This window comes from Pantoea eucrina, from assembly GCF_020079945.1.
Taxonomy (GTDB): domain Bacteria; phylum Pseudomonadota; class Gammaproteobacteria; order Enterobacterales; family Enterobacteriaceae; genus Pantoea; species Pantoea eucrina.
Genome location: NZ_CP083448.1, coordinates 2,928,598 through 2,984,375, shown reverse-complemented (window position 1 = coordinate 2,984,375; position 55,778 = coordinate 2,928,598). Strand labels below are relative to the sequence as shown.

The following is a 55,778-nucleotide window of genomic DNA, read 5'->3' as shown; positions in this document are numbered from 1 at the left end:
TCCATTTTTAAGCAATCGGTGATTTTAGAAATGGGTAAGAACGTCGTCGTACTGGGCACCCAATGGGGTGACGAAGGTAAAGGTAAAATCGTAGACCTTCTGACTGAACGCGCTAATTATGTGGTGCGTTACCAGGGTGGCCACAATGCAGGCCATACACTTGTCATCAACGGTGAAAAAACCGTCCTCCACTTAATTCCTTCTGGCATCCTGCGTGAAAATGTTACCAGCATCATTGGTAACGGGGTGGTATTGTCACCTGAAGCGCTGATGAAAGAGATGAATGGTCTGGAAGCGCGCGGTGTGCCGGTACGTGAACGTCTGCTGATTTCTGAAGCCTGCCCGCTGATCCTGCAATATCACGTTGCAATGGATCTGGCACGCGAAAAAGCGCGCGGTGCCAAAGCGATCGGTACCACGGGCCGCGGTATCGGGCCTGCCTATGAAGATAAAGTGGCGCGTCGCGGCCTGCGGGTCAGCGATCTGTTCAACAAAGAGACCTTTGCAACCAAGCTGAAAGAGATTGTTGATTTCTACAACTTCCAGCTGGTGAACTACTACAAAACCGATGCCGTTGACTACGAAAAAGTGCTGAGCGACGTGATGGCCGTAGCGGACATCCTGACCAGCATGGTAGTGGACGTATCCGATCTGCTGGATGGCGCGCGCAAGCGTGGCGATCTGATCATGTTTGAAGGTGCGCAGGGTACCCTGCTGGATATCGACCACGGTACTTACCCCTATGTGACTTCCTCTAACACCACCGCAGGCGGCGTGGCAACCGGCTCCGGTATCGGTCCGCGCTATGTCGACTACGTGCTGGGTATCGTGAAAGCCTACTCCACCCGCGTCGGAGCGGGTCCGTTCCCGACCGAGCTGTTTGATGAGACCGGTGAGTTTCTGTGCAAGCAGGGCAATGAGTTTGGTGCCACTACCGGCCGCCGTCGCCGTACCGGCTGGCTTGATGCGGTTGCTGTACGCCGTGCCGTACAGATTAACTCGCTTTCCGGCTTCTGCATGACCAAACTGGACGTGCTGGATGGCCTGAAAGAGGTTAAAATCTGTGTCGGCTACCGTATGCCGGATGGCCGCGAGATGACCACTACGCCGCTGGCAGCTGAAGGCTGGGAAGGTATCGAACCGATTTACGAAACTCTGCCTGGCTGGAATGAGACCACCTTTGGTGTCAAAACCGTGGAGGGTCTGCCCCAGGCCGCACGTGATTACATCAAGCGTGTCGAAGAAGTAACCGGTGTGCCGGTTGATATTATCTCAACGGGCCCGGACCGTAGTGAGACCATGATTCTGCGCGATCCGTTCGACGCATAATCTTCTCAGGCCGGACATGTTCCGGCCTCTGTTTATCCGCTGTCTGCTTCCGCTCACTCTGTTTTTTTCGGCTCAGGACCACACGGGCATGAAAAAAGCGCTCCGGGTTTTTCCGCACTGGTTTATCATCATTGTTAATCGAAGCGTGCAGCTGGCGCTAAAACTAAAAAATCTGATGGTTTACTGAGGTATATGTGCAGCTAACAAGTTTTACCGATTATGGTCTGCGCGCACTGATTTACATGGCTACGCTGCCCGAGGGCAGGCAGACTAACATTACTGAAGTCACCGATACTTACGGCGTATCGCGTAACCATATGGTAAAAATCATCAATCAACTGAGCCGGGCCGGCTTTGTAGCTGCTACACGCGGCAAAAACGGCGGAATTCGTTTAGGTATGGACCCGGAAAAAATTATTATTGGCGACGTTGTCAGAAAGATGGAGCCGCTGCAGTTAGTTAACTGTGACACCTGCGCCATCACCCCAGCCTGCCGCTTACGTAAGGCGCTTAATGACGCCGTGCAGTTATTTTTGCAGGAGCTGGATAACTATACGCTGGCCGATCTGGTAAGAAACAACGATTCGCTCTACCACATCCTATTGTCCGAACCGCCGGTGGCAATCCACTCCAAATGACATCGGAGGAACCTAATGTCAAAAGATCCTTTTCAGGACAGAGAAGCTGAAAAATATGATAACCCGATCCCCAGCCGCGAATTTATTCTCGGGCTGCTGGAGCAGCGGGAAAAACCAGCCAGCCGCGAAGAGATTGCGGGGGCGTTAAACATCACCAGTGAAGATCAGCTGGAGGCGCTGCGCCGTCGTCTGCGCGCAATGGAGCGTGACGGTCAGCTGGTCTTTACCCGTCGTCAGTGCTATGCGCTGCCGGAACGCCTCGACCTGCTGCGCGGCAAAGTGATTGGCCATCGTGACGGCTACGGCTTTTTACGCGCTGAAGGGCAAAAAGATGACTTCTATCTTTCCGCCGAACAGATGAAATTCTGCCTGCATGGCGACGTGATCCTGGCGCAGCCAGGCGGTGCCGATCGTAAAGGTCGCCGTGAAGCGCGCGTGGTGCGGGTGCTTGAACCGCGCAACAGCCAGATTGTCGGCCGCTACTTTACCGATGCCGGCACGGGCTTCGTGGTGCCGGACGATAGCCGTCTGAGCTTTGATATTCTTATTCCGCAGGACGCAACGCTTGATGCCCGGATGGGCTCTGTTGTCGTGGTCGAGATTGTGCAGCGCGCCACGCGCCGCACCAAAGCTATCGGTAAAGTCACCGAAATCCTCGGCGACAATATGGGCACCGGTCTGGCAGTTGATATGGCGCTGCGTACGCATGAAATTCCGCACACCTGGCCGGAAGAGGTCGAAAGAGAGATTGCGAAGCTGAAAGAAGAGGTGCCGGAAGCGGCGAAGCAGGGACGTATCGATCTGCGTCAGCTGCCGCTGGTTACCATTGATGGCGAAGATGCCCGCGACTTCGATGATGCCGTCTACTGCGAGAAAAAGCGCGGTGGTGGCTGGCGCCTGTGGGTAGCGATCGCTGACGTAAGTTACTACGTGCGGCCGGGTACGGCGCTGGATGACGAAGCGCATCAGCGCGGAACATCAGTCTACTTCCCGTCGCAGGTCGTGCCGATGCTGCCTGAGATCCTCTCCAACGGCCTCTGCTCGCTGAATCCGCAGGTTGACCGCCTTTGCATGGTCTGTGAGATGACTATCTCTGCCAGCGGTAAACTGACCGGCTATAAGCATTATGAAGCGGTGATGAACTCACACGCGCGACTGACCTATAACAAAGTCTGGAATATCCTGCAGGGTAATCCCGAGCTGCGTGAGCAGTATGCGGCACAGGTAAAACATCTCGAAGAGCTGCACGCTATGTACGAGGTGCTGGAAACCGCACGCGAGCAGCGCGGTGGCATCTCATTTGAAACGGAAGAAGCGAAGTTTATCTTCAACGCTGAGCGCCGTATTGAGCGCGTTGAGCGCACGGTACGTAACGACGCGCATAAACTTATCGAAGAGTGCATGATCCTCGCTAACATCGCGTCTGCCCGCTTTGTGGAGAAACACCAGGAGCCGGCGCTGTTCCGCGATCACGATCGTCCGAGTGAAGACAGCATCACCAGTTTCCGCACCGTACTGAGCGAGCTGGGTCTGAGCCTGCCGGGCGGCGCAAAACCGCAGCCTGTGGACTACGCCGAACTGCTGGATCAGATCGCCGAGCGTCCGGATGCTGAGATGCTGCAGACCATGCTGCTGCGCTCCATGAAACAGGCGGTCTACGATCCGGAAAACCGCGGACACTTTGGTCTGGCGCTGGCTTCTTACGCCCACTTTACTTCGCCGATCCGCCGCTATCCGGATCTGCTGCTGCACCGGGCGATTAAATATCTGCTGGCAAAAGAGCAGGGCATGGAAAACGGTATCACTACGCCGAACGGCGGCTACCACTATGATATGCAGCAGATGCTGCAGCTGGGTCAGCACTGTTCGATGACCGAGCGCCGCGCTGATGAAGCGACGCGCGACGTTGCTGACTGGCTGAAGTGCGACTTCATGCAGGATCAGGTGGGCAATGTGTTTAACGGCGTGATCTCCAGCGTGACCGGCTTTGGCTTCTTTGTGCGGCTGAGCGATCTGTTCATCGATGGCCTGGTGCATGTCTCCACGCTGGATAACGACTACTATCGCTTTGATGCCGTCGGACAGCGTCTGATCGGCGAGTCGGGCGGCCGTACCTATCGTCTTGGCGATGCGGTGGAAGTGCGCGTGGATGCGGTGCACATGGATGAGCGTAAAATCGATTTTGCACTGATCTCCAGCAAGCGCGTGCCGCGTGGCGAAGGCAAAACCGCGCGGGAACGCGAGAAGCGCAGCGGCAAGCCTGCCACAAAGCGCCGTCGCGACGCGGGTAAAAAAGGCAACTTTGAACCGGATGCGGCTTTCCGTGGTGAAAAGAAACCGGCTGCTGCGCAGAAAAGTGAGAAAAAAGGCAATAAAGTCTCTGAGAAAACCCGTAAAATCGCCGCCGCCACTAAGGCTAAGCGGGCATCAAAAAAAAGCAGCGCGACCTGATGGTCACCGGATTGTCCTGACAGGCAATCCGGGTATGCTTTACGCGCTGTACCGGATGCGCCGCCGCGCGCATCCTGAACCCGGATCTCAGCGATCGCTGTTCTAACCCAATCTTGAGCAAAATAATGAGCGAAATAGTTTTTGGCATTCATGCCGTGCAGGCGCTGCTGGAGCGCGACCCCCAGCGTTTTCAGGAAGTTTTCATTCTCAAAGGGCGCGACGATCGCCGCCTGCAGCCGCTGATTGCCGCACTGGAAGCTCAGGGTATTGTGATCCAGCTGGCTAACCGCCAGTGGCTCGATGCACAGGTAGAGGGCGGCGTGCATCAGGGCATCGTGGCGCGTATCAAACCGGGTAAAAATTACCAGGAGGGCGATCTGCCCGATCTGCTGCAGTCGCTGGAGAAACCGTTTCTGCTGATCCTCGACGGCGTAACCGATCCACACAACCTGGGTGCCTGCCTGCGCAGTGCTGACGCGGCGGGTGTTCATGCGGTCATCGTGCCGAAAGATCGTGCTGCACCGCTTAACGCCACGGCAAAAAAAGTCGCCAGCGGCGCTGCGGAAAACGTTCCGCTCATTCGCGTCACTAACCTGGCGCGCACTATGCGACTGCTGCAGGAATACAACATCTGGATCGTTGGCACTGCCGGTGAGGCGGATCATACGGTTTATCAGAGCAAAATGACCGGTCCGCTGGCGCTGGTGATGGGGGCGGAGGGCGAAGGTATGCGCCGCCTGACGCGCGAACACTGCGATGAGCTGATCAGCATTCCGATGGCAGGCAGCGTCTCTTCGCTGAACGTCTCGGTGGCGACCGGCGTCTGCCTGTTTGAGGCCGTGCGCCAGCGCCAGGCGTGATCGGCAACGCAAAATATCAACAAGCGCTTTCCCCTCCTGTACGGCTCTCCTGAATAATTCAGACAGAGCAGGCTGCCAGACGGTTACTCTGCCTGGCAGCCTCGTCGCTATGATGCGTTATCATCAGGAGGCGCTATGTTTCATACCACTCACCACGTATTCAATCAGCCTCATCCTCTCTGTAACAGTAATCTGTTTACCCGCGACAGCGCTCTGTGCGATGCCGTGGTGCGCGAAGGCGCGGCCTGGGACCAGGCGTGGCTGGCGTCGGTTGGTCTGCAGCTTGGCAGCGCGGAATCGCTGGAGCTGGGACGGCTGGCCAATAGTGAACCGCCGGTACTGCAGCGCTATGACGCGCGCGGCGAGCGCATCGACGAGGTGCGGTTTCATCCCGCCTGGCATCTGCTGATGCAGGGCGTCTGTGCCAGCCGCTTACATAATCTCAGCTGGCAGCCTGATGCCCCGGCTCATGCCATGGTAGCGCGTGCGGCGCGCTTTATTCTGCATGCCCAGGCGGAAGCGGGTTCCCTCTGTCCGGTCACCATGACGCACGCCGCGCTTCCTCTGCTGCAGGCGCATCTGCCCGCAGCCTATGCTGACTGGCGCGCAGGCCTGCTGAGCGACCGCTACGATGCCCATCACCTGCCAGGCGGTCAGAAGCGCGGGCTGCTGATTGGCATGGGGATGACTGAAAAGCAGGGCGGTACTGACGTGCTGACTAACACCACGCGCGCTGAACCACTCGGTGTGCGTGCGCCGGGCGAGCCGTGGCGCATTACCGGTCATAAATGGTTTTTCTCTGTGCCGCAAAGCGATGCGCATCTGATCCTGGCCCATACCTCACGCGGCCTGAGCTGTTTTTTTCTGCCGCGACTGCTGCCTGACGGCACGCGCAATGCGCTGCGCATCGAGCAGCTCAAGGAGAAGCTGGGCAACCGCTCCAATGCCAGCGCTGAAGTGGAGTTTCAGGATGCCACTGGCTGGCTGATGGGCGAAGAGGGTGAAGGCGTGCGGCTGTTGTTACGCATGGGCGGCATGACGCGCTTCGACTGCGCGCTCGGCAGCCACGGCCTGATGCGCCGTGCGCTGTCGGTGGCGCTGCATCATGCGCAGCAGCGACAGGTCATGGGCAAACCGCTCAGCGAGCAGCCGCTGATGCGCCTCCAGCTGGCACGACAGGCGCTGCAGCTTGAAGCGCAGACTGCGCTGTTGCTGCGGCTCGCCCGGGCGTGGTCAGCGCCAGCCAGCGAGACGGAGCGGCTCTATGCCCGGCTCTTTACACCGGTAGCGAAGTTTGCCATCTGCCGGGCCGGTATGCCGTTTGTCGCGGAGAGCATGGAGGTGCTGGGCGGTATCGGCTACTGCGAACAGAGCGAACTGCCGCGGCTGTATCGCGAGATGCCGGTTAACAGCATCTGGGAGGGATCGGGCAATGTCATGTGTCTGGATATTCTGCGCGTACTGCAGCGCTATCCTGCATGCCATGCGCTGCTGCAGCAGGAGTTTGAGGCGGTGAGGGGCGCTAATCGTCATGTTGATCGCAGCTGGCGTCAGCTGCGTCTGCAGCTGCGTCATCCGCATGAAGCGCAGGCGCGTGACCTGGCGCAGGAGCTGTTCTGGCTGGCGAGTGCGGCGATACTGCTGAAAGTCGCAGAACCGCCGCTGGCCGATGCGTGGTGTGCGCTTGCGCTCGACGGGCGCGGCGCACGTGGCCCGGATGAGACGCTGGCCGCGCGTCTGCTACTGCGCGCCGGCGCTGCCTGAAGGCGCGCCGTAGAGAATCGCGGTGGCATACCACAGGCCGGGAAAGGAGGTTTCATCCAGCATCACAATCTGATAATAGACAGCCCCGGCCTGGCTGGCGCGTGCAGCGATTGCGCGCTGCGCATCATCCGGTGAACCGCGCGTTGAGGCGCTGATATTGCCCAGCTTCGGCAGTCCGGCGCTCTGCGCGCGCGAAATCTCCTGGGGCTGCGAGGCGGGCGGCGGCGGCGCCTGCGGGGTCGACTGCAGCGTTGAACATCCACACAGCACCAGACTCAACAGCAGTAACAGACGGGACATAACGGCTCCGGGAGTGCAGGGAAGATAGCTAAAGTGTAAGCCATCTTCCCGCAATCATCAGCTGTTGAGCCTGAACAGGCTGACCAGCGCCGTAAGATGATGCCCTTTCTCGCTCAGATGCCGGGCGGTGCTCTCGGACTGCATAACCATATCGCTGCTCTGATGCGTCGCCTGACCAATATGGTTCATCGCCAGATTAACCTGACCAATACCTGCTGCCTGTTCCTGCGCCGCGATATTGATCTCATCCATCAGCGTTTTGACCTGCTCAAAATGCGTCACAATGTGGTTCATATTATCGCGCGTCTGCTCAGAGAGCGCATGGCCCGCCGCAACCCGCTCAATGGATCGGGCGATCAGCGTATCGATCTCTTTTGCAGCGCTGGCGCTGCGTTGCGCCAGCGCCCGCACTTCGGCGGCGACCACGGCAAAGCCGCGCCCGTGCTCGCCGGCGCGCGCGGCTTCTACGGCTGCGTTCAGTGCCAGGATATTGGTCTGAAATGCAATTGACTCAATCACATGGGTAATATCGGCAATACTCTGCGACGCAACCCTGATCTCCGCCATGGTTTCCGCTGAGCGTGCGACAGTGGCGCCGCCCTGACTGACGGTACCGGCAGCTTCGCTCATCAATGCCATTGCCTGACGTACGTTAGCCGCGGTCTGCGCCACCGTGGCGCCAAACTGCTCCATGCTGGCGGAAGTCTCTTCCACGCTGCTCGCCTGACGGCTAATCTGCTCGCTGATGGTCGCGCTGCCGGCCGCAATCGTATCGGTGCCGTCACTTATCTCCTGAGCGGCGCCCCGCACCTGGCGCACCACTTTTTCCAGCCCGTCGCCAATGCCGTTGATAGCAGCCACCAGCTGGCCAACCTCATCGCGTCGCGTTGAGTTAAGATGCGCCTGCAGGTTACCGGCCGCATACTCCTCAGCCAGATGGATCACCTGCTGCAGCGGGCGGGTAAGGGCGTGACGACAGTAAAAAACAAAGCCGGCAGCAAACAGCAGCACCAGCGCCAGGCCGATAGCCATAAACAGGTTGCGACTCTGCGTAACCGGAGCCAGCAACGCGGCACGGCTGACCTCACCGGCGATAATCCAGTCCCAGCCCGGCAGCTGCTGCCACGCCAGCAGCCGGGTTTCACCGGCGTCCTCAAAGCTGAGCAGCCCGGCGGGCTGAGTCAGCAGCCGCTGCTGTACCGCCTGGCTCCAGCGCGGCTGCTGGCCCTCAGCGTGGCGGTCAAACAGGTAGGTGCCCTGTTTGCTGCCCGGCGTACCGTTCAGCACAAAGAAACTGCCGCTGTCACCGAGATGGCGCGCCAGCACTTTGTCGCGCATCAGCGCATACTGTGTATCGATTTTTACGCCGACAAATAAAATCGCAATGACGCTGCCGCTTTCATCACGCACCGGCTCATACTGGGTGATATAGCGATGCCCGAACAGCGTAGCCAGCCCGCGCCATGTGATGCCTTGCTGCACGCTGCGCCAGGCAGCGCTGCTGCGATCCAGCCGGGTGCCAATGGCGCGGCTGCCATCCTCTTTTTTCAGTGACGTCGCGATACGCACGTAATCATCGCCGTCGCGGACAAAGATGGTCGTCACCGCGCCGGTACGCTCAAAAAAGTCATCCACGGCAAGCTGATCGAGATTGAGCGTTTTCAGACCGGCACGCAGCACCGGCGTGCTCAGCTCGCCTGTCTGAACGCGGGTGCTCTCGTCACGGCTGAAACGTTTAGGTAAAAAGCTCTGGAACAGTCTGGTGTAGTTTGCCACCTCTTCGGAGAGCGTAGCGTTAAACAGCGTGGCCATTTCACTGATGCCCTGTACCTGATTAGTCATATCGTCGGTTGCCAGCTGTTCCAGCTGACGGGCGGCGTTATGGCTCAGGGTAAATGTCAGGACAAACAGTACGACGGCGACGCTGAAAGACGTCAATACAGACAGCCTGACGCCAAGGCTCAGGACACTGAGAGAAAGACGCTTCATAAAATACCTGTTATTTAGAATGGGGGAGAACGATCAACGGCAAAAACCGGCAAAGGTTTAGGGTGAAAAAGCAGCGACGTTAATCTGCTAACGCGCCAGCAGAGAACAGGTACACTCGGTATCAGATGCACGCTATTCAGGAGCGCTACCGTGATTGAACTGACAACAGAGACTCTGGCAGGAATCGAGTGTATTCATGCCGCACCCGCCGGTCAGCGGCAAACGCCGCTACCCGCCATTCTCTTTTACCATGGCTTTACCTCATCAAAAGAGGTTTACAGCTACTTTGCTGTGGCGCTGGCGCAGGCAGGATTTCGCGTCATCATGCCCGATGCAGAGATGCACGGGGCGCGTTATCAGGGCGACAGCGCGCTGCGTATGACGCGTTTCTGGGAAATTTTGCGTCAGAATATTGATGAGCTGCCGCAGCTGGAGACTGCGCTGCGTGACCATCGCTGGATTGCCGGCGAACGTTTTGCGGTGGCGGGGGCCTCAATGGGCGGGATGACGGCGCTGGGAGCCATGGCGCGCTACCCGCACCTTCAGAGTGTCGGCTGTCTGATGGGATCCGGCTATTTCCGGCAGCTCAGCGAGCAGCTCTTTCCGCCGCTGGTACCGAAAACTCCTGAACAGCAGCTGCTGCTTGCCGCGCGCCTGGCGCCGCTGAGCGCTTACGATCCCGCCACACAGCTGGGCAGGCTTGCCAGCCGGCCGCTGCTGCTCTGGCACGGCGAAGCGGATGAGGTGGTGCCTTTTGCTGAAACGCAGCGCCTCGCAGAGGCGCTGCGCGCCACCCGGCAGGATGGTCAGCTTACGTTCCTGTCCGAACCGCAGATCGGGCATAAAATCACGCCCGCCGCGCTCACCGCGCTGGTGGCGTTTTTTACGCGTACCCTCTGAGCAGCCGCCAGCGGTGACTTCAGCGCTGCCCGGACAGTCGATCGGCGGGGCGCTGCGCAGCGGTAAACGGGTTATCAGCCGGCGCATCCAGCCGGTTAACATAGATATAGCCTGAAGCCGCTTTACTGCTGCTTCTCATCTGCTGCGCAGAGTCAGTAACGCTGGCAATCGCGGGGGAAGAGAGAAAGAGACTCAGTAAAGTGGCGACAATGACAGCTTTCATAATCGACTCCTCACTTGTGATACTTCATCAATCGCGCACGCGGTGCATTGTTCAGGGCGCTTTTATAGAGTTTAGTTTTTAACCGGCGCAGCGCCAGAGCGGCTTTTTGAACGCGTACCTCAATGTTTTTGAAAAAACGTGCGTAACAGGCTGAAGTGGCACGCTTAGCACAAAAAGGCGCTCTGGCTGGCACGCCTGCGCGAAACAGGCGAAATGTGCGCTTGTGTTTAGCCCCTGAGGCCAGTATGATTACGCGTCAATTTTTCAGCTGCATTCAGAGGTGTGTGTCATTTAACGATGATATGCAACCTATAACGTTCCTTGCTTCCATGGGCCGCAGCTGACCCTGACAGGAGGCTGAATAATCCGTAAGGAGCTATCGATGCGTCATTACGAAATCGTATTTATGGTCCATCCTGACCAGAGCGAACAGGTTCCGGGCATGATCGAGCGTTACACTGGTGCTATCACTGGTGCACAGGGCACGATCCACCGTCTGGAAGACTGGGGCCGCCGTCAGCTGGCTTACCCGATCAACAAACTGCACAAAGCTCACTATGTTCTGCTGAACGTAGAAGCGCCGCAGGAAGTGATCGACGAGCTGGAAACTAACTTCCGCTTCAACGACGCCGTTATCCGCAGCATGGTTATGCGCGTTAAGCACGCGGTAACTGAAGCTTCTCCGATGGTTAAAGCGAAAGACGAGCGTCGTGAGCGCCGCGAAGATTTCGCTAACGAATCGGCAGAAGAGTCAGATGCTGGGGATTCTGAAGAGTAATTCCCGATGACGGCAAATCAGCTGCGTCTGTCTGGCACTGTGTGCAAGACGCCAGTTCGAAACGTCAGTCCGTCAGGGATCCCACACTGCCAGTTCATGCTTGAGCATCGTTCTGTGCAGGAGGAGGCCGGGTTTCACCGGCAAGCCTGGTGTCAGATGCCGGTGATTATCAGCGGCAGCGCCCATCAGGCGATTACTCAACATATAACGGTCGGCACGCAACTCACGCTCACAGGTTTTATTAGCTGCCATCAGGCACGCAATGGCCAGAGCAAACTTGTGTTACATGCCGAGCAGATTGAATTGATAGATTCTGGAGACTAGCCAAATGGCACGTTATTTCCGTCGTCGCAAGTTCTGCCGTTTCACCGCGGAAGGCGTTCAAGAGATCGATTATAAAGATATCGCAACGCTGAAAAACTACATCACTGAAAGCGGCAAGATTGTTCCAAGCCGTATCACCGGTACTCGTGCTAAATACCAGCGTCAGCTGGCTCGTGCTATCAAGCGCGCGCGTTACCTGTCTCTGCTGCCGTACACTGATCGTCATCAGTAATCGGCAACTGTCCACTAACGACTTTAAGAGGATAAGGTAATGCAAGTTATTCTGCTTGATAAAGTAGCAAACCTGGGCAGCCTGGGTGACCAGGTTAACGTTAAAGCGGGCTACGCTCGTAACTTCCTGGTACCACAGGGCAAAGCTGTTCCTGCTACCAAGAAAAACGTTGAGTTCTTTGAAACTCGTCGTGCTGAACTGGAAGCCAAACTGGCTGACGTTCAGGCAGCTGCCAACGCACGTGCTGAGAAAATCAGCAGCCTGGGCACTGTTACCATCGCGTCTAAAGCAGGCGACGAAGGTAAACTGTTCGGTTCTATCGGTACCCGCGACATCGCTGATGCAGTTACTGCAGCAGGTGTTGAGGTGTCTAAGAGCGAAGTTCGCCTGCCGAACGGCGTTCTGCGCACCACCGGTGAGCATGAAGTTGACTTCCAGGTTCATAGCGAAGTTTTCGCTAAACTGGTTGTGAATGTAGTTTCTGCATAATTTTATGCAGTAATGCGAAAACGCCGGCCCTGTGCCGGCGTTTTTGTTTCCGGCGTTTACTGGGCGCGGATAAAACTGCCGTCGGGCTGACGGGTAAACAGTACCGGACCGTTACTGCCGTCAACGGTAAGGCCGGTCACCACGCCGTCGCCATTCTGCCGAATTTTCACCTGCTGACCGCTCTGCAGCGAGCTCAGCGGCGAGCCTTCCCCTTCGACGCGCGCCATCGCAAACACGTCATTAACCGGCAGATTATTGTCCCGGAACAGCTGCGCCAGTGTCTGGCCTGAGGCGATGCTGTAGCTGCGCCAGATGCCCTGCGCATCAATAGCCGGCCGGCCGTTTTGCGGCACAGAAGCGCTATCCTGATTACCAGAAAGCTCCGCCTGCATGGGCACCTCTTTCGGCTGACTCTCAACCGAACGTTCAACCGGATATTTTCCATTGCTGGTCGGCCAGAGAAACGCCAGCAGCACAATGATCAGGGCAATAACGATGCCGCGGCGATGAAGCGGCGGCAGGGGATCCATCCAGCGTACATCATCCAGCAGGTGCCAGACGCGCTGCAGGGCAGCAGGCATGCGGGACGGGGTATCTGTAGCCATAGGTGAATCCTCCTCGCCAGCGGTTTTATGCATTCTGGCTGGCAGCCAGCGTTGCAGCCAGGGTAATAGCGTTCGCGTGGTGCGCGTCCGGCGACGTCGCGGGGCAATCTGGCCCATGTTATCTCTCTTGTTTTACAGTATGGGCAATGACAGCAGGAAGTGCCCGCCAGCATTGAAAAATTTGACCTGCGTATTGTTTCTGTTTCGTCGCCAAATGTCATCACGCACCGCGTGAGATTTTACGCCAGCCGCGTGCGCTGCTATGCTGCCGGTTCACTTTTATCCGGGATTAAGGAATCAAGATGACGACCCCTTCATTTGACAGCGTCGAATCACAAGCAAGTTACGGTATCGGTTTACAGGTTGGTCAGCAGCTGCAGGAGTCTGGACTGCAGGGTCTGCAGCCTGAAGCACTGCTGGCAGGTCTGCGCGACGCGCTGGAAGGGAACTCACCGGCGGTTCCGGTTGATGTGGTACACCGTGCGCTGCGCGAAGTACACGAGCGTGCAGAAGGCGTGCGCCGCGAGCGCACCGAAGCGATGGCCGCGCAGGGTCAGCAGTTCCTGGAGCAGAATGCCCAGCGCGAAGGCGTCAGCACTACGGAGTCAGGTCTGCAGTTTAGCGTGATCAAGCAGGGCGATGGCCCGATCCCGTCACGTCAGGATCGCGTACGCGTGCACTACACCGGTAAGCTTATCGACGGCAGCGTATTCGACAGCTCCGTTGCTCGCGGTGAGCCAGCAGAGTTTCCGGTTACCGGCGTTATCGCTGGCTGGATTGAAGCATTAACGCTGATGCCGGTTGGCTCAAAATGGGAGCTGACTATCCCGCACAACCTCGCCTACGGTGAGCGTGGTGCCGGCGCCTCAATTCCGCCATTCAGCACCCTGGTTTTTGAAGTTGAGCTGCTGGAAATCCTGTAATAGCTTCGCCGCCAGGGGCGTATAAATGCGCCCCTACGGGTTGGCCGATGTAGGGGCGCCATTAATGGCGCCCTTGTTGCGTGTGGGGATCGAATGTAGGGGCGCCATTAATGGCGCCCTGGTTGCGTACGGGGATTGAAACCTGGGGCGCATAAATGCGCCCCCTACAGGCGGGTCGGTGTAGGGGCGCCATTAATGGCGCCCTGGTGACAGGCGGGCGGGGTCAGGGGTGCTGCAGGTTGACCTGCCAGATAGCAAAACCCGTCTCGTCTGTGCTTACTGGCTTCATCGGATAGTCGGCATACTGGTTTATAAACTGCGTTGCTTTACTACCCGGTGCCGTTTCAAAGCGAATATCCAGCGGCGTCTGGCTCTTTATGGGCGCTAAACGCCAGTTATGATCTGCCTGCGGCTGCACGGCGCCCTGTTGCTTACTTTGGCTGCTGATATAGGCTGCCACCACGGCGCGATTCTCATCCGGTGAGGCAAAGGCGACAAACGGTTCGCCGGTACCGGCAAACTTACCGCCCCAGGCGCGATAATTATTGGTCGCCACAAGGAAGGTTGCCGCAGGATCAACCGGCTTACCCTGCCACGTAAGCTGGCGGATGCGTGACGCATTTTGATTAATTAGGGCACATTCGCTGTCGTAGCGGGCGGGCTGCGTCACATCAATCTGATAATTCACGCCATCTATTACGTCAAAATTGTAAGTGCGAAAATCCCAGTTAATCAGCGACTGCGGCTTGCTGCTGTGTGGGTCAATCTGATTAAACTGCCCGGCTGAGCACTCCAGCCACTCCTTAACCTGAGCGCCGCTCACTTTCATTACAACCAGCGTATTGGGATAGAGATACAGATCGGCGGCGTTACGAAACGTCAGCTCTCCTTTCTCAACCTCCACATAGCTTGCGGGATCGTTTTTGCGGCCGCCCACCTTAAACGGAGCGGCTGCCGACAGCACCGGCAGACCTCCCAGATCGGGATCGCCCTGAATAAAGCGTTCGGTATAGGCGCGCTGCGCGTTATTCACAATCTGCACGGTGGGATCGTCCTGCACCAGCGCCAGATAGCTGTACATCACATCGGCCGATTTGCCGATCGGTTTGGCGACAAACTCGCGCGTGGCGCGATGATCTTCAGCCAATACCGCAACCAGCGCGGGATCTTCTGCCGCCAGCGATCGTTTCGCCGCTGCGTCATAAATCGGCCGGGCAGCGGCGGTTCCCTGCGTCACCTGCCACGGCCCGCGATCGTTGCTCAGCACCAGATCGACCACGCCAAGATGATCGCCCCACATCCCCGGCATCACCGCGGGGATGCCATTCAGCGTCCCCTGAGTGATATCCGCACCTTTAATGGCAGCAAACTCTTTAGAGGGAAATACGGCATGTGCATGACCAAACATAATCGCGTTGATACCCGGCACCTGGCTCAGATACCACACCGAGTTTTCCGCCATCGCATGATAGGGCTCGCTGCTCAGGCCGGAGTGGGGAATGGCAACAATAATGTCAGCACCTTTAGCGCGCATTTCCGGCACATAGCGTTTGGCGGTTGCGGTAATGTCATCAACCCGCACTTTACCCTGCAGATTATTGCGATCCCATACCATAATCTGCGGGGGCACAAAGCCGATATAGCCGATTTTCAATGTGTGCTGAGCGCCGCTGCGATCGGTAACCGTGGTCTCTTTAATCAGATAGGGCGTAAACAGCGGCTTACCGCTGGCTTCATCAATGATATTGGCATTCACATAGGGAAAGCGTGCACCTGCCAGCGCGCGCTGCAGATAAGGAAGGCCGTAGTTGAACTCGTGGTTTCCCAGGTTGCCGACCGCGTAATCCAGCGTGTTCAGCGCCTTATAAACCGGATGCACTTCGCCTGGCTGCAGCCCCTTTGCCGCCATATAATCGCCAAGCGGGCTGCCCTGAATGATATCGCCATTATCGACCAGCACGCTGTTTTTGCGCCCGGCGCGCGCTTGCTGAATCAGCGTGGCGGTACGCACCAGACCGAACTTCTCCGTAGATTTATCTTTGTAATAATCAAAATCCATCATATTGCTGTGCAGATCGGTGGTTTCCAGAATACGCAGATCCACAGTCGCAGCCTGAGCGGTAGCGGCTGCCAGACACAGCGCCAGTAACGACATGTTCACTCTGAACACGGCTCTCTCCTTGTTTACCAAATAGGCCTCTCAAAATAATGTAAAACCATGACAAATTATCAGTTCAATTTGTGATAGATATCGGGGTTTTGCTTTTTTTCCGCGACCGCAGGCGATTCAGCAATGCGCCATAGTTACCCTTTGCAATCTATGGTATTGATATTACGATCTATTATTGAACACGATGCCGGGCAACAGACAGGCGGGGCTTTACCTGCCAGACTTTGAAGAGCAACAGTCCGGGTCGGAACGTGCATTTCTGCGAAAATGAGGTGAAGCATGTTAGAGAAAATTTGCCAGCTGGCGCGTGACGCAGGCGATGCAATTATGCAGGTCTACGACGGCGCGCAGCCGATGAACGTGACCAGTAAAGCGGATGATTCACCCGTTACCGCGGCGGATCTGGCCGCACATGATGTGATCATGCAGGGCCTGAAGACGATCTCGCCCGATCTGCCGGTGCTGTCTGAAGAGGATCCGCCAGCGTGGGCGATCCGTCAGCAGTGGCAGCGTTACTGGCTGGTTGATCCGCTGGATGGCACCAAAGAGTTTATCAAGCGTAACGGTGAATTTACCGTCAACATTGCCCTGATCGATCAGGGTAAGCCGGTGATGGGCGTCGTTTATGCGCCGGCGCTGGGCGTGCTCTATTCAGCGGCAGAGGGTAAAGCGTGGAAAGAGGAGGCGGGGCAGACTACCCGCATTCACGTGCTGGATGCGCGGCCACCGCTGGTCGTCGTCAGCCGCTCGCACGCTGACAACGATCCGGAGCTGAAGGAGTACCTGACGCAGCTGGGCGAACACCAGACCACGGCTATCGGTTCATCGCTGAAGTTCTGCCTGGTGGCCGAAGGTAAAGCGCAGCTCTATCCGCGCTTCGGGCCTACCAATATCTGGGATACCGGTGCAGGCCATGCGGTTGCGCTGGCGGCGGGGGCCCATGTGCATGACTGGCAGGGGCGTACGCTTGACTATACGCCGCGCGAATCCTTCCTGAATCCCGGTTTCCGCGTTTCTCTGTTTTAATGCATCGGGAGGCGTACGCCTCCCATTATTTACGGCTGCAGCAGAGAGTGAAGCAGCGTCATCACCTCTTTAACTTCATCCTGCGTCAGCGCTCCCTCTTTCGCAAAACGGATATGTGCCGTTTTATCCAGCACCACTACGGTCGACTCCCCTTTTCCCAGCTGCCAGGCTTTTCGCGCGCTGCCGTTGCTGTCGATAATGAACTGCGACCAGGGGAACTGCGCTTTGTTACTTTCAATGCTATTGCGCACAAACATGCCGGTCCCCGGAATGGCGTCATCGGTATCGACCAGCGTGGTGGTCTGATAGCGATCGTGCGGTAGCTGGGCTGCTTTGATCGCCTCAATCAGCGCCGCGTTTTGCTCTTTAGCTGAGATGCGTCCGGCGAGATGCAGGATCACCCGTACTTTGCCGCTAAGCTGAGCGCTGTTCCACGGCTGATAGCTGAACTTATCCTGCTGATACATCAGCTCGCCCCGATCGGCAACACCCACCGGCGGCACGCGTTCGCCGGTTTTAAAAGCGTGTGCTGCTGCCAGGCCAGGCAATAGCAGGGCGATCGCAAGCAGGGGAAGGGCCAGACGCATAGAGTGCTCCTTAGTGATCAGACCAGTTGGTCATATTTTTGTCATGGTAAGCGCGGATGATGCGCCTGTCGCGAAAACCTGGCAGCTTTGCAACCTGCGCCACAAATCTGTAACCAACAAAGGTTTATACTGGATTTTGTGAGCTGAATGACAGAGTTGTCTGTAATGATGTGTCAATTCAGTAAAAAATTCATGTTTCCGGAACCCGGATCAAAAATCCTGTTCTATATTTAGGCCTCATTTGCGCTTCATGAGTTCGTACCCATTTGGCAACGGCGAAGCGTATTACATCTGTTCAGGAGTTAAACAGCATGAAGATCTTCCAGCGATATAATCCGCTGCAAATTGCGAAATATGTGAAAACGCTATTTAAAGGAAGGTTGTATATCAAGGATGTTGGCGCGTTTGAGTTTGATAAAGGCAAAGTGATTTTGCCACGCGTTAAAGATAAACAGCACCTCAGCGTGATGTCAGAAATCAATCGTCAGGTGCTGCGACTGCAGGCTGAGTATAACTAAGCGTTAAAATCAGGCAGTAAAAAGGGCGCCGCTGGCGCCCTTGATGTTTCTGCTGTTTCTGTTTTAGCGCTGTAGTTTCACGGCCATGCGCTTATCGATCAGGAGAGCGATGGATTTTCATCATCACTGGTTTTCACGCTGAGCGCCGGCGGGCGTTCATCAATACGCGTCACCAGCAGCTGATCGATACGGTAACTATCGATATCCACCACCTCAAACTTATAGCCGGAGAACTTCACGAAGTCGGTGCGCTTCGGGATTTTGCGCAGCATATACATCATAAAGCCGCCGATGGTCTCATAGTTGCCGGACTGTGGAAATTCATCAATATCCAGCACGCGCATAACATCATCAATCGGGGTGCCCCCTTCGACCAGCCAGGAGTTTTCGTCGCGCGCGACAATCTGTTCTTCCAGCCCCTGACCCACCAGGTCGCCCATCAGCGTGGTCATTACGTCATTCAGCGTGATGATACCTACCACCAGCGCATACTCATTCATGATCACGGCAAAGTCTTCGCCGGCGGTTTTAAAACTCTCCAGCGCTTCCGACAGCGTCAGCGTATCCGGCACAATCAGCGCCGAGCGGATCTGGACGCCGCTGTTAAGCGCCATGCTCTGATTACCCAGTACGCGCAGCAGCAGCTCTTTAGAGTCAACGTAGCCGACGATATGATCGATATCGCCGTCGCACACCAGGAACTTTGAGTGCGGGTGCTGGGCGATTTTGGTTTTCAGGCTCAGCTCATCTTCACGCAGATCGAACCAGACGATGTTCTCGCGCGAGGTCATGGAAGAGGGAACGGTGCGCGACTCCAGCTCAAACACATTCTCAATCAGCTCATGCTCCTGCTTGCGCAGCACGCCGGCCAGCGCACCCGCTTCTACCACCGCATAGATATCGTCAGAGGTAATATCATCTTTGCGTACCATCGGCAGCTTAAAGAGACGGAAAAAGACGTTGGCGAGGCCGTTGAACAGCCAGACCAGGGGCCGCATGACCAGCAGGCAAAAGCGCATCGGATTGATGATACGCAGCGCGACGGCTTCCGGGGCGATCATGCCGACGCGCTTGGGCGTCAGGTCAGCAAACAGAATGAACAGGCTGGTTACGATGGTAAAGGAGCAGATAAAGCTGAGCTTTTCCGCCAGCTCAGGCTCCACAAAGCGGTTGAACAGGCTGCTGAAAGCGGGGGAGAACGCTGCGTCACCAACGATACCGCCCAGAATCGCTACCGCATTCAGGCCGATCTGCACCACGGTAAAAAACATGCCGGGCTGTTCCTGCATCTTCAGCACGCGCTGCGCGTTGATATTGCCTTCATCAGCCAGCAGTTTAAGTTTGATCTTGCGGGCGGCCGCCAGCGAGATCTCCGAAAGAGAAAAAAAGGAACTGATGACAATCAGTAAAAGTATGACAAGCAGGCTATCTAGCATAAAAGATCCGTTGAGTTAATCACTTGTCATTTTTGGCCTGGGCAGCGCGAAGAGGGGTACGTCCGGTACACACCAGTCTGACAGGGCTATCCGTGCCAAAAATGTCTGCGCCAGTTCGACAATAGAAAGTAACGTCGGGGCAGAATTGAATGCAGGCAGGGCCTGCTGGTCGGTGATTATAGCAGCAGCGCCTGTCATGCCGCCAGAGGCACGATCGGTGACATCAGATTTATCCGACAGCAGCGCAGCGGCGCACAGAAGCACGGCATCCCGGTTGTATCACCGCGATCAATTACCGACAATAGCGATCAATTTGGCTTAGTCGTGGGTTTAACGTAGCCGCTTGCCCTAAAAGATGGCTATGCTGATGGGTAAATGGGGGAAGTGAAACCCTGCCTGACTGATTAACGCCCCTGCGGAAGGGGGGCAGGCATTGATAACAGGAGTACGCGTGCCGCGATTTCATGCTTATTGTTTGGCCAGCCTGCTGCTTGCTGCGCCTGCCGTTGAGGCAGCGAAAGTGCGACTGCAGGTAGAAGGTCTTACCGGGGATTTAGAAAAAAATGTCAGGGCGCGCCTGTCCACTATTGGCAGCGATGAAGTCTCCAGTGACGGGCGCTTTCAGGCGCGCGTCTCAAATGCCATTAAAGAGGGACTGCGCGCGCTCGGCTACTATGAACCGCAGATTGACTTTGAATCGCGTCCACCCCCGCCACAGGGTGGTCGTCCGGTTCTGATTGCCCATGTGACAGCCGGCGAACCGGTAAAAATCGGCGGCAGCACCATTGTGATCGAGGGTGAAGCGAAAGAGGATCCGGACTACCGGGCGTGGGTAAAGCAGGGCAGACCAAAAGTGGGCTCGCAGCTGAACCACGGCACCTACGATAAATTCAAAAGCGGTTTCTCTAACCTGGCGCTGCGTAACGGCTATTTTGATGGTGATTTCAAAAAGAGCCAGCTCGGCGTCTCCGCAGAGCGGCGGCTGGCTTTCTGGGATATCGATTACGACAGCGGCCCGCGCTACCGCTTTGGCGACGTCAGCTTTGAAGGCTCGCAGATAGATGAAGCTTACCTCCATAATCTGGTGCCGTTTAAGAAAGGCGATCCCTACAGTTCACGCGAGCTGGCTGAGCTGAATCGCCGCCTTTCCGCCACCGGCTGGTTTAACTCTGTCGTGGTGGCCCCGGAGTTTGATAAAGGGCGTAAAACCAAAGTGCTGCCGCTCAGCGCTGCACTTTCGCCGCGCGTGGAAAATACCATCGAAACCGGCGTAGGCTACTCCACTGACGTCGGCCCGCGCCTGAAAGGCACCTGGCGAAAACCCTGGGTTAACGATCGTGGCCACAGTCTTGCGGCCAGCGCCTATGTCTCCGCGCCGGAGCAGCAGCTCGATCTCAGCTACAAAGTGCCGCTGCTGAAAAGCCCGCTGGAGCAGTACTACACCTTTTCCGGCGGCCTGAAACGTACCGATCTCAACGATACGAAATCGGATACCACAACGCTGGCGATGTCGCGTAACTGGGACAGCAGCTCCGGCTGGCAGAAAGCGGTTAACCTGCGCTGGAGTCTCGATCACTTTACCCAGGGTAACGTGACCAATACCACCATGCTGCTCTATCCGGGCCTGAGCCTGAACCGCACGCGGTCGCGCGGCGGGCTGATGCCCACGTGGGGCGATTCGCAGCGCTATTCGGTCGACGTTTCTGATACCACCTGGGGTTCCGATGTCGACTTCCTGATCCTGCAGGCGCAGAACGTCTGGATCCGTACGCTGGCGGATAAACATCGCTTTGTGGCACGCGGTAACCTGGGCTGGATTGAAACCAATAATTTTGAAAAAGTGCCGCCCGACCTGCGTTTCTTTGCCGGCGGGGATCGCAGCATCCGCGGCTATAAATATAAAAATATCTCGCCGCGCGACGAAGAGGGCAAGCTGACCGGTGCCTCGAAACTGGCAACCGGATCGCTGGAGTATCAGTACAACGTCTCCGGCAAGTGGTGGGGCGCAGTATTTATCGACTCCGGGGAAGCGGTTAATGATATTAAGCAGAGCAACTTCAAGACGGGTGCAGGCGTAGGCGTGCGCTGGTCTTCGCCGGTCGGGCCCATTAAGTTTGATATCGCCCGGCCCGTTGGCGATGACAAGGAGCATGGATTGCAATTTTATGTCGGACTGGGGCCGGAACTATGAAGCTGTGGAAAAAGGTCCTGATTGGCCTGATTATTTTTCTGGTCGTTCTGCTGGGCAGCGTGGCGCTGCTGGTTGGCACGACGCCGGGTCTGCATCTGCTGCTGAAAGGGGCTGACCGCTGGGTGCCCGGTCTCTCAATCGGCAAGGTTGACGGCGGCTGGCGCAATCTGACGCTGAATAATGTGAAATATGAGATGCCGGGCGTCAGCGTGGATGCCGGGCGCTTTCATCTCGCGCTGGATCTCAACTGCCTGCTGCACTCCTCGGTCTGCGTCAACGCACTCGCGCTGCAGGATGTCAGTGTGGTGGTCGACAGCAAAAAAATGACGCCGGCCAGCGAGCCGCCGCCACCGGAGGAGTCGGGCAGTACTAATCTCAGCACGCCTTACCCGATCGCGCTGCGGAATGTCGCGCTGCACAATATCAACGTTAAAGTTGATGATACGGCGATTTCACTGCTCGATTTCAGCACCGGTCTGCAGTGGCAGGATCGGGCGCTAACGCTCTATCCTACCCGTATCCAGAGCCTGCTGATTGCGCTGCCAAAAGCGGCTCAGGTGGCGAATGAAGAGATTGTTCAGCCGAAAGTTCAGCAGCCGCAGCCGGACGAAAAACCGCTGGGCGAAACGCTGCAGGCGCTGTTTGCCAAACCGCTGCTGCCGGAGCTGCCTGACTTCCGTCTGCCGCTGGATATTACCGTCCAGTCGCTGCTCGGCGAGCAGCTGCGCATTACCGGGGATACGGATCTCACTCTCTCGCGCCTGCTGGTAAAAGCCAAAACGGCAGATACGCATCTGCAGCTGGAGACGTTTGATATCGATTCACCCCAGGGCCAGGTGAGCGCCCGCGGTGACGCGCAGCTGGCGGGCAACTGGCCGGTTAACTTCACGCTGAACGGCGCGCTGAATATCGATCCGGTAAAAGGCGAAAAAGTGAAGCTGACGCTGGGCGGTGAAATGCGCGACGAGCTGCAGCTGGGGCTGAACCTCTCCGGACCGGTGCGCGCGCAGCTTGCGGCGACGGCACAGCCTGCCGTCGCTGAACTGCCGCTGTCGCTGACGCTGACCAGCCCGCAGCTGCGCTGGCCGCTGACCGGACCGGTGCAGTACCAGGCAGATAATTTCGACTATCAGTTCAAAGGCAAAGCCACCGACTATGTGATGTCGCTGCGTACGGCGGTAAAAGGCGAGGCGATCCCACCGGCAACGATTACGCTCGATGGCAACGGCAACGAGCAGCAGTTTACGCTGGATAAACTGCGCGTCGCCGCGCTGCAGGGCAACATCGATCTCTCGGCGCTGGTGGACTGGCGCAAAGCGATTAGCTGGCGCAGCGAGCTGACACTGGCCGGTATCAATACGGCGAAGCAGTATCCTGACTGGCCTGCGAAGCTGGATGGCAAAATCACCACGCGCGGCAGCCTTTACGGCGGCAGCTGGCAGCTGCGCGTACCGCAGCTGGAGCTTAACGGTAACGTGAAGCAGAATGCCGTACGCGCGCAAGGCTCCCTGAGCGGTAACAGCTACAACCAGTGGAAAATCCCGGGCCTGAATGTGGCGCTGGGACGTAACTATCTGGATGTAAAAGGCGAACTGGGCGATACGCTGAATCTGGATGCGATTGTGGATGCACCGCGTCTCGACAATGCGCTGCCGGGCCTTGGCGGCGTCGTTAAAGGTGCTATCAACGCGCGCGGCACGCTGCAGGCGCCGCAGCTGCTGGCCGATCTTACCGCTACCGGCCTGCGCTGGCAGCAGCTGCTGATCCGTCGCGCCACGCTGCAGAGCGACATTAAGTCGGGTGAGCAGGTGGCCGGCAAGCTGCAGCTGCGCGTGGAACAGCTGCAGCAGGAGGCGCTGAAAATCAACCTGCTGACGCTGAACGCCGACGGTAGCGAGAAGCAGCATCAGCTGAAACTCAATGTTCAGGGTGAGCCGGTTTCAGGTCAGCTGGCGCTGAACGGCAGCTTTGATCGCCAGGCTGGCCGCTGGCAGGGGGCGCTGAATAATACCCGCTTTGATACGCCGGTCGGTGAGTGGCGCCTGACGCGCGCCATGGCGATTGACTATCTCAACAGCAAGCAGAGCGCAACCATTGGCCCGCACTGCTGGCAGAACCCCAATGCACAGCTCTGCGTACCGGAACCGATTGAGGCGGGCGCGAGCGGCCGGGCGCACGTTGTGCTGAATCGCTTTGATCTGGCGATGGTGAAGCCGTTTCTGACCGATGCCACCCGGCTTAGCGGTCTGTTCAGCGGGGATGTGCGCGTTAACTGGAGCGCGGACGGCGCGCTGCCAACCGGCACCGTGGCGCTGAAAGGCAGTGGCGTAAAAGTCGTGCAGGATGTGCAGGGCAATGTGCTGCCGATAGCGTTCGATACGCTGAACCTCAACGCGGCACTGCGTGACGGACGCGCGCAGCTCGACTGGTTGATCCGTATTGCTAACAATGGCCAGCTTAACGGCAACGTGCAGATCAACGATCCGCAGAACCGGCGACAGCTCTCCGGCAACATCGGCATCAGCAACATCTCCCTGGCAATGCTGAATCCGGCGCTGTCGCAGGGCGAGAAAGTGCAGGGCAGGCTCAACAGCAATCTGCGGCTGGGCGGGACGCTGCAGCGTCCGCAGGTGTTTGGCCAGCTCGGCCTGAGCGATGTCAACGCCCAGGCAAGCTTTATGCCGGTGACGCTGACGTCGGCTAACCTGAACATGGTATTCAACGGCATGAGCTCTACGCTGAATGGTCTGATTCAGACGCAGCAGGGCAGCCTGAATCTGGGCGGAAATGCTGACTGGAGCCAGCTCGATAACTGGCGTGCGCGTGTCACGGCGCAGGGCAGCCGCATTCGCGTTACCGTGCCGCCGATGGTGCGCATGGATGTCTCGCCGGATCTGGTTTTTGAGGCGACGCCTGCCGCGTTCAGCCTGGACGGTAAAGTGGATGTGCCGTGGGCGCGTATCACCGTACAGGAGGTGCCGGCGAGCGCTACCGGCGTCTCATCGGATGAAGCGATGCTGGATGAGAACCTCAAACCTATAGCGCCAAAAACGGCTGCCATCCCGATTAACAGTAATCTGGTGATCCACGTCGGCAATGATGTGCGCCTCTCCGCGTTTGGCCTGAAAGCGCGCCTCAGCGGCGACCTGAAGCTGGTACAGGATAAAACCGGACTCGGCCTTAACGGGCAGATCAATATTCCGTCAGGCCGTTTCCACGCCTATGGGCAGGATCTGATCGTCCGCAAAGGTGAGCTGCAGTTTGCCGGCCCGCCGGATCAGCCGTATGTTAATCTGGAAGCGATCCGCAACCCGGATGCCACTGAAGATGATGTCACGGCGGGTCTGCGCGTGACCGGTCTGGCGGATGAGCCGAAAGTGGAAGTATTCTCCGATCCGGCCATGTCGCAGCAGGAAGCGCTCTCTTACCTGTTACGCGGTCAGGGACTGAACAGCGACGGTGACAGTAATGCATTAACCTCCGCGCTGGTGGGGCTGGGGGTTGCACAAAGTGGGCAGGTTGTGGGTAAAATCGGTGAGACGTTTGGCGTCAGTAATCTTGCGCTTGATACCACAGGCGTAGGTGACAGCCAGCAGGTTCAGGTCAGCGGCTATGTGCTGCCGGGGCTGCAGGTGAAATATGGCGTAGGTATCTTTGACTCACTGGCGACGCTGACTCTGCGTTATCGCCTGATGCCAAAACTCTATTTGGAAGCTGTGTCTGGTCTCGATCAGGCGCTGGATTTGCTCTATCAGTTTGAGTTCTAGCAATGCGAATAATTGTCTACGGCAGTTTACGGCGCAAGCAGGGAAATAGTCACTGGATGACCAATGCGCAGTGGCTCGGCGAGCACCAGATTAAGGGGTTTGACCTCTATAATCTGGGGCTTTACCCGGGTGTGGTGGAGGGCGAAGGAACCGTCCTGGGTGAGGTATACCGCATTGATGCCAGCACGCTCGGTGAGCTGGATGCCCTGCGCTGCAAGAACGGCGAGTATAAGCGTCAGCTTATTCAGACGCCTTACGGCAGCGCCTGGCTGTACGTCTACCAGCGCTCAGTCGCGGGGCGACCGCACATTGCCAGCGGCGACTGGCTGCAACGCGATGACGCTGCAGATGCATAAATAAAAACACCGCCGTAAAGGCGGTGTTTTTTTATCGGTAACGCGCATCTCAGCCGGTCTGCCCGGCAAAGATTATTTCTGCTGCGCGCGCTCGAAAGAGGTGATGATTTCAGCTTTGGCCGCTTCTGCGTTATCCCAGCCGTCAACCTTCACCCACTTGCCTTTTTCCAGATCTTTGTAGTGCTCAAAGAAGTGGGTGATCTGCGCTTTCAGCAGCTCTGGCAGGTCGTTCACATCTTTGATGTGATCGTACTCTTTGCTCAGTTTGGTATGCGGCACCGCCACCAGTTTGGCATCTTCGCCAGACTCATCGGTCATCTTCAGAACGCCAACCGGACGGCAGCGGATCACTGAACCCGGCACCAGCGGATAAGGGGTTGGCACCAGCACGTCAACCGGGTCACCATCCAGTGACAGCGTGTTGTTGATGTAGCCGTAGTTGCACGGATAGAACATGGCGGTAGACATAAAGCGGTCTACAAACAGGGCGCCAGACTCTTTATCCACTTCATATTTGATCGGATCGGCATTCGCCGGGATCTCAATAATTACATAGATATCTTCTGGCAGATCTTTACCTGCAGGCACCTGGTTCAGACTCATCTGGCTTTCCTTCATTAGTCGTATGTTGAGTGACGGCTATTATAGCCAACTGACTCTGAAAGTATGCCCCCTTTTTGGCGTTTCGGAATGCTCCAAGCCCGCTACTTCGCCGTCACAAATAGCGAGACAATGCCCGCCGCAATCAGCGGCCCTACCGGCACGCCGCGAAAGAACGCCACGCCAATCACGGTACCAATCAGCAGCCCGGCAACCACCGATGGCTGAATGCTCATAAAGCTGACGCCGCGCCCGCCGAGCCACGCAACAAATACGCCAACCAGAATTGCCACGATGGACTGCCAGCTGGCAAATGATTTCAGCAGGGCGCTCACCGGCAGGGTGCCGCTCGCCAGCGGTGCCATGACGGCGACGGTCAGAATAATAATTCCCATCTGAATACCCTGTTTCTCCACGTAAGGGAAAAACTGCGCCAGCGGCGTGAGCTTGATGGCCAGCAGGATCAGAATCGAAATCGTCACAGCGCTGTTATGAACAAAATAACTCAGTATGGCGAGACAGATAAGGATCAGCGTTGAGGCGTAGGGGGCCATGATTTCTCCATAAATAATCAGCAGGCTGACAATGAGCCGTGCAACGGTTTGTCTGCTGTCCTTTATCAACCATCAGAAAAAATGGCGCAACCGGCTTATGCATAATTATCTCTGCTGCAGTAAAGAAAATTCACAGCATGAGCGATCATCATTCGCCCGATCGTCAGGCACCGGTAAAGTTTCCGCACGTCACAGCCGATAATTTCTTCGTTTAGGGTCACTGGATTCTCCCTTTTTTACCGCATACGGGAATTATCATGATTGCTCAGCTCTCGCTTCGCACTGCCTTACTTTCGCTGCTTATCTGCATGACGCTGCTGCTGCTGGCCGTCAGCGGCATGGGCATTTACGCCATCAATGCCGGTAATCAGTCGCTTAACGCCATCAATCGTATTCAGGGAATTGAACTGAACAGCCTTTATCAGAGCAACGCCGACCTGATGCGCGCACGCGCCAGCGCCGCGCTGGCGGTGCGCAAAATTGAGATTGGTCTGCTGGATGAGGGGACCGCCGTCACGAAGCAGGCCGCCGCGGACGTCGCCAGCTCGCAGCGGCATCTGCAGGCGTTTATCGACGCCGGCACCGTAACGGCTCACGGCAAAACGCTGGCGGAGGCGATCGCCGCCGCCTATAAAGCGTATCAGCAGGGTGCAGTTGCGCCGATGATGGCCGCGCTGGAAAAGCAGTATACCGATGAATATTACCAGGTACTGGAGGGCAATGTATCGCAGCTTGCGGCCCGCTATGCCGGTGCGGTTAACGCATTCAGCCTCTACGCCGATGAGGTCTCTGCCGCACGGCTGGCGCAGGCGGCGCACAATGAGTGGCAGATGAAAATCCTGATCGGCATTGCGGTGGCGCTCACCCTGCTGCTGACCGGCCTGGCCTGGCTGCTGCTGCGTCAGGCGCTGCTGCGTCCGCTGGAGAGCGCCGTCCGGCATCTGGAGCAGGTGGCTGCGGGCGATCTGTCGCAGCCGCTGCCGGCTGCCGGTCACAATGAGATTGGCCGTCTGAATCAGGCGCTGGCCGTTATGCAGCGCGCGCTGCGCCACTCGGTCAGTCAGGTGCGCGAAGCCAGCCTGCAGATCGATACCGGCAGCCGCGAGCTGGCGGCCGGTACGGTGCATCTCTCACAGCGTACCGAGGAGTCTGCCGCATCACTGGAGCAGACTGCTGCCAGCATGGAACAGCTCACCGCCACCGTGCGGCTCAACGCCGTTAATGCGCAGCAGGCAAATCAGCTCGCCAGCAGCGTCTCTGACACCGCCGGCCGCGGTGCCGAAGTGGTGTGCTACGTTATGGAGAAGATGCAGGAGATCACGCAGAGTTCCAACCGCATCGCAGATATTCTCAGCGTGATTGACGGTATTGCCTTTCAGACTAATATTCTGGCGCTTAACGCCTCGGTAGAAGCGGCGCGCGCTGGCGAGCAGGGCCGGGGCTTTGCCGTGGTGGCGAATGAAGTACGTACGCTGGCAGGACGCAGCGCCAGCGCGGCGAAAGAGATCCGGACATTAATCAGCGAGTCGCAGACGCGGGTGAAAGAGGGCAGTGAGATGGCGACGCGCGCGGGGGCGACCATGGATGAGATCGCCGGTGAAGTGATGCGCGTAACGACGCTGATGAAAGAGATCTCCGGTGCATCTGACGAGCAGAGTCGCGGTATTGAGCAGGTCAATATGGCGGTGACGCAGATGGATGAAGCGGCGCAGCAGAACGCGGCGCTGGTGGAGCAGGCGGGAGCCGCCACCCGGCTGCTGGAAGCGCAGTCGCAGCAGCTGCAGGCCTCAATGGCGCAGTTCCGCATCGCCGCGGCGTAAGCGCAAACCATAAAAAACCCGCTCAGCGGCGGGTTTTTTTACTGTCCGGCACGGCTCAGGCGCCGTGGTTATCCGGATATTCGCGGATAAAGCGCTCAACATCATCGACCATCGCTTCGTTACCACAGAAGAAAGGGCAGCGCTGGTGCAGCGTTTCAGGCTGCAGGTCAAGAATACGGTTTTTACCGTCGCTGGCTTTACCGCCCGCCTGCTCGGCGAGAAACGCCATCGGGTTGCACTCATACAGCAGGCGCAGCTTGCCGTTGGGATGGCTGGCGGTGCTTGGGTAGAGGTAGATGCCGCCTTTCAGCAGGTTACGGTGGAAGTCTGCCACCAGCGAACCGATATAGCGCGAGGTATAAGGACGATGCGTGTCGATATCCTCTTCCTGGCAAAACTTCAGGTATTTCTTCACGCCCTGCGGGAAGCGAATGTAGTTACCTTCGTTAATGGAATAGGTGTAGCCCTTTGCCGGATAGGTCATGCGCTCGTGGCTCAGGCAGAAAACGCCGAGCGACGGATCATAGGTAAAGGCGTGCACGCCGACGCCGGTGGTATAGACCATCATGGTTGAGGAGCCATACACCACATAACCTGCGGCCACCTGCTGATTCCCCGGCTGCATAAAGTCCGCTTCCGTGATCGGCGTACCGGGTTCACTGATGCGGTGATAGATAGAGAAAATGGTTCCGACAGAAACGTTTACGTCAATGTTGGATGAGCCATCCAGCGGATCCATCAGCACCACATATTTGCCATCTTCCGAGCCTTCAAAGATAACAAACTCATCCTCTTCTTCAGAGGCGATGCCGGCAACCACACCACGCGCTTTCAGGGCAGCTTTCAGTTTTTCATTCGCGAAGAGGTCCAGCTTCATCTGCTGTTCGCCCTGCACGTTTTCCACGCCGCTGGCACCCAGAATATCCACCAGACCCGCTTTATTAATATCGCGGTGAATGATTTTAGCGCCCAGCTTAATGGAGGAAATCAGCGCCGTCAGTTCACCTGTGGCGTGAGGAAAGTCGTGTTGCTTCTCGACGATGAATTCGCCTAACGTTTTCATAACACATTCCCTGAATCTACGATGGAGTGGCAGCAGCTGTAACAAACTGCCAACGTATGCGTACGCAGTTTAGCCGATTGAACTTTAAAAACCATAGTCCTAATCCGTTTCTTCCCTTCAGACTCGGGGTTACACTGTGCGCCGAACTTTCAGTTAATGGATCTATTTATGCGCATTCACATCCTCGGCATTTGTGGCACTTTTATGGGCGGCCTGGCTATGCTGGCGCGTTCGCTGGGACATCAGGTAACCGGCTCGGACGCAAATGTTTACCCGCCGATGAGTACGCTGCTTGAGCAGCAAGGCATTGAATTAACTGAGGGTTACGAGGCGTCGCAGCTCGATCCGGCGCCAGACCTGGTGATTATCGGTAACGCCATGACGCGCGGTAATCCCTGTGTTGAAGCCGTGCTGGAGCGCAACATTCCCTACCTCTCCGGGCCGCAGTGGCTGCACGATTTTGTGCTGCGCGATCGCTGGGTGCTGGCCGTAGCCGGAACGCACGGTAAAACCACCACTGCCGGCATGGCAGCGTGGATCCTTGAGGCGTGCGGCCTTGAACCAGGCTTTATTATTGGTGGCGTGCCGGGTAACTTCGATGTATCGGCAAAATTAGGAAAAAGCCCATTCTTTGTCATTGAAGCGGATGAGTATGACAGCGCCTTCTTCGACAAGCGTTCTAAGTTTGTACACTACTGCCCGCGTACGCTGATCCTCAATAACCTTGAGTTTGACCATGCAGATATCTTCGACGACCTGCGCGCTATCCAGAAGCAGTTCCATCATCTGATCCGCATCATACCCGGTCAGGGCAAAATCCTGCTGCCGGAACACGATCATAACCTGAAGCAGGTGATGGCGATGGGCTGCTGGAGCGAGCAGGAGACTACAGGCGAACATGGCCACTGGCAGGCGAAAAAGCTGACGCCAGACGCCGCCCGCTGGGAAGTCTGGCTGGAGGGGGAAAAAGTGGCCGAGGTGAACTGGGGGCTGGTCGGCGAACACAATATGCATAACGGCCTGATGGCGATTGCCGCCGCGCGCCACGTGGGTGTGAAACCGGCAGATGCGGGCGAGGCGCTCAGCAGCTTTATCAACGCGCGCCGCCGGCTGGAGCTGCGCGGTGAGGTCAACGGTATCAAGGTCTATGACGATTTTGCCCACCACCCGACGGCGATACACGCCACGCTGGCGGCGCTGCGCAGCAAAGTAGGTGGCAGGGCGCGCATCCTCGCGGTACTGGAGCCCCGCTCCAACACCATGAAAATGGGGGTCAGTAAAAACGATCTGGCGCCGTCGCTGGGTCGGGCAGACAAGGTTTTCCTGCTCCAGCCGCACCATATTCCGTGGCAGGTCTCCGACGTGGCAGACGCCTGTATTCCGCCTGCGCAGTGGAGTGCGGACGTCGATACGCTGACGGAAATGATTGCGAAAGAGGCGCAGCCAGGCGACTCAATTCTGGTGATGAGCAACGGCGGTTTTGGCGGGATCCATCAAAAACTGCTGGAGCGGCTGGGACGCTAAGGCGGAGGCGTCCTGCAGGACGCCTCCGGAGAGAGTGCGGCCAGCAGGCCGCCTCTTACGCTTCAGCCAGCTCGCGCAGATACTGGAAGATCTGCCGGGCTGCTTTTGGCGTTTTATTCGCCGCCTTCTCTTTCTGCGCGTTGCGGATCATGCTGCGCAGCTGCTGCCGATCGGCCTGCGGGTAGAGCGTGATCACCTCAGTCATCGCGTCGTCACCCTGATCGATCAGGCGATCGCGCAGATGCTCCAGCTTGTGGAACAGCGTCACCTGCTGGTTGTGACGGTTTTTCAGCTTGTCCAGCGCCTGACGGATCGGATCTTCATCGCGCTGGCGCAGCATTTTACCAATCAGCTGCAGCTGGCGACGGCGACCCTCTTTCTTAATACGCTGCGCCAGCTCAATCGCGTTGCGCAGATCCTCATCGAGCGGGATCTTATCCAGGGAGTTTTTCCCCAGATCAACCAGCTCGGCACCGAGGCGTTTTAGCTCTTCGGCGTCACGTTTAATTTCACTTTTGCTGACCCAGATAATCTCTTCATCTTCTTCTTCCTGATTATCCGGTACATCGTCGAGCCAGTCTTCGGGCTGCCTGGTCATCTCTTGGCTCCTTAAAAAAAGAGGCTAATCCTACCAGTTTATCGGGCGACTGCGAAATTGTTCTCTGAGTCTGATAGACTCAACAGATTCACACTTAAGATTAGACGGCAGGTCGATGAACGTATCTACTCAGGTTGCAGAACAACGTAAAGCGCTGGAACAGGCTGTCGCCCAGGCGCTGGAACTGGCTAAAGCCCACACCGATGGTGCTGAAGTTGCGGTGACAAAAACCACCGGCATCGGCGTCAGCACGCGCTATGGTGAAGTGGAAAACGTCGAATTCAACAGCGACGGTGCGCTGGGTATCACCGTCTATCATCAAAACCGCAAAGGCAGCGCCTCATCGACCGATCTCAGCCCCGATGCTATAAAAAGCACCGTGCAGGCAGCGATCGACATTGCGCGCTACACCTCACCCGATCCTTACGCGGCACCGGCAGAGCGTGAACTGCTGGCGTTTGATGCGCCCGATCTTGATCTCTACCATCCGTGGGAGATCGATGCCGATCGCGCCATTGAGCTGGCCGCGCGTGCTGAACAGGCGTCGCTGCAGGCGGACAAGCGCATTACCAATACGGAAGGTGGCAGCTTCAACAGCCACGTTGGCATCAAAGTGTTTGGCAACAGTCACGGCATGCTGCAGAGCTACTGCTCCAGCCGCCACTCGCTGTCGAGCTGTGTCATTGCCGAGCAGGATGGCGATATGGAGCGTGACTACGCCTATACCATCGGCCGCTCGATAGACGATCTGCAGAGCGCAGAGTGGGTCGGTAACGAGTGTGCCCGCCGCGTGCTGGCCCGCCTTGCCCCGCGCAAGCTGCCAACCATGAAAGCACCGGTGCTGTTTGCACCTGAGGTCGCCACCGGATTGTTTGGTCATCTGGTCGGCATGATTAGCGGCAGCAGCGTCTATCGCAAATCGACGTTTCTGCTCGACGCGCTGGGCCAGCAGATCCTGCCCTCATGGCTGACGATTCAGGAGCAGCCGCATCTGCTGAAAGGGCTCGCCTCAACGCCGTTTGACAGTGAAGGCGTGCGGACCGAAGCGCGCGATATTATCAAAGAGGGTGTGCTGCAGAACTGGCTGCTGACCAGCTATTCAGCGCGCAAGCTTGGCCTGCAGAGCACCGGCCACGCGGGCGGTATCCATAACTGGCGCATCGCCGGTCAGGGCCACAGCTTTGATGACCTCGTTAAACAGATGGGACGCGGCCTGATTGTGACTGAACTGATGGGCCAGAGCGTCAGCGCCATGACCGGCGACTACTCGCGCGGCGCGGCGGGCTTCTGGGTTGAAAACGGTGAAATTCAGTATCCTGTGAGCGAAGTCACAATTGCAGGAAACCTTAAAGAGATGTGGCGCAATATGGTTACGGTCGGTAACGACATTGAAACCCGCAGCAATATACAATGCGGATCGGTGCTGCTGCCGGAGATGAAAATCGCCGGACAATAACGACATCGCTTCCAGAAAGCAGCCGGCAAGGCTGCTTTTTTTTTGCCCGATAATAATTAAAAGGAACACGTCATGCGTAAGCATTTAATTGCAATGTTGTCTCTGTCGTTACTGTTCTCTTCTGCCAGCGTGCTGGCGGCAGATCTTGAACAGGATATGGATACGCTGAAAGAGAACCTGAGCGTAGTGAAGAAAACGGATGACGCGCAGGAGATGCATACTGCGCTCGGTAAAATGCGCCAGGCCGCGCAGGATGCCAAAAATTCCACGCCGGACAAGCTGGAAGGGCAGCCGGCGGATAGCGCACAGATCAAAGATTATCACGCCGGTCTTGACGCACTGATTGCGCAGATTGACGTGGTCGACAAGCTCGCTCAGGCCAGCAAGCTGGATAAGGCAAAAGCCGAAGCGAAAAAACTGGAAGATATCCGCAATACCAACCATAAGAAATTCCGCTGATACTCGGGGCCAGCCTGCGTGCTGGCCCGCTTTACCGATCCTCCCCTGCACACTCCTCTGCAAATATATAACTTTCCCGCACGCCTGATGCATGCCAGCCGCTGGCATGCGCGATATGTGCTGTCTGCGATCTGACGCACCGCGCGTTGCCACATTTCCGTTTCAGGGTGGAAAAAGTGCGTCTCCACACGGCCGGACGGAACGCGTAGTTTGTTTTTTAACGCGAATTATCTGCCGTAAACAGGAGTAGAAGGGTGAGGAGTGATGCTGTCCCGCTGAACGCAGAAGCCGTTCAGGCGCTGGCGGATCGCATATTAAGTCAAATCGCGATCCTTTATACCGCGCACCAGATTAGCCCCACACCGGTGCAGCAGCAGATGCTGAATTCGCACGTTCAGGCGATGGCCAGCCGCTCGCTAAGCGGCGAGGCGCTGCCGGAGGTAGAAGCGGAGCTGTTTGATGATATTCCGCCTGACAGCCTGCAGCTGGCGCAACAGATCGTCGATCTGTTCGGCAATCTGCCGGTGGAAGAGGCATGGCTGCTCTCGGTGCATATTGAAGTGGCGAAAAGTAACGACGCATAAACAGAGAGGAAGTGAACATGGTGACAGTGGTGATTGGCGATCGTCTGGGTAAAGGTCAGAAAGTGGCTGCCGGCATTGAAAAAGCGGGTGGACGCGCGGTGGTAGTACCGGGCGTGGCAGCCGATATGAAGCTGGGTGATGTGATGAAAGCGGAAAACGCTGATTTCGGCATCTCTTTCTGCGGCAGCGGTGGCGCGGGTGCTATCACCGCGCAGAACAAATATGGCTACCGGGCGAAACATGGCATGCGCTCGGTAGACGAGGGCGTAACGGCGATCAACGAAGGGGCTACCGTGCTGGGCTTTGGTTTTATGGACAAAGAGGAGCTGGGCGAACGGCTGGTGCAGGCCTGGAACAAGAAGCACGGCAGCTGACGTATGAAACAGCACTATGAGACGCAGGTTATCGTGCAGGGAAAGGGCGATACCAAAGCAAAAGCCTTTGCCGATGCGCTCAGCGGCGTGCAGCAGCAGGTATTGCGTAACAGCCAGAAGCTGCTGCTGCGCATTGAGCCGCTGGATGTGCGGGTGCTGCACGCCAGGGTGCGTACCCGGCGGGAAAAGTTTCTGTTTTTTTTCCTGGCGCGCGAGCGGCATCACTACAGCGTTGAACTGGAAATCAGCGTCAGCGTCACCGTTATCGATATGGAAAGCGTGACATTTACGGCGACACCCTGAACGCGCTGGTCTGGTCGTTATCCCGCCTGGAGAGCAGGCTTGCCCGGCGCAACAATGACAATAAAGGGTACAACACTATGTTTCTCATCATTTTTTTTAAGTCGTTAATTATCGGCGGGCTGGTCGGCGTCGGGGTGGGAGCCGGCGCGGCGCGCATGTTCCATGCACCGGTCACGCAGGGCATGGGTGCATTTCGTACCCTGGGCGAGCTTAACTCGTGCGAAGGCGATCCCGCTTCTCATTTCTCTTTTGGTCTCGGCTTCTTTTTTAACGCCTGGGCATCCTCTGTGGCGGCTGGCTCCTTCACGCAGGATGTGGATCACCGCATTCTGCCGAACTGGGGTGCTGCGGCGCTGATGGTCAAAAATCGCAATGTGGCAGAGACGCTGCATAACCCGAAGCGTATGGCGATAGCGTGCGGCATCATCGGCATGATCGTCGTGGCTTTTCTGAACAGCACCGCCTCAGCCGTGCCGGCTGCGCTGCAGGTGACGGCAGTCAAGGTGCTGGTGCCGGCGGCTAACCTGCTGGTAAACACCGTCATGCCGGTCATTTTCTGGCTGGCAGCCATCGATGCCGGCAAAAAGTCGGGCTTCTGGGCCACAATTTTTGGCGGTCTGGCGCAGCTGATTATGGGTAACGCCGTACCGGGGCTGGTGCTGGGGATCCTGATTGGGAAAGGGGTAGAGGAGAGCGGCTGGAACCGGGTGACGAAAGTCATGATGGCGGCGATTGTGCTGCTGTTCGTGCTGAGCGGCTTCTTCCGCGGGTTCGATATGAAACTGCTGCAATCTTTCCAGCTTGGCGTCCCTGGCTGGCTTGACATGATCCACAACAACCTGAGCGGCAAATAAGGAGCCATCCATGAACGAACATGAAAATCGCGGCTTCTGGTATGCCGACTGGTCCTTCCCGATTTTTGTCGGCCTGCTCTCATCCGGCGTATTTGCCGGTACGCATATGTACTACCTCTACGGAATCGGCGCCTTTAACGAAGTGGCGTTTGTGTCGATGCTGCGCGCCGGCATGGAGACCGGCGTCTATGGCGCGGTCGCCGCGTTTGGCGCCAGCTTTCTGTTTGCCCGCATTATTGAAGGCTCGCTGGTCGGTATTCTGGATATCGGCGGTGCGATCCAGACCGGCGTCGGGCTGGGCGTGCCGGCGCTGCTGCTGGGCGCAGGCATTGTGTTTCCGGTCGCGAACTTTGCGGCTTCGCTGGTAACCGGTCTGGTGATCGGGGTGGCGATTGGTTACGTCATTATTCTGGCGCGCAAATTTACCATCAACCAGAGCGATTCCACCTATGGTGCCGATGTGATGATGGGCGCAGGCAACGCCTCCGGACGCTTTCTCGGCCCGCTGATTATCCTGTCGGCGATGGCAGCCTCCATTCCCATTGGCCTGGGCTCGCTCGCTGGCGCTCTGCTGTTTTACCTGTGGAACAAGCCGATTACCGGCGGCGCAATTCTGGGTGCCATGGTGCTGGGCGCGATGTTCCCGATTTCGCTGTAACAGGGCGGGCGCCATGAATGGCGACCCTGGGGTAAGGATGTAGGGAGCGCATTCATGCGCCCCTGGCCGCAAACGCAGTAAGGAGTAACCATGTTTGATCTGATTCTGCGCCGCGCACGACTGTGCGATGAGCAGCTGGTGGATATCGCTCTTCGCGACGGCAAAATCGCCGTCGTCGGCAACGTCACGGGCAGCGCGCAGCAGGAGCGCGATCTGGGCGGGCGCTGGTACGTCAGCGCAGGCTGGATAGACAGCCACGTACACTGCTATGCAAAATCGCCTGTCTACCACGATGAAGCGGACGCTGTCGGCGTTGCGCAGGGCGTCACCACCGTGGTGGATGCCGGCAGCACCGGCGCCGACCAGATCGATGACTTCCGGCAGCTGACGCGCCACGCCACCACCGACGTCAGGGCGCTGCTCAACGTTGCCCGCACCGGGATAGTCACCCAGAACGAACTGGCGGACATGCGTCAGATTGATGAAGCAGCGGTGGTGCAGGCGGTCACGCGCCATCCCGGTTTCATTGTTGGTCTGAAAGCGCGCATGAGCAGCAGCGTGGTCGGGGAAAACGGCATTGCACCGCTGATCCGCGCCAAAGCGATCCAGCACGCTGCCGGCGATCTGCCGCTCATGGTACATATCGGTAACGATCCGCCGGTGCTGGAGGAGATCGCTGAGCTGCTGACCGCCGGCGATATCATCACCCACTGCTTTAACGGCAAACCTAACCGCATTCTCTCCGCGCAGGGTGAGCTGAAAGCGGCGGTCAGTCAGGCGCTGGCGCGCGGCGTCACGCTCGATATCGGGCACGGCAGCGCCAGCTTCAGCTTTGCGGTGGCGCGACAGGCGATCGCCCGCGGCATTCTGCCCGATACCATCAGCTCCGATATCTACTGTCGCAACCGCCTGCACGGGCCGGTACACAGCCTCGCGCACGTGATGTCTAAGTTTCTTGCGCTGGGCATGACGCTGCCGCAGGTGATCGCCTGCGTGACAACCCAGGCAGCAGCGGCGCTGCGCCTCAGCGGCAAAGGCGATCTGACGCCGGGCAGCGATGCCGATCTGACTATTTTCAGTGTGAATCAGGAGACCCGTCCGTTTACCGATGCAGAGGGCGAACAGGTGGCGGGAGAGCACCATTTTTTGCCGGTGGCTGTGACAGTGGCAGGCCAGTGGCATCTGACCGAAGAGGGAAAGCGTCATCATGTCTTCAGTTTATGAAAAATATCACCTGAAACAGGTGATCAATGCGTCAGGCCGTATGACTATTCTGGGCGTCTCGACGCCGGCACCGGAGGTGGTGGAAAGCGTCAGCTATGGCCTGAACCACTACTTTGAAATGAAAGATCTGGTGAACCATACCGGTGACTACATTGCCGGACTGCTGCAGGCAGAAAGCGCCGTCGTGGTTTCCTGCGCCTCGGCGGGTATCGCTCAGTGTGTGGCCGGGGTCATTGTGAAAGATAACGCCTGGCTGCTGGATAACCTGCACGCGGCGCCGCTCACGGTTCCGCATGAGATCGTCGTGCCTAAAGGGCACAACGTGAACTACGGCGCGCCGGTCGGCACCATGGTCGCGCTGGGCGGTGGCCGGCTGGTGGAAGCGGGCTACAGCAACGAGTGTTCCGCCGCGCAGCTGGCAGCGGCGATCACGCCGGCTACGGCAGCGCTGCTCTACGTAAAATCGCACCACTGCGTGCAAAAAAGCCACCTCAGCGTGGCGCAGGCGGCAGAAGTCGCGCAGCAGCATGGCATCCCGCTGATTGTGGATGCGGCGGCAGAAGAAGACCTGCGCTGCTACTACCAGATGGGTGCCGACCTGGTGATCTACAGCGGTGCCAAGGCGATAGAGGGTCCCTCCAGCGGACTGGTGGTAGGACGCAGCCGCTGTGTCGAATGGGTAAAACGGCAGAGCAACGGCATCGGTCGTGCGATGAAAGTGGGCAAAGAGGGGATCCTGGGCCTGACGCAGGCCATTGAGCGCTACCTGTCGCAGCCAAAAACCAGCGGCAGCGAGATGGTTCAGCACATGACGCCATTTATCGACCAGCTTAACCAGCTGCCGGGCGTCACCGCGCGGGTGGTATGGGACAGCGCCGGGCGCGATATTGCGCGTACAGAGATCCATTTCGATGAAGCGCTGACCGGCTGGGCAACCGGCGATCTCGTCCAGGCGCTGAAAAACGGCGACATCGCTATCTATTTTCGCGGCTATAAGGCAAACGAAAGCATTATCGAAGCCGACGTGCGCAGCGTTACTGCCGCGCAGCTGCAGACTATCTTCAGCCGTATTGACGCGCTGCTGGCAGAAAGGAACAACGCATGAAGCTGACCCCCGATTTTTATCAGGATCGTCTCTGTCTCAACGTACTGGCGGGCTCAAAGCAGAACGCACGCGACATCTGGCTGGCAGCAGAAGGGCATGTGCTGGTTGGCGTGCTGTCAAAAAATTATGCCAGCCACGACGCGGCGCTGGCTGACATGCGCGATTACGCCGCGCTGATTGATAACGCGCTCTCTATCGGTCTCGGGGCCGGCGATCCGCGTCAGTCTGCTATGGTGAGCGAACTGGCAGCGGTGCTGCAGCCGCAGCATGTCAATCAGGTGTTTACCGGAGTCGCGACCAGCCGTGCGCTGCTGGGACAGTCGCAGACGGTGGTAAATGGTCTGGTCTCCCCCAGCGGGACGCCAGGGAAAGTGAAGATCTCAACCGGTTCGCTAAGCTCGCAGGCGGCGGAAGCGATTGTGCCGATCGACAGCGCCATCGCCATGCTGCAGGACATGGGCGGCAGCTCGGTAAAATTTTTTCCGATGGGCGGTCTGAGCGCGGTGGCGGAGTATCGCGCGGTCGCAGAGGCGTGCGCCCGGCGCGATTTCTGGCTGGAGCCCACCGGCGGTATCGATCTGCATAATTTTGCGGAGATCGTGCAGATCGCGCTGGAGGCGGGCGTCAGTAAAGTGATCCCGCACGTTTACAGCTCAATTATCGACAGCGCAAGCGGTGAGACGCGCATTGACGATGTGCGCCAGCTTCTGGCAACGTGCAAGGCACTGCTGCAATAACTTCGTTACGGGTGAGGCTTTGTGAGATTTCCTAATCAGCGTCTGGCGCAGCTGTTTGCCGCACTGCAGCATGAAACGCTGCCGCAGGATGAGCTGGCACGGCGTTTCTCGGTCTCTACGCGCACGGTGCGCACCGACATTGCGGCGCTGAACGCGCTGCTGGAGCAGCACGGCGCACAGTTTGTGCTGGCGCGCGGCGCCGGCTATCAGCTGCAGGTGGCCGACGCGGCACGCTTTGATTCGCTGCAGCAGCAAAGCAGCGCGCCGCTGCGGGTGCCGCGCACCTCGCAGGAGCGGGTTCGCTATCTGCTCAGCCGCTTTCTTACTGCGGCCTGGTCACTGCGGCTGGAAGATCTCTCGGAAGAGTGGTTTGTCAGTCGCGCCACGCTGCAGGGGGATATGGCAGAGGTGCGGGAGTGGCTGGGGCGCTATCATCTGCATATCGAAACTAAACCGCGCTACGGCATGAAGCTGTTTGGCAGCGAGACGGCTATCCGCACCTGCCTTACCGATCTGCTGTGGCAGATCGACCAGGAGACGCCCGACAGCCCGCTGCTGAGTATTGAAGTACTGCGCAGTGATATGCTGACGCAGCTGCAGCCGCTGCTGCAGCACTGCCTCAGCCGTTACGCTATTCGTCTCAGCGATGAGGGCGAGCGCTACCTGCTGATCTACTGCGCGGTAGCAGTACGCCGCATCAGCGAAGGCTTTCCGCTCAGCGATCCGGGCGCAGAAGAAGTAGGCGAAGAGGTGCGTGAGGCGGCGCACGCGCTGGTGCATCAGCTGCGACCGCTTACCGGCAAAGCCTTATCGCGGGCGGAAGAGAACTGGCTGCGCGTCAATATCGCCGCGCGTCAGATCCAGGCGCTGGAGCCAAGCACCATCAATGCAGATGACGCTGACGCGCTGGTGAGCTGGCTGCTGAGTTATATCAATACGCATTATGCCTACCAGCTGCAGCACGACGAGCAGCTGCGCGCCGATCTGCTTACCCATATCAAATCGATGATCACCCGGGTGCGCTATCAGATCCATATTCCCAATCCGCTGCTGAGCAACATCAAACAGCACTATCCGCTGGCGTGGGATGTGACGCTGGCCGCCGTCAGCAGCTGGAGCAAATATACCCCTTATACGCTGAGCGAAAATGAGATTGGCTTTCTGGTGCTGCATATTGGCGTGGGGCTGGAGCGGCACTATGACGTTGGCTATCAGCGCCACCCGTGCGTACTGCTGGTGTGCGATAGCGGAACCTCAACGCTGCGGATGATTGAGGCGCTGCTGCTGCGCAAATATCCGCAGCTGGTGGTCACCGCCCGGCTGACACAGCGCGACTACGCGCTGCGGGAGCGGATTGAAGAAGATTTTGTTATCTCTACGGTGCGGCTGCATGAAAAGAACCGGCCGGTGGTAGTGATGTCGCCCTTTCCGACCGGCTTTCAGCTGGAGCAGCTCGGCAAGCTGGTGCTGGTGGACCGCACCCGGCCGTGGATGCTGGAAAAATATTTCTCCGCGCAGCATTTTATGGTGCTGGATCAGCCGCTGACGCAGCAGGCGCTCTTTCAGCTGCTGTGCGATCGCCTGCAGGAGCAGGGCTTTGTTGCAGCAGACTTTTATCCATCCGTGGTTGAGCGTGAAGCGATTGTCAGCACGCTGCTCGGGGATGGCATTGCGTTGCCGCACGCGCTCGGCCTGCTGGCGCAGAAAACCGCGGTCTATACCGTTATTGCGCCGCATGGCGTCAGCTGGGGTGATGAGACCGCCTGCGTGATCTTTCTGCTGGCTATCAGCAAACGTGAATATGAAGAGGCGATGGCGCTCTACGATCTGTTTGTCACCTTTTTGCGCGAACGTGCCATGCCGCGCCTGTGGGAGTGCCGTGACTTTGACCATTTTAAAACCGTGGCGATAGAGTGTCTGGGCCGCCCCTGACTAGGCCTGATTGCGCTTAGCCAGCAGCTTCGGGATTTCACGCAGGCACCAGGCTTTGGCTTCACCCATGCTGTCGCGACGCCAGGCCATAATAATATCCACTTCCCGCGTATACTCAGCGCTGACCACGCGCAGCCGGCCCTCGGCAATATCTTTCTCTACCATCGGATAAGGCATGGTGGCAACGCCCAGTCCCGCCAGCAGCGCCCGCCGCTTGTCATCCATGCTGCTGACCGTAAGACGCTGCTGCTTATCCAGCAGCTGTACCGTCAGCACCGGACGTTCACGCGCCGTGTCAGCGACGGCAATGCCGCGATATTTCACACGCGTGACTTCCGAAAGCGGCTCTGCCTCCTGATGAATAGGGTGGTCAGGACTGGCGACATAGACGCTCATAATGGTGTAAAGCTTGCGGGTATTGATTTCGCTGGAGGCGCGGAAGTGCAGGTCAGGTGCGATGACGATATCCGCCCGGCCCTGCTCCAGACGTTCCCACGCGCCCGCCAGCACTTCAGTGATCAGAGATATCTGCGTGTTGGCTTTTTCTGACAGCTTGCTGACCAGCGGAAACAGCAGGTCGGTGGGGATGAGTGCCTCCGCTACGATAGTCAGTTGCGTTTCCCAGCCGCGCGCCAGCGCTTCTGCGTCGGTGGTGAGCTTGTCTGCGGCCTCCAGCAGGACGCGACCGCGCTCCAGCAGCATCCGGCCAACGTTAGTGAATTTGGTGCGATGACCGGAGCGATCGAACAGCACCACATCCAGCTCCTCTTCCAGCTTCTGCATGGTATAGCTCAGCGCAGAGGGAACGCGACCCAGCTCATCTGCCGCGGCGGCAAAGCTGCCGCGCCGGTCAATCGCATCCATCACCCGTAACGCTTCTAACGTTAATGCACGCTCTTTAGCCATACTGATTCTCTGTCAGTAAATTTGAATATGCCAGGCAGATTAACTGGCTAACATTCCGCCGTCCAGCCTTTTACCATAAACCGATTAAGCCTGCAGTGAGCGTCTCCTGCAGTGCACCGGAGGTATAGCATGATGACAACCCGCTGCGCGTCCGCATGTGGCCAGGCTGATTTTGGCTGGTTGCAGGCGCGCTATAGCTTCTCTTTTGGCCACTATTTTGATCCCAAACTGATGGGATACGCCGCGCTGCGCGTGCTGAACCAGGAGGTGCTGGCGCCGGGTGCCGCTTTTCAGCCCCGCACCTATCCGCAGGTTGATGTGTTGAATCTGGTGCTGCAGGGTGAGGCGGAGTATCGCGACAGCGAGGGACAGCGCCTGACCGTACGGGCAGGTGAGGCGATGCTGCTGTCTGCGCGGCAGGGCGTAAGCTACAGCGAGATAAACCTCAGCAAAGATCGGCCGCTGACGCGCCTGCAGCTCTGGCTGAGCGCCTGTCCGGAGCGGGAAAACCCGCTGCAGCAGCGGATGACGCTCAATGGCGCATCGCCGCTGCTGCTGGCCTCGCCTGATGGGGCAGACCAGAGTTTGCAGCTGCGTCAGGATGCGAGAGTGTATCAGGTGACGTTAGCGCCGGGAGAGGAGCAGATTGTGCAGCTGCGCGGCGCGCGCGCGTATCTGCAGTCGATTCACGGCACGCTGGATGTGCGCAGCAGCAGCGCGAATCAGCAGTGGCTGCAGTGCGGCGACGGTGCGTTTATTCGTGATGAGCAGCAGCTTATTCTGCAGGCAGAGACGCCGCTGCGTGCGCTGGTGATCGATTTACCGGCATAAAAAAGGGCGGCCAGCGCCGCCCTCACAGTAAGAATGAAGATTATTTCAGAATGGTAAAGGCGGTTGTCACGTGCTTCACGCCGCTGACCCGGCTGGCAACATCTGCCGCCGCCGTGGCTTCTTCCTGCGTGACCAGTCCCAGCAGGAAGACTTCCCCGTTTTCCGTCGTCACTTTCACGTTAGACGATTTGACCTGATCGCTGCCCAGCAGCTGCGAGCGGATCTTGGTCGTGATCCAGGTATCGGAAGAAGAGGTGCCAAGGCTGACCTTCTCTCCGGTGCGGATCTCATTGTAGACCTCTGTTGCGCCGTCGACGCCCATAGCGATCTGTTTGGCACGGCTGGCGAGATCGGCAGACGGTGCCTGACCGGTCAGCAGCACTTTGCCCTGGTAAGCGGTAACAATGACCCGCGCCTGCTTCTTAATCTGTTCATCTTTTGCCAGCGCGTTAGAGACGCGCAGCTCCAGCGTACCGTCATCAACCTGCGTACCCACGGTGCGGGGGTCAGTGGCGGTTTTGGTGGCAACAGCGGCACCGCCGGCAACCACTGCCACGCAGCCCTGCAGCAGCATGGCCGTTAACAGCAGGGCGATAGCGTTCAATGCTTTCATGTAAGCTCCTTCAGTCATTCCTGGTGGGGAAAGAGGGTGTTATCGATCAAGTCGCACAGGCAGTTCAGCGTCAGCATATGCATCTCCTGAATGCGCGCACTGTGATGAGAGGGAATGCGGATTTCCACGTCGTGAGGGCCGAGCAGGCCAGCCAGCTCGCCGCCGTCGTGTCCGGTCAGCGCGACAATAGTCATATCGCGCGTCACTGCCGCCTCAACCGCTTTAACGATGTCACGGGTATTACCCCGGGTTGAGATCGCCAGCAGCACATCACCCGCCTGACCCAGCGCCCGTACCTGTTTGGCGTAGATTTCATCATGCAGCCGATCGTTGCCGATGGCGGTGAGCATAACGTTATCTGCGCTCAGCGCCAGCGCCGGCAGGCTGGGACGCTCGGTTTCAAACCGGTTAATCATGCTGGCCGCAAAGTGCTGCGCATTGGCCGCTGAGGCACCGTTACCGCAGCTGAGAATTTTATGACCATTCAGCAGCGACTGCACCAGCGTCATCGCGGCGCGGGAGATCGCATCCGGCAGCGCTTCGGCTGCGGCAATCTGAGTCTGAATACTTTCAGTAAAACACGCTTTAATTCTGTCCTGCACAAGACCACCTGGTTCTATTCATCGGCATTAAAAGCAGCGGGCAGCCACGTCAGTTCGCGCCCGGTAATGGCAATGATGTCAAAACGGCAATTGACCGTCTCAAAACTGCGGCCGCGCGTCAGCAGCCAGAGCGCCGCTGCCCGCAGCAGCTTCTGCTGTTTCTGACGCGTCACGCTGGCGGCTGCTCCGCCGTAGCGCGCATCGCGCCGGTAGCGCACTTCTACAAATACCCAGCAGTCGGCGTCGCGCATAATCAGGTCAAGTTCACCTCCGCGAAAGCGGACGTTACTGGCGACCCACTTCAGCCCGGCGCGCTCCAGATAGTGACGCGCCTGCTGTTCATGCTCCGCGCCGATACGCTGGCGGTTTACTGTACCGGAACGACCTGTCCCTGGCGATACTGGTTCCATGCCAGCTTCCTGTTAATGACACAATCCGTGTCGGCGCTCAGCTTACCGGTGTTGCCATCAATGGCAAAGCCGGCTACCTGCCGCATCTGGTTAAACTGCGTTGCCAGCGTCCAGGCATCGATGCCCATCGCGTAGAGGCGCACCAGCGAATAGTCGTTGTTAAACGTCTTCGCTGCCTGCTGCATCAGGCGAGGGTTAGCGCCGGAGAGCAGCGGAATATCGCTGTACTGCAGGCCTTCCATCTCCAGCCGGAAATCGGGACCGGCGCCCGCCTGCGCGCTGCGCGAGCTGGCATAAAGCGCCGTGCTGTTGCGGCTGCTGGTGCGCATGGCGATCATCGGTTTGATCAGCTGCAGCTCATTCTGGCTGGCGACGATGTAAACGGCGTCCACGCTACCGCCACTGCTGTCAGCCGCCGGTGCCGGGGTGCTACTCTGCGGCGCCGGGATCGTCAGGCCTGCAATGGCCACGCTTTGCGGCTGCTCCATTTGTACCGTCAGCGGCGTGCCGCTCAGCGCAATACCGGCTCCGCTGTTAATGCCCTGTTTCAGCTCGGCCACGCCACCAAAGCGCTGCTGCAGCACCGTGGCACCACCCAGCTGCTGCCACTCTTCTGCAAACGCTTTTCCGACCCGGTCGCCATAACTGCTGCGCGGCAGCAGCAGCAGCGGCTGGCGCTTGCCCTGCTCATAGATATGGTGCGCTGCATCACGCGCTTCGTCTTCAGGAGAAAGCGCAAAATAGCAGATATTCGGATGGTTCTGGATCTGTTCCGGCTCGTTTAGCGCCAGTACGTTGAGCGGGGTCTGGCTGTTTGCTACTTCTTCCACATGATTTTTCAGCAGCGGGCCAACGACCAGCGTGGCGCCATCCTGCTGCGCCTGCTGCATGACCTGAGCGATCGGCTGGCTGCTGGTATCGTACACTTTAATCTGTGCGCTGCTGGCGGCTGGCTGAGAGGCTGGTGCAGCAGGCTGCTGCTGCGTGTTCTCCTGCGCAGGCATGCTGGCGGCCGCCGGGCTAACCACGCTGTTGGCCGCTCCGCTATCCGCTGTCGCGTCCGGCGCAGGCTGGGCAGTAGCGCTTTCCAGCGCGCTGCTCTGTGCCGGGGCAACCGCGCTCAGCACGCCATTTTTTGCATCGTTAAAGCCTTTCTGAATCGCATTCGCAAACACCTGCGCCTGACCGTTCAGCGGCAGCAGCAGGGCGATGGTGCTGGTGGAAGCCTGGCTGAAGTTTTTGACCTGGCTGAGCTGCGCTGGCAGCGTTTTTGCCGCCGGGTTTTGCGGGTAGCGCGTCTGCCAGTCGCTAATGGCCGCCTTCAGCATCTGCGGATCCTGGCTGTTAGCGTGCCAGGTATTGAGCAGATCGAGCCAGCCCTGCAGGGTATTTTCATCGGCATTGATGACAACGCTGTTAAGCTGGTCCTGCGTCAGCTGGGTCAGCGCCTGCCAGGTCGCGTCGATGTTACTCTGGTGTTCGTCACCTTTTAAGAGCGGTTCCTGCGCGATATAGGCGCGCAGCAGCGCCAGCGATGGCCGGTTCTGCGCCGCGGCGATCTGCAGTGCGTAGTAGCGTACCTGCTGATCGGAAGAGAGATCGGCTACCTTAATCGGGCTGAGCTGCTGCTGAGCGCCGCTGTAATTCTGCTGCGCAATCTGCAGCTGCGCGCGCAGCAGCTGCAGCTCCTGCTGCTGCACATCAGAGAGCTGCTGCGGCAGCTGGCCAAGCTGCGTTTGTGCCTGAGGATACTTTCCTTCCTTCAACAGGGCACGGATGGCAAGTAATTGCCAGTCGGTCTTGCTATCATCGCTGCTTTGCTGTGCCTGCTGCAGATAATAGTCAGAGCGTCCGGTTGCGGGCCCCTGAATATTGACGTTAGAGGTTTGCTGCGGACCCTGACCGCTACAGGCGGCCAGAATCAGCCCGGCGAGAAGAACAGGTACAAAGCGTCCTGCTTTACGACGTACGACTTTTGAAGGAAGCATACTGTATCCAGTGATGTTTTTTTCTTGATGCTCAATATTAAATCGGCAATTCGGATGAGACAATGAAACAACTCGATCGGGCAGAGATTTCTGCCAGTACGCTCTATATCGTTCCTACCCCGATCGGTAACCTGGGTGATATCACACAGCGTGCGCTGACGGTGCTGGCGAGCGTCGATCTCGTTGCAGCGGAAGATACACGTCATACCGGGCTGTTGCTACAACATTTCGCCATCAATGCGCGACTGTTCGCACTTCACGATCATAACGAACAGCAGAAAGCGGATGTGCTGCTGGCGAAGCTACAGGAGGGGCAGAGTATCGCCCTGGTCTCCGATGCCGGCACGCCGCTGATCAACGATCCGGGCTACCATCTGGTGCGTCGCTGCCGCGAGGCGGGCGTGCGCGTTGTGCCGCTGCCGGGCGCCTGTGCAGCCATTGCAGCATTAAGCGCGGCGGGATTACCGTCCGATCGATTCTGTTACGAGGGGTTTCTGCCGGCGAAAAGCAAAGGGCGCTGCGATGCACTGCGCGCGCTGAGCGAAGAGCCGCGTACGCTGGTGTTTTATGAGTCGACCCATCGACTGCTGGATACGCTGCAGGATATGGCAGCCGTATGGGGCGCAGCGCGCTATGTGGTACTGGCGCGCGAGCTGACCAAAACCTGGGAGTCGATCTATGGCGCGCCGGTGGGAGAGCTGCTTGCCTGGGTGCGGGAAGATGAGAACCGGCGCAAGGGCGAGATGGTGCTGATTGTTGAGGGACATAAGGCAGATGAGGAGGCGCTGCCAGCCGAGGCGTTGCGTACGCTGGCGCTGCTGCAGGCGGAGCTGCCGCTGAAAAAAGCCGCTGCGCTGACCGCGGAGATCCACGGCGTGAAAAAAAATGCGCTGTATAAATATGCGCTGGCGCAGCAAGAAGAGTGACAAACGTGGTCAGATCGCCTATTATCCTGCGCCGAAGCTGACCAGACAGTCGCCGCTTTGTCGTCGTCCCTTTCGGGGGAGACAGGCAGAGGGGAGGAAAGTCCGGGCTCCACAGGGCAGGGTGCCAGGTAACGCCTGGGGGGCGCAAGCCTACGACCAGTGCAACAGAGAGCAAACCGCCGATGGCCCGGAAACGGGATCAGGTAAGGGTGAAAGGGTGCGGTAAGAGCGCACCGCGCGGCTGGCAACAGTCCGTGGCACGGTAAACTCCACCCGGAGCAAGGCCAAATAGGGGTTCACATGGTACGGCCCGTACTGAACCCGGGTAGGCTGCTTGAGCCAGTGAGCGATTGCTGGCCTAGATGAATGACTGTCCACGACAGAACCCGGCTTATCGGTCAGTTTCGACTTTTCAAATGAAAAGCCCCGCCCCGGCGGGGCTTTTTGTTTTGTGAGCCGCGAGTGCAGGTATTTCCGTTTCTCTCTGCGGCCAGGGGCGCATGAATTCAGCCAGGGACGCATGAATGCGTCCCCTACATCTAAACACCCCGGGGCGCAAGAATGCGCCCCCTACGGTTATGCGTAGGGGCGCCATTAATGGCGCCCGTTTTACATCCGATTAACCGCGGCCGTGGGGTTCATCCCAGTCAAATGCCGGACCGAGTGAAATCACGCCGTTCGGGTTGATGGTTTTATGGCTGCAGTAATAATGATGGCGGATCTGCGGCAGATTCACCGTCTCTGCAATACCGGGCATCTGGTAAATATCGCGCAGAAAGCCATTCAGATTGCGATAGTCACTAATGCGGTGCCTGTCGCACTTGAAGTGAGTAACATACACCGGGTCAAAGCGTACCAGCGTGGTCCACAGGCGCAGATCGGCTTCAGTCAGGCGATCGCCGGTGAGATAGCGCTGCTGTCCCAGGATCTGCTCCAGCCGCGCCAGTGAATGAAACAGGGCGGTAACGGCTTCATCGTAAGCGGCCTGAGAGGTAGCAAAACCGCTCTTATAGACGCCATTATTGACCGTATCGTAAATCCAGCCGTTAAGTTCATCGATCTTATCGCGCAGATCGGCAGGATAGTAGTCGCCGGCTCGTGCGCCCTGGGCATCAAATGCGCTGTTGAGCATGCGGATAATGTCGGCCGACTCATTGCTGACAATGGTGTGCTGCTGCTTGTCCCACAGCACCGGTACGGTCACGCGGCCGCTGTAGTGCGGATCGGCATGCAGATAGAGCTGGTAGAGAAACTCATGCTGATACAGCATGTCGCCGGTTGCCTCCGGGAAGCTGTCATCAAACGTCCAGCCGTTCTCCAGCATCAGCGGATGAACCACGGAAACCGATATCATCTCTTCCAGCCCTTTAAGCTTGCGCATCAGCAGCGTGCGATGCGCCCACGGGCAGGCAAGTGAAACGTACAGATGGTAGCGATTGCGCTCTGCTGCAAAGCCGGGCTTACCGTCAGGACCGGCGCTGCCATCAGGCGTGATCCAGTTACGCCATGCTGACTCTGAGCGTTTGAAACGCCCTCCGGTTGACTTTGTATCGTACCAGGTATCGTGCCAGACACCCTCAATCAGCTGTCCCATATGCCCTCCATAGAAAAAAGGGGCGAGGATGATCCTCTGCCCCTGTATTCAGTATATCTGCTGTAAGCTACCTGCGCGCTTAACGGGCGGCGGCGGGCGCCATGCGCTGGCGGATCAGACGATCAATACTCCAGGCGCCTGGTCCCACCAGACCCAGAACCAGGAAACCGCCAGCAATGCTGAGGTTTTTCATAAACATCAGCTGGTTTACGCCTTCTGCAAAGTTGCTGTGAAACAGAAACGCGGTCAGCAGAGTAAAGCCTGCGGTAAACAGCGCGGTAAAGCGCGTCAGGAAACCAAACAGAATAGCAAGGCCGCCACCCAGTTCCAGCAGGATCACCAGCGGCAGCATAAAGCCCGGCACGCCCATTGCCTGCATATACTGCTCAGTACCGGCATAGGCGGTAATTTTGCCCCAGCCGGCCGTAATAAACAGAATAGTCATCAGTACACGCGCGGCTAACAGTCCTGCATCTTCGAATTTTTTCATCATCTACTCCAGCGTAATTTTGTGGCAGGCTGAAAACCTGTCCGTTAATTTCCCGCTGCAACGCAGATAAACGTTCACCGGGCTGATGGAGAGAGATAATAATCGCGGCGCGAAAGGGTTGTAAGCAAGATAAACTGTCGAAGTTATTCAGGAATTCTGACGAAAAAAAACCGGACCTGCTGGTCCGGTTTTTTATAGAGCGGTTAGCGCCCCGGCATGGAGGATTTAATCATGCGCCAGGTGCTCCACAGGCCGAAGCCGCGTTTAACGAGGCGCAGCAGCCGGTTAGGACTGCGCACTGACCAGATGGCCAGCGCGCTGCTGCCTATTGCCAGATAGCGGCGACAGCTGACCAGCGTCAGCCAGCCGCGGTCATAGCGGGCTGTATTTTCCAGCCAGTCACGTCCCGCTGCGCTCAAATCGAGACGCTGCTGCTGAACCGTATTAAGGAGTTCATGAATGCGGGCTTCGCGTTCATGGCGACTGCTCATGAGCGGTCCTCCTCCAGTAGTTTACGATCGGAATCGAGCTCTTTACGGGTATGACGCAGCAGCGTCGACTGACGCGATTTACGCAGCGTCCACAGACCAAAAATCAGCGCAAGCAAAAACAGTACGCCTGTGGTCACTCCGATTGCCATCAGCCGGTATTGTGCATCAACCGCCCAGATGATTAATACCATCAGGCTCATCAACCCAAATGCCGTAAACAGCATGGTCAGGCCAATCATGATCAGCATCTGGATCAGATTGGCTTTCTCTTCTTCCAGCTCAACAACGGCCAGCCGGACACGCGTCTCGACCATACTGACCAGCGTAGTTACCACGCGCTGACCGATGTTAAAGACCCCTTTGCCCGGGCCGTGGCTTTGCTGAGAATCGTTCATATCAACGACGCGAAATCAGAATGCCAATCAGCACGCCCACGGCTGCGCCAACGCCAACGCCGTGCCACGGGTTCTCACGCACATAGTCTTCCGCTTTCTCTGCGGCTTCACGCGTGGATTTGGCAATACGCTCACCGGAATCACCCAGACGCTCGCGTGAACTTTCCAGTGCGCCGCGCGCTTTGTGACGCAGGCGATCCAGCTCGCTACGGGATTTGTCTGCAGAGCTGCTTAATACTTCTTCCAGGGTGTCGGCCAGATTTTTCAGTTCGGCGCGCAGATGTTCAGATGTGGTGTCTTTAGCCATGAGAGTTCTCCATTACTTCAATTATTTATGTCCGATTAGTAAGGCTCTGCAGCAAGCTTTTTCAGCTCCTGTCGTGCCTCATCCAGCTTGCGTTCACGTTTTTCAATTTTGTCTTTGTCATCCCTGTCGTCGCGCGCTTTCTGCAGCTCCTGCTCGCGCTCGGCCACCTTGTTCTGCTGCGACTTCAGACGCTCTGAGTGCGCTGATTTCAGCTGCCGATCGCTGCAGCTGGCGCGAACTTCTGTCAGCGCCCGTTCCAGTCCGTTTACCCGGCGCTGATTATCATGCTGTTTTGCCATCGCAATCTCATGCCGGATATCGCGCTCTTTTTGCTGACACAGCGACTCTGCCGCCAGCAGAGAGCCAGAGCAGGAGATAAGCATGGCACCCAGAAGAAGTTGTTTCATCACGTTCACACCTTCCATTGTTGATGAACTGCCGTCTGCCAGACAGGAGCGTATCCCGGCGTCGCGTCGGCGTGTGCTAACGTTAAGCATAGTCAGCCGGGGCAAAAATTCAAAAAAGACGAAGAGATAGCGGAGAAAAAGTATCGTCTGACCGCAGGTCAGACGATCGGATTAGCTGTAGGTCGGGGGATTGGTGTCGCGCGGTTGCTGTGAGGCCTGCGGGCCAGCGGCCACAACAAAACCCTGTGGTAATAAGCGGCGTAATACCTTCTGCGCCGCCAGACTCTGTTCTTCATCTTCAAAGTGGATCACCAGCGCATCTCCTGCTGGCGTAATACTTTTAATGCGCACGCCCTGGGCAGAGAGCTGCTGATAAAGATAAAAGCCATCCGGCAGATTGGTGCCGCTATGCGCCACGCGAATTTGTACCACGGTTTCATGTTGCCACAGCAGTGGAGCAGCCCCGGCCGCGAGCAGCAGCAGCAGGCCGCCGCACAGCCACGGCAGCAGCGGTCGGGTAAAGAGACGTCCTGTTTTCATTACTGCGCTTTCCCGTTTTGTCCTGCCTGACGCTTACGCCACAGTACGACCAGCGAGCCGATCAGGCCGATGACCAGCAGCGCCAGCGGCAGCATCATCAGAAAAAACATCAGCTCATCTTCATAACGGCGAAACAGCGGTGTTTTGCCCAGTGCAAAGCCAAGTACGGTCAGGATCAATACCCACAGGAAGCCACTCATCCAGTTAAAGAACTGAAAGCGCGCATTACTCAAACCAGATAACCCTGCAATGGTGGGCAGCAGCGTGCGTACAAACGCAATAAAGCGCCCAATCAACAGGGCAGAGAGACCGTGACGATGGAACAGGCTGTGGGCGCGCTGGTGGTATTGTGCCGGCAGGTGCGAAAGCCATTTCTGTACGGTAGGGGTATTACCCAGCCATCGCCCCTGGATATAACTTACCCAGCAGCCGAGGCTGGCACCTGTGGTGAGAACCAGCAGCGTCAGGGGAAAACTCATTGTGCCTTTGGCAATCAGCACGCCGACAAGGATCAGCAGGCTGTCACCGGGCAGGAAGGCGGCAGGAAGCAGGCCATTTTCAAGAAACAGGATCATGAACAGTAAGCCGTAGATCGCCCACACCAGCGTGGGGTCAGAGAGCATCTCATAATCCTGCTGCCACAGGGCATGCAGCAGTGCTTTCAAAATATCCATCAATCTTTCCCGAACATCATTGTTAAACGAGCCCATCAGGGGCTAAAGCGCAGGCAGAGGTGAGTTATACATTTTGGGTATGCCACCTGAGCAGGGGTCCGTATCCATGCGGCTATGCGTGTTAAATCAGCGACTTTCTGACGCCCTTGTCGCAAATGGTAAAAAAAGGGCGATAACTGTAACAAATACTTCCCAATTCAGACAGTGCATTATGTCCGTTGTAGTGGAGTTTTACCCTTTGCTGCCAGGAGTAAAAGGAGCTTTACACGAGCTGACACTATTGCAGATTATCTGACCCCGCCTGCAGGTTCAGAATGTACAAACGTGGCCGTTTTTACGCTGTTCGGCTTGATTCGCCGGCCTGCGGCAAACAAGTTGCAGTTACGGGCAGAAGCCGTGTGATTTAGCGTAACGTTGCGCCGCCACCGCTTAGTATTTTCCAGATATGGCAACATTGCCAGTTTATGGCAGCAGTTTGTTACATGAGGCAGAAGGGAAGGATGGCAGCACAGCGGCTATGAAAGCGCGCGGCGCACAGTGTGCGCCGCAGAGGAGAGGTCAGGTCGCGGCGCCGGGCTGGCGTTCCGCTTCTGCCTGGCAGACAGCCGCAGTAAACAGAATGTCGGTTGAGGAGTTCAGGGCCGTTTCTGCTGAATCCTGCAGCACACCGATAATAAACCCAACGGCCACCACCTGCATGGCCAGGTCGTTAGGAATGCCGAACATATTGCAGGCCACCGGGATTAACAGCAATGAGCCACCCGCTACGCCGGAGGCACCACAGGCGCACAGCGTGGCAACCAGGCTTAGCAGAATCGCTGTCGGTACATCGACATTGATGCCCAGCGTATGCACCGCAGCCAGCGTCAGTACGGTAATCGTAATAGATGCGCCCGCCATGCTGATGGTCGCACCCAGCGGAATTGATACGGAGTAGGTGTCTTCATCAAGGTTGAGTCGTTTTGCCAGCGCCATGTTCACCGGGATATTGGCGGCCGAGCTGCGGGTAAAGAAAGCCGTCACGCCGCTTTCACGAATGCAGGTAAATACCAGTGGATAGGGATTACGCCGGATTTTCTGATACACCAGCAGCGGGTTCACAATCAGTGCCATGAACAGCATGCAGCCAATCAGCAGGACCAGCAGGCTGCCATATTCCCACAGCGCCCCAAAGCCGGTAGAGGCCAGAATGGAGGCGACCAGGCCAAAGATGCCCAGTGGCGCGCAGCGGATCACACAGCGTACGACCCAGGTTGCCGCGTGTGAGGCGTCATTTAAAAAATCTTTGGTGCCGGGACTGGCATGACGAAATGCAAGGCCAAGGCCCAGCGCCCAGACCAGAATGCCGATGTAGTTCGCGTTCATCAGCGCTTCGAACGGATTAGCCACCATGCTCATCAGCAGGCCATGCAGCACCTCGGTGATCCCGGAAGGCGGCGTAATTGTCGTGTTACCGGCGGCGAGTGACAGCGTCTGCGGAAAGAGGTGGCTGAAAATCACCGCGATCATCGCGGCAAACAGGGTGCTGAGCAGATAAAGCATAATGATGGGACGGATATTGGTTTTCTGTCCCTGCTGATGGTTAGCAATGGACGCGATGACCAGCACCAGAACCAGCAGCGGCGCGACGGCTTTCAGTGCCCGGACAAAGAGTTCACCCAGCAGGCCGGCGGCTAATGCGGCATCGCGCGACAGCCACGCCAGCGCTACGCCAGCGACCAGGCCCACCATGATTTGTTTGACCAGGCTGCCTTTAAACAGCACGCCTGCCACTCTGGAAAGGTTATTTTGCATATCGTGATCTTTTACTATCGGTCATGAGTGTGGTGCGCGTTTATTCCGCGCCAGAGGGTTTGCCCGGCGGAGTATAAGGAAAAGTGCTGGTGAGAAAAGCGATAATTCCGGCTTTGCGTGCGGGATCGATTTTTCAATCTGCTAAACAGAGGAAGTGTGACAGAGATAAAAAAGGGAAAGTTTCATTGAGGCGAAATAAAGCAGGGGCGATTTACGCCCCTGCAGAAGATTATGGCGAGATGCGCCGGCGGTCATTTCGCCGGTTAACCCAGGCGTTGATCAGCAGCGTTCCACCCAGAATAATGCCCACCACGCTGAGTGAGACAGCGACCGGAATGTGGTAAAACTCGACGATGAGCATTTTGATGCCGATAAACACCAGCACGATAGCCAGCCCATATTTCAGCATAGAGAAGCGCTCAGCCACATTCGACAGCAGGAAATACATGGCGCGCAGGCCGAGTATGGCAAATAGGTTAGAGGTCAGCACAATAAAGGGATCGGTGGTTACCGCAAAAATAGCCGGAATACTGTCGACAGCAAAAATCACATCGCTGAGCTCGACCATAATCAGAACCAGCAGCAGCGGGGTGGCAAACAGTACGCCGTTACGGCGAATAAAAAATTTCTCACCCTCCAGCGAATCGGTCATGCGCAGATGCTGACGCAGCCAGCGCACCACCGGCTTATCACCCACGGCCGTGTCATCCTCGCGCGCTAGCGCCATCTTAATGCCGGTAAACAGCAGAAACGCGCCGAAAATATAGAGGATCCAGCTGAACTGCATGACCAGCCAGCTGCCGGCAAAGATCATGATGGTACGCAAGACAATGGCACCCAGCACGCCGTAAATCAGGACGCGCCGCTGCAGCTGGGGCGGAATAGCAAAGTAGCTGAACAGCATCAGCCAGACAAAGACGTTATCCACCGCCAGCGCTTTTTCCAGCACGTATCCGGTCAGGAAAGCGAGCGTCTGCGTAGTGGCAACCTCGCGCCCGGCGTGCGTATCGAGATACCACCAGAAAGCGGCAGCAAACAGCAGTGAAACGGAAACCCAGATCAGCGACCAGATAGCCGCCTGTCTGAACGACATAGTTTGTGCGCCGCGC

Annotated in this window: 57 protein-coding genes and 1 other RNA gene (1 of these 58 running past the window's edge); 32 read left to right on the top strand and 26 right to left on the bottom strand. The window is 57.6% G+C overall.

Going from position 1 to position 55,778, the window contains the following annotated elements:
* The first annotated feature begins 30 nt into the window (after window positions 1-30).
* The 5 genes from LAC65_RS14120 (at window position 31) to LAC65_RS14100 (ending at window position 7,042) form a co-directional block, all read left to right on the top strand.
* Window positions 31-1,329 carry an adenylosuccinate synthase gene (locus LAC65_RS14120; protein WP_039385653.1) on the top strand — a complete coding sequence of 433 codons (1,299 nt, stop codon included), beginning with the start codon at window positions 31-33 and terminating at the stop codon, window positions 1,327-1,329.
* A 194-nt stretch (window positions 1,330-1,523) separates the two neighbouring features.
* The gene (gene nsrR / locus LAC65_RS14115; protein WP_039380624.1) at window positions 1,524-1,967 is read left to right on the top strand and encodes a nitric oxide-sensing transcriptional repressor NsrR; all 444 of its coding nucleotides are present in this window, start codon (window positions 1,524-1,526) and stop codon (window positions 1,965-1,967) included.
* Window positions 1,968-1,982: 15 nt separating this feature from the next.
* Entirely contained in the window at window positions 1,983-4,418 is a 2,436-nt protein-coding gene (rnr, locus tag LAC65_RS14110; protein ID WP_039380621.1) for a ribonuclease R, read from the top strand.
* Window positions 4,419-4,543: 125 nt separating this feature from the next.
* Complete coding sequence (gene rlmB / locus LAC65_RS14105) at window positions 4,544-5,278, top strand: 23S rRNA (guanosine(2251)-2'-O)-methyltransferase RlmB (RefSeq protein WP_039380618.1); 735 nt, start codon at window positions 4,544-4,546, stop codon at window positions 5,276-5,278.
* Window positions 5,279-5,413: 135 nt separating this feature from the next.
* Window positions 5,414-7,042, top strand: coding sequence for an isovaleryl-CoA dehydrogenase (locus tag LAC65_RS14100; protein ID WP_039380614.1), 1,629 nt, complete (start codon window positions 5,414-5,416; stop codon window positions 7,040-7,042).
* Here the strand turns inward: LAC65_RS14100 and bsmA are convergent.
* The gene (gene bsmA / locus LAC65_RS14095; RefSeq protein ID WP_039380612.1) at window positions 7,019-7,342 is read right to left on the bottom strand and encodes a biofilm peroxide resistance protein BsmA; all 324 of its coding nucleotides are present in this window, start codon (window positions 7,340-7,342) and stop codon (window positions 7,019-7,021) included. The genes LAC65_RS14100 and bsmA overlap by 24 nt on opposite strands.
* A gap of 57 nt (window positions 7,343-7,399) precedes the next feature.
* Window positions 7,400-9,331, bottom strand: a complete 1,932-nt coding sequence (locus LAC65_RS14090) for a methyl-accepting chemotaxis protein (RefSeq protein WP_203025748.1) — start codon at window positions 9,329-9,331, stop codon at window positions 7,400-7,402.
* 150 nt (window positions 9,332-9,481) lie between these two features.
* Between LAC65_RS14090 and yjfP the strand changes: the two genes are divergently transcribed.
* Entirely contained in the window at window positions 9,482-10,231 is a 750-nt protein-coding gene (gene yjfP / locus LAC65_RS14085; protein ID WP_039380607.1) for an esterase, read from the top strand.
* A 19-nt stretch (window positions 10,232-10,250) separates the two neighbouring features.
* Here the strand turns inward: yjfP and LAC65_RS14080 are convergent, their stop codons facing one another.
* On the bottom strand, window positions 10,251-10,454 hold the full coding sequence (locus LAC65_RS14080) for a hypothetical protein (protein ID WP_039380605.1): 204 nt from the start codon (window positions 10,452-10,454) through the stop codon (window positions 10,251-10,253).
* Window positions 10,455-10,836: 382 nt separating this feature from the next.
* On the opposite strand from LAC65_RS14080, the gene rpsF reads away from it, so the two are divergent.
* Genes rpsF through rplI form a run of 4 tightly spaced genes read left to right on the top strand, consistent with a single transcriptional unit; the run spans window position 10,837 to window position 12,277 of the window.
* Window positions 10,837-11,232: a 30S ribosomal protein S6 gene (gene rpsF, locus LAC65_RS14075; RefSeq protein WP_039380603.1), complete on the top strand. Its 396-nt coding sequence runs from the start codon at window positions 10,837-10,839 to the stop codon at window positions 11,230-11,232.
* Between the two features lie 6 nt (window positions 11,233-11,238).
* Window positions 11,239-11,556, top strand: a complete 318-nt coding sequence (gene priB, locus LAC65_RS14070) for a primosomal replication protein N (RefSeq protein WP_039380601.1) — start codon at window positions 11,239-11,241, stop codon at window positions 11,554-11,556.
* Window positions 11,557-11,560: 4 nt separating this feature from the next.
* A complete protein-coding gene (gene rpsR, locus LAC65_RS14065) occupies window positions 11,561-11,788 on the top strand; it encodes a 30S ribosomal protein S18 (protein WP_000135199.1) in 228 nt (75 codons plus the stop codon).
* Window positions 11,789-11,827: 39 nt separating this feature from the next.
* Entirely contained in the window at window positions 11,828-12,277 is a 450-nt protein-coding gene (gene rplI / locus LAC65_RS14060) for a 50S ribosomal protein L9 (protein ID WP_039380599.1), read from the top strand.
* Between the two features lie 56 nt (window positions 12,278-12,333).
* On the opposite strand, the gene LAC65_RS14055 is transcribed toward rplI, so the two are convergent.
* A complete protein-coding gene (locus LAC65_RS14055; RefSeq protein WP_158448515.1) occupies window positions 12,334-12,999 on the bottom strand; it encodes an OapA family protein in 666 nt (221 codons plus the stop codon).
* A 185-nt stretch (window positions 13,000-13,184) separates the two neighbouring features.
* Here LAC65_RS14055 and fklB point away from each other — a divergent pair, with 185 nt between their 5' ends.
* Window positions 13,185-13,805: a BamJ family beta-barrel-assembly machinery protein gene (gene fklB, locus LAC65_RS14050; protein WP_039380595.1), complete on the top strand. Its 621-nt coding sequence runs from the start codon at window positions 13,185-13,187 to the stop codon at window positions 13,803-13,805.
* 223 nt (window positions 13,806-14,028) lie between these two features.
* Here the strand turns inward: fklB and LAC65_RS14045 are convergent, their stop codons facing one another.
* Window positions 14,029-15,960, bottom strand: coding sequence for a bifunctional 2',3'-cyclic-nucleotide 2'-phosphodiesterase/3'-nucleotidase (locus tag LAC65_RS14045; protein WP_233453767.1), 1,932 nt, complete (start codon window positions 15,958-15,960; stop codon window positions 14,029-14,031).
* A 294-nt stretch (window positions 15,961-16,254) separates the two neighbouring features.
* On the opposite strand from LAC65_RS14045, the gene cysQ reads away from it, so the two are divergent.
* Window positions 16,255-17,001 carry a 3'(2'),5'-bisphosphate nucleotidase CysQ gene (gene cysQ / locus LAC65_RS14040; RefSeq protein ID WP_039380590.1) on the top strand — a complete coding sequence of 249 codons (747 nt, stop codon included), beginning with the start codon at window positions 16,255-16,257 and terminating at the stop codon, window positions 16,999-17,001.
* 29 nt (window positions 17,002-17,030) lie between these two features.
* Here cysQ and LAC65_RS14035 read toward each other — a convergent pair whose 3' ends face one another.
* Window positions 17,031-17,588, bottom strand: coding sequence for a YtfJ family protein (locus LAC65_RS14035; RefSeq protein ID WP_039380588.1), 558 nt, complete (start codon window positions 17,586-17,588; stop codon window positions 17,031-17,033).
* 311 nt (window positions 17,589-17,899) lie between these two features.
* Here LAC65_RS14035 and LAC65_RS14030 point away from each other — a divergent pair, with 311 nt between their 5' ends.
* Window positions 17,900-18,106, top strand: a complete 207-nt coding sequence (locus tag LAC65_RS14030) for a DUF1107 domain-containing protein (protein WP_039380586.1) — start codon at window positions 17,900-17,902, stop codon at window positions 18,104-18,106.
* A 98-nt stretch (window positions 18,107-18,204) separates the two neighbouring features.
* Here the strand turns inward: LAC65_RS14030 and paeA are convergent, their stop codons facing one another.
* Window positions 18,205-19,542, bottom strand: coding sequence for a polyamine export protein PaeA (gene paeA, locus LAC65_RS14025; RefSeq protein ID WP_039380584.1), 1,338 nt, complete (start codon window positions 19,540-19,542; stop codon window positions 18,205-18,207).
* 451 nt (window positions 19,543-19,993) lie between these two features.
* Here paeA and tamA point away from each other — a divergent pair, with 451 nt between their 5' ends.
* From tamA to LAC65_RS14010, 3 genes are read left to right on the top strand one after another with little or no spacing between them, the layout of a single operon-like run.
* Window positions 19,994-21,733: an autotransporter assembly complex protein TamA gene (gene tamA, locus LAC65_RS14020; RefSeq protein ID WP_039380582.1), complete on the top strand. Its 1,740-nt coding sequence runs from the start codon at window positions 19,994-19,996 to the stop codon at window positions 21,731-21,733.
* A complete protein-coding gene (tamB, locus tag LAC65_RS14015) occupies window positions 21,730-25,500 on the top strand; it encodes an autotransporter assembly complex protein TamB (RefSeq protein WP_039380580.1) in 3,771 nt (1,256 codons plus the stop codon). Before tamA ends, tamB begins: the two co-directional genes overlap by 4 nt.
* A gap of 2 nt (window positions 25,501-25,502) precedes the next feature.
* Window positions 25,503-25,856, top strand: coding sequence for a gamma-glutamylcyclotransferase family protein (locus LAC65_RS14010; protein ID WP_039380578.1), 354 nt, complete (start codon window positions 25,503-25,505; stop codon window positions 25,854-25,856).
* A 72-nt stretch (window positions 25,857-25,928) separates the two neighbouring features.
* Here the strand turns inward: LAC65_RS14010 and ppa are convergent, their stop codons facing one another.
* Together ppa and LAC65_RS14000 are read right to left on the bottom strand one after the other, a co-directional pair.
* Complete coding sequence (gene ppa / locus LAC65_RS14005; protein WP_039380576.1) at window positions 25,929-26,459, bottom strand: inorganic diphosphatase; 531 nt, start codon at window positions 26,457-26,459, stop codon at window positions 25,929-25,931.
* A 101-nt stretch (window positions 26,460-26,560) separates the two neighbouring features.
* Entirely contained in the window at window positions 26,561-27,010 is a 450-nt protein-coding gene (locus LAC65_RS14000) for a DUF441 domain-containing protein (protein ID WP_039380575.1), read from the bottom strand.
* Window positions 27,011-27,270: 260 nt separating this feature from the next.
* Between LAC65_RS14000 and LAC65_RS13995 the strand changes: the two genes are divergently transcribed.
* Entirely contained in the window at window positions 27,271-28,830 is a 1,560-nt protein-coding gene (locus tag LAC65_RS13995; RefSeq protein WP_039385652.1) for a methyl-accepting chemotaxis protein, read from the top strand.
* 55 nt (window positions 28,831-28,885) lie between these two features.
* On the opposite strand, the gene fbp is transcribed toward LAC65_RS13995, so the two are convergent.
* On the bottom strand, window positions 28,886-29,893 hold the full coding sequence (fbp, locus tag LAC65_RS13990) for a class 1 fructose-bisphosphatase (RefSeq protein WP_039380574.1): 1,008 nt from the start codon (window positions 29,891-29,893) through the stop codon (window positions 28,886-28,888).
* Between the two features lie 168 nt (window positions 29,894-30,061).
* Between fbp and mpl the strand changes: the two genes are divergently transcribed.
* Window positions 30,062-31,417, top strand: a complete 1,356-nt coding sequence (gene mpl, locus LAC65_RS13985) for a UDP-N-acetylmuramate:L-alanyl-gamma-D-glutamyl-meso-diaminopimelate ligase (protein ID WP_039380571.1) — start codon at window positions 30,062-30,064, stop codon at window positions 31,415-31,417.
* Window positions 31,418-31,472: 55 nt separating this feature from the next.
* On the opposite strand, the gene yjgA is transcribed toward mpl, so the two are convergent.
* On the bottom strand, window positions 31,473-32,015 hold the full coding sequence (gene yjgA, locus LAC65_RS13980; protein WP_039380570.1) for a ribosome biogenesis factor YjgA: 543 nt from the start codon (window positions 32,013-32,015) through the stop codon (window positions 31,473-31,475).
* A gap of 115 nt (window positions 32,016-32,130) precedes the next feature.
* Here yjgA and pmbA point away from each other — a divergent pair, with 115 nt between their 5' ends.
* The 11 genes from pmbA to LAC65_RS13925 all read left to right on the top strand — a co-directional run bounded on the left by pmbA (window position 32,131) and on the right by LAC65_RS13925 (window position 41,701).
* Window positions 32,131-33,471, top strand: coding sequence for a metalloprotease PmbA (gene pmbA / locus LAC65_RS13975; RefSeq protein WP_039380569.1), 1,341 nt, complete (start codon window positions 32,131-32,133; stop codon window positions 33,469-33,471).
* A 72-nt stretch (window positions 33,472-33,543) separates the two neighbouring features.
* Entirely contained in the window at window positions 33,544-33,930 is a 387-nt protein-coding gene (gene cybC / locus LAC65_RS13970; RefSeq protein ID WP_039380565.1) for a cytochrome b562, read from the top strand.
* A 254-nt stretch (window positions 33,931-34,184) separates the two neighbouring features.
* The gene (locus tag LAC65_RS13965; protein ID WP_039380564.1) at window positions 34,185-34,514 is read left to right on the top strand and encodes a glycine dehydrogenase; all 330 of its coding nucleotides are present in this window, start codon (window positions 34,185-34,187) and stop codon (window positions 34,512-34,514) included.
* A gap of 17 nt (window positions 34,515-34,531) precedes the next feature.
* Window positions 34,532-34,888, top strand: a complete 357-nt coding sequence (locus LAC65_RS13960) for an SFCGS family glycine-rich protein (RefSeq protein WP_039380562.1) — start codon at window positions 34,532-34,534, stop codon at window positions 34,886-34,888.
* A gap of 3 nt (window positions 34,889-34,891) precedes the next feature.
* Window positions 34,892-35,191: a DUF4312 family protein gene (locus LAC65_RS13955; protein WP_039380561.1), complete on the top strand. Its 300-nt coding sequence runs from the start codon at window positions 34,892-34,894 to the stop codon at window positions 35,189-35,191.
* A gap of 77 nt (window positions 35,192-35,268) precedes the next feature.
* Window positions 35,269-36,045 carry a DUF4311 domain-containing protein gene (locus LAC65_RS13950; RefSeq protein ID WP_224144790.1) on the top strand — a complete coding sequence of 259 codons (777 nt, stop codon included), beginning with the start codon at window positions 35,269-35,271 and terminating at the stop codon, window positions 36,043-36,045.
* Between the two features lie 10 nt (window positions 36,046-36,055).
* Window positions 36,056-36,703: a DUF4310 family protein gene (locus LAC65_RS13945; protein ID WP_039380556.1), complete on the top strand. Its 648-nt coding sequence runs from the start codon at window positions 36,056-36,058 to the stop codon at window positions 36,701-36,703.
* Window positions 36,704-36,793: 90 nt separating this feature from the next.
* On the top strand, window positions 36,794-37,927 hold the full coding sequence (locus tag LAC65_RS13940) for an amidohydrolase/deacetylase family metallohydrolase (protein ID WP_039380553.1): 1,134 nt from the start codon (window positions 36,794-36,796) through the stop codon (window positions 37,925-37,927).
* Window positions 37,911-39,032 (top strand): DgaE family pyridoxal phosphate-dependent ammonia lyase, encoded by a 1,122-nt coding sequence (locus tag LAC65_RS13935; protein ID WP_039380551.1) that lies wholly within the window; start codon window positions 37,911-37,913, stop codon window positions 39,030-39,032. The genes LAC65_RS13940 and LAC65_RS13935 overlap by 17 nt, the downstream gene beginning before the upstream one ends.
* A complete protein-coding gene (dagF, locus tag LAC65_RS13930; protein ID WP_039380549.1) occupies window positions 39,029-39,769 on the top strand; it encodes a 2-dehydro-3-deoxy-phosphogluconate aldolase in 741 nt (246 codons plus the stop codon). Before LAC65_RS13935 ends, dagF begins: the two co-directional genes overlap by 4 nt.
* Window positions 39,770-39,790: 21 nt before the next feature.
* Window positions 39,791-41,701 (top strand): BglG family transcription antiterminator, encoded by a 1,911-nt coding sequence (locus LAC65_RS13925; RefSeq protein WP_039380546.1) that lies wholly within the window; start codon window positions 39,791-39,793, stop codon window positions 41,699-41,701.
* Here the strand turns inward: LAC65_RS13925 and LAC65_RS13920 are convergent, their stop codons facing one another.
* Window positions 41,702-42,607, bottom strand: coding sequence for a LysR family transcriptional regulator (locus tag LAC65_RS13920; RefSeq protein WP_039380543.1), 906 nt, complete (start codon window positions 42,605-42,607; stop codon window positions 41,702-41,704).
* Window positions 42,608-42,736: 129 nt separating this feature from the next.
* On the opposite strand from LAC65_RS13920, the gene LAC65_RS13915 reads away from it, so the two are divergent.
* The gene (locus LAC65_RS13915) at window positions 42,737-43,438 is read left to right on the top strand and encodes a pirin family protein (protein WP_039380539.1); all 702 of its coding nucleotides are present in this window, start codon (window positions 42,737-42,739) and stop codon (window positions 43,436-43,438) included.
* 40 nt (window positions 43,439-43,478) lie between these two features.
* On the opposite strand, the gene dolP is transcribed toward LAC65_RS13915, so the two are convergent.
* The 4 genes from dolP to LAC65_RS13895 are packed head-to-tail and all read right to left on the bottom strand — an operon-like array spanning window position 43,479 to window position 47,051.
* On the bottom strand, window positions 43,479-44,051 hold the full coding sequence (dolP, locus tag LAC65_RS13910; RefSeq protein ID WP_039380536.1) for a division/outer membrane stress-associated lipid-binding lipoprotein: 573 nt from the start codon (window positions 44,049-44,051) through the stop codon (window positions 43,479-43,481).
* Between the two features lie 14 nt (window positions 44,052-44,065).
* Window positions 44,066-44,653, bottom strand: coding sequence for a DnaA initiator-associating protein DiaA (gene diaA, locus LAC65_RS13905; protein ID WP_039380533.1), 588 nt, complete (start codon window positions 44,651-44,653; stop codon window positions 44,066-44,068).
* Between the two features lie 14 nt (window positions 44,654-44,667).
* Window positions 44,668-45,063 carry a YraN family protein gene (locus LAC65_RS13900; protein ID WP_039380530.1) on the bottom strand — a complete coding sequence of 132 codons (396 nt, stop codon included), beginning with the start codon at window positions 45,061-45,063 and terminating at the stop codon, window positions 44,668-44,670.
* Entirely contained in the window at window positions 45,021-47,051 is a 2,031-nt protein-coding gene (locus tag LAC65_RS13895) for a penicillin-binding protein activator (RefSeq protein ID WP_039380528.1), read from the bottom strand. The genes LAC65_RS13900 and LAC65_RS13895 overlap by 43 nt, the downstream gene beginning before the upstream one ends.
* 62 nt (window positions 47,052-47,113) lie before the next feature.
* On the opposite strand from LAC65_RS13895, the gene rsmI reads away from it, so the two are divergent.
* Both rsmI and rnpB read left to right on the top strand, forming a co-directional pair.
* Complete coding sequence (gene rsmI / locus LAC65_RS13890) at window positions 47,114-47,977, top strand: 16S rRNA (cytidine(1402)-2'-O)-methyltransferase (protein WP_039380525.1); 864 nt, start codon at window positions 47,114-47,116, stop codon at window positions 47,975-47,977.
* 33 nt (window positions 47,978-48,010) lie between these two features.
* Window positions 48,011-48,387, top strand: an RNA gene (rnpB, locus tag LAC65_RS13885) — RNase P RNA component class A.
* Window positions 48,388-48,596: 209 nt separating this feature from the next.
* Here the strand turns inward: rnpB and LAC65_RS13880 are convergent.
* The 10 genes from LAC65_RS13880 to LAC65_RS13835 all read right to left on the bottom strand — a co-directional run.
* Window positions 48,597-49,571 carry a glutathione S-transferase family protein gene (locus LAC65_RS13880; RefSeq protein ID WP_224144789.1) on the bottom strand — a complete coding sequence of 325 codons (975 nt, stop codon included), beginning with the start codon at window positions 49,569-49,571 and terminating at the stop codon, window positions 48,597-48,599.
* Window positions 49,572-49,650: 79 nt separating this feature from the next.
* On the bottom strand, window positions 49,651-50,061 hold the full coding sequence (locus LAC65_RS13875) for a DoxX family protein (RefSeq protein WP_039380520.1): 411 nt from the start codon (window positions 50,059-50,061) through the stop codon (window positions 49,651-49,653).
* 203 nt (window positions 50,062-50,264) lie between these two features.
* Window positions 50,265-50,552, bottom strand: coding sequence for a YqjK-like family protein (locus LAC65_RS13870; protein WP_039380518.1), 288 nt, complete (start codon window positions 50,550-50,552; stop codon window positions 50,265-50,267).
* Window positions 50,549-50,947, bottom strand: coding sequence for a phage holin family protein (locus LAC65_RS13865; RefSeq protein WP_039380515.1), 399 nt, complete (start codon window positions 50,945-50,947; stop codon window positions 50,549-50,551). The genes LAC65_RS13870 and LAC65_RS13865 overlap by 4 nt, the downstream gene beginning before the upstream one ends.
* A gap of 1 nt (window position 50,948) precedes the next feature.
* Window positions 50,949-51,254 carry an ElaB/YgaM/YqjD family protein gene (locus LAC65_RS13860; RefSeq protein WP_039380513.1) on the bottom strand — a complete coding sequence of 102 codons (306 nt, stop codon included), beginning with the start codon at window positions 51,252-51,254 and terminating at the stop codon, window positions 50,949-50,951.
* Window positions 51,255-51,289: 35 nt separating this feature from the next.
* Window positions 51,290-51,661, bottom strand: a complete 372-nt coding sequence (locus LAC65_RS13855) for a DUF1090 domain-containing protein (protein WP_139239686.1) — start codon at window positions 51,659-51,661, stop codon at window positions 51,290-51,292.
* 171 nt (window positions 51,662-51,832) lie between these two features.
* Entirely contained in the window at window positions 51,833-52,201 is a 369-nt protein-coding gene (gene mzrA / locus LAC65_RS13850) for an EnvZ/OmpR regulon moderator MzrA (RefSeq protein WP_039380508.1), read from the bottom strand.
* Complete coding sequence (locus LAC65_RS13845; protein WP_039380506.1) at window positions 52,201-52,875, bottom strand: DedA family protein; 675 nt, start codon at window positions 52,873-52,875, stop codon at window positions 52,201-52,203. The genes mzrA and LAC65_RS13845 overlap by 1 nt, the downstream gene beginning before the upstream one ends.
* Before the next feature lie 558 nt (window positions 52,876-53,433).
* Entirely contained in the window at window positions 53,434-54,669 is a 1,236-nt protein-coding gene (gene sstT / locus LAC65_RS13840; RefSeq protein ID WP_039380504.1) for a serine/threonine transporter SstT, read from the bottom strand.
* A gap of 229 nt (window positions 54,670-54,898) precedes the next feature.
* Window positions 54,899-55,778 carry the 3' portion of a TerC family protein gene (locus LAC65_RS13835; RefSeq protein WP_039385651.1) on the bottom strand. Its footprint extends 89 nt past the window's final position, so the window shows 880 of its 969 coding nt (coding positions 90-969); its start codon lies beyond the right edge, outside the window; it ends in the stop codon at window positions 54,899-54,901.

Excerpts from the sequence above, each read along its gene's own strand:
- LAC65_RS14120 (WP_039385653.1), top strand. The coding sequence starts at position 31 with ATGGGTAAGAACGTCGTCGTACTGGGCACCCAATGGGGTGACGAAGGT.
- rnr (WP_039380621.1), top strand. The coding sequence starts at position 1,983 with ATGTCAAAAGATCCTTTTCAGGACAGAGAAGCTGAAAAATATGATAAC.
- rlmB (WP_039380618.1), top strand. The coding sequence starts at position 4,544 with ATGAGCGAAATAGTTTTTGGCATTCATGCCGTGCAGGCGCTGCTGGAG.
- LAC65_RS14100 (WP_039380614.1), top strand. The coding sequence starts at position 5,414 with ATGTTTCATACCACTCACCACGTATTCAATCAGCCTCATCCTCTCTGT.
- bsmA (WP_039380612.1), bottom strand. The coding sequence starts at position 7,342 with ATGTCCCGTCTGTTACTGCTGTTGAGTCTGGTGCTGTGTGGATGTTCA.
- LAC65_RS14090 (WP_203025748.1), bottom strand. The coding sequence starts at position 9,331 with ATGAAGCGTCTTTCTCTCAGTGTCCTGAGCCTTGGCGTCAGGCTGTCT.
- LAC65_RS14080 (WP_039380605.1), bottom strand. The coding sequence starts at position 10,454 with ATGAAAGCTGTCATTGTCGCCACTTTACTGAGTCTCTTTCTCTCTTCC.
- rpsF (WP_039380603.1), top strand. The coding sequence starts at position 10,837 with ATGCGTCATTACGAAATCGTATTTATGGTCCATCCTGACCAGAGCGAA.
- priB (WP_039380601.1), top strand. The coding sequence starts at position 11,239 with ATGACGGCAAATCAGCTGCGTCTGTCTGGCACTGTGTGCAAGACGCCA.
- rpsR (WP_000135199.1), top strand. The coding sequence starts at position 11,561 with ATGGCACGTTATTTCCGTCGTCGCAAGTTCTGCCGTTTCACCGCGGAA.
- rplI (WP_039380599.1), top strand. The coding sequence starts at position 11,828 with ATGCAAGTTATTCTGCTTGATAAAGTAGCAAACCTGGGCAGCCTGGGT.
- LAC65_RS14055 (WP_158448515.1), bottom strand. The coding sequence starts at position 12,999 with ATGGGCCAGATTGCCCCGCGACGTCGCCGGACGCGCACCACGCGAACG.
- fklB (WP_039380595.1), top strand. The coding sequence starts at position 13,185 with ATGACGACCCCTTCATTTGACAGCGTCGAATCACAAGCAAGTTACGGT.
- LAC65_RS14045 (WP_233453767.1), bottom strand. The coding sequence starts at position 15,960 with ATGTCGTTACTGGCGCTGTGTCTGGCAGCCGCTACCGCTCAGGCTGCG.
- cysQ (WP_039380590.1), top strand. The coding sequence starts at position 16,255 with ATGTTAGAGAAAATTTGCCAGCTGGCGCGTGACGCAGGCGATGCAATT.
- LAC65_RS14035 (WP_039380588.1), bottom strand. The coding sequence starts at position 17,588 with ATGCGTCTGGCCCTTCCCCTGCTTGCGATCGCCCTGCTATTGCCTGGC.
- LAC65_RS14030 (WP_039380586.1), top strand. The coding sequence starts at position 17,900 with ATGAAGATCTTCCAGCGATATAATCCGCTGCAAATTGCGAAATATGTG.
- paeA (WP_039380584.1), bottom strand. The coding sequence starts at position 19,542 with ATGCTAGATAGCCTGCTTGTCATACTTTTACTGATTGTCATCAGTTCC.
- tamB (WP_039380580.1), top strand. The coding sequence starts at position 21,730 with ATGAAGCTGTGGAAAAAGGTCCTGATTGGCCTGATTATTTTTCTGGTC.
- LAC65_RS14010 (WP_039380578.1), top strand. The coding sequence starts at position 25,503 with ATGCGAATAATTGTCTACGGCAGTTTACGGCGCAAGCAGGGAAATAGT.
- ppa (WP_039380576.1), bottom strand. The coding sequence starts at position 26,459 with ATGAGTCTGAACCAGGTGCCTGCAGGTAAAGATCTGCCAGAAGATATC.
- LAC65_RS14000 (WP_039380575.1), bottom strand. The coding sequence starts at position 27,010 with ATGGCCCCCTACGCCTCAACGCTGATCCTTATCTGTCTCGCCATACTG.
- fbp (WP_039380574.1), bottom strand. The coding sequence starts at position 29,893 with ATGAAAACGTTAGGCGAATTCATCGTCGAGAAGCAACACGACTTTCCT.
- mpl (WP_039380571.1), top strand. The coding sequence starts at position 30,062 with ATGCGCATTCACATCCTCGGCATTTGTGGCACTTTTATGGGCGGCCTG.
- yjgA (WP_039380570.1), bottom strand. The coding sequence starts at position 32,015 with ATGACCAGGCAGCCCGAAGACTGGCTCGACGATGTACCGGATAATCAG.
- pmbA (WP_039380569.1), top strand. The coding sequence starts at position 32,131 with ATGAACGTATCTACTCAGGTTGCAGAACAACGTAAAGCGCTGGAACAG.
- cybC (WP_039380565.1), top strand. The coding sequence starts at position 33,544 with ATGCGTAAGCATTTAATTGCAATGTTGTCTCTGTCGTTACTGTTCTCT.
- LAC65_RS13960 (WP_039380562.1), top strand. The coding sequence starts at position 34,532 with ATGGTGACAGTGGTGATTGGCGATCGTCTGGGTAAAGGTCAGAAAGTG.
- LAC65_RS13955 (WP_039380561.1), top strand. The coding sequence starts at position 34,892 with ATGAAACAGCACTATGAGACGCAGGTTATCGTGCAGGGAAAGGGCGAT.
- LAC65_RS13950 (WP_224144790.1), top strand. The coding sequence starts at position 35,269 with ATGTTTCTCATCATTTTTTTTAAGTCGTTAATTATCGGCGGGCTGGTC.
- LAC65_RS13945 (WP_039380556.1), top strand. The coding sequence starts at position 36,056 with ATGAACGAACATGAAAATCGCGGCTTCTGGTATGCCGACTGGTCCTTC.
- LAC65_RS13940 (WP_039380553.1), top strand. The coding sequence starts at position 36,794 with ATGTTTGATCTGATTCTGCGCCGCGCACGACTGTGCGATGAGCAGCTG.
- LAC65_RS13935 (WP_039380551.1), top strand. The coding sequence starts at position 37,911 with ATGTCTTCAGTTTATGAAAAATATCACCTGAAACAGGTGATCAATGCG.
- dagF (WP_039380549.1), top strand. The coding sequence starts at position 39,029 with ATGAAGCTGACCCCCGATTTTTATCAGGATCGTCTCTGTCTCAACGTA.
- LAC65_RS13920 (WP_039380543.1), bottom strand. The coding sequence starts at position 42,607 with ATGGCTAAAGAGCGTGCATTAACGTTAGAAGCGTTACGGGTGATGGAT.
- LAC65_RS13915 (WP_039380539.1), top strand. The coding sequence starts at position 42,737 with ATGATGACAACCCGCTGCGCGTCCGCATGTGGCCAGGCTGATTTTGGC.
- dolP (WP_039380536.1), bottom strand. The coding sequence starts at position 44,051 with ATGAAAGCATTGAACGCTATCGCCCTGCTGTTAACGGCCATGCTGCTG.
- LAC65_RS13900 (WP_039380530.1), bottom strand. The coding sequence starts at position 45,063 with ATGGAACCAGTATCGCCAGGGACAGGTCGTTCCGGTACAGTAAACCGC.
- LAC65_RS13895 (WP_039380528.1), bottom strand. The coding sequence starts at position 47,051 with ATGCTTCCTTCAAAAGTCGTACGTCGTAAAGCAGGACGCTTTGTACCT.
- rsmI (WP_039380525.1), top strand. The coding sequence starts at position 47,114 with ATGAAACAACTCGATCGGGCAGAGATTTCTGCCAGTACGCTCTATATC.
- LAC65_RS13880 (WP_224144789.1), bottom strand. The coding sequence starts at position 49,571 with ATGGGACAGCTGATTGAGGGTGTCTGGCACGATACCTGGTACGATACA.
- LAC65_RS13875 (WP_039380520.1), bottom strand. The coding sequence starts at position 50,061 with ATGAAAAAATTCGAAGATGCAGGACTGTTAGCCGCGCGTGTACTGATG.
- LAC65_RS13870 (WP_039380518.1), bottom strand. The coding sequence starts at position 50,552 with ATGAGCAGTCGCCATGAACGCGAAGCCCGCATTCATGAACTCCTTAAT.
- LAC65_RS13865 (WP_039380515.1), bottom strand. The coding sequence starts at position 50,947 with ATGAACGATTCTCAGCAAAGCCACGGCCCGGGCAAAGGGGTCTTTAAC.
- LAC65_RS13860 (WP_039380513.1), bottom strand. The coding sequence starts at position 51,254 with ATGGCTAAAGACACCACATCTGAACATCTGCGCGCCGAACTGAAAAAT.
- LAC65_RS13855 (WP_139239686.1), bottom strand. The coding sequence starts at position 51,661 with ATGAAACAACTTCTTCTGGGTGCCATGCTTATCTCCTGCTCTGGCTCT.
- mzrA (WP_039380508.1), bottom strand. The coding sequence starts at position 52,201 with ATGAAAACAGGACGTCTCTTTACCCGACCGCTGCTGCCGTGGCTGTGC.
- LAC65_RS13845 (WP_039380506.1), bottom strand. The coding sequence starts at position 52,875 with ATGGATATTTTGAAAGCACTGCTGCATGCCCTGTGGCAGCAGGATTAT.
- sstT (WP_039380504.1), bottom strand. The coding sequence starts at position 54,669 with ATGCAAAATAACCTTTCCAGAGTGGCAGGCGTGCTGTTTAAAGGCAGC.